37 protein-coding genes (1 of these 37 only partly in view) are annotated in these 49,325 nt (G+C 42.9%); 28 read left to right on the top strand and 9 right to left on the bottom strand.

The features are described 5' to 3' along the window. The coding region (locus J7384_RS13725; protein WP_209111306.1) for an integrase core domain-containing protein at positions 1 to 93 on the top strand (93 nt) is incomplete at its 5' end. Positions 94 to 173: 80 nt separating this feature from the next. Here J7384_RS13725 and J7384_RS13720 read toward each other — a convergent pair. Together J7384_RS13720 and J7384_RS13715 are read right to left on the bottom strand one after the other, a co-directional pair. Then, the gene (locus J7384_RS13720; RefSeq protein ID WP_209114977.1) at positions 174 to 1,619 is read right to left on the bottom strand and encodes a biotin carboxylase; all 1,446 of its coding nucleotides are present in this window, start codon (positions 1,617 to 1,619) and stop codon (positions 174 to 176) included. Positions 1,620 to 1,737: 118 nt separating this feature from the next. After that, positions 1,738 to 4,626 carry an aminotransferase class I/II-fold pyridoxal phosphate-dependent enzyme gene (locus J7384_RS13715; protein WP_209114976.1) on the bottom strand — a complete coding sequence of 963 codons (2,889 nt, stop codon included), beginning with the start codon at positions 4,624 to 4,626 and terminating at the stop codon, positions 1,738 to 1,740. Positions 4,627 to 5,341: 715 nt separating this feature from the next. On the opposite strand from J7384_RS13715, the gene J7384_RS13710 reads away from it, so the two are divergent. The 3 genes from J7384_RS13710 (at position 5,342) to J7384_RS13700 (ending at position 8,645) form a co-directional block, all read left to right on the top strand. Beyond that, on the top strand, positions 5,342 to 6,631 hold the full coding sequence (locus J7384_RS13710; protein ID WP_209114975.1) for a carbon-nitrogen hydrolase family protein: 1,290 nt from the start codon (positions 5,342 to 5,344) through the stop codon (positions 6,629 to 6,631). Continuing rightward, positions 6,628 to 7,656: a C45 family peptidase gene (locus J7384_RS13705; protein ID WP_209114974.1), complete on the top strand. Its 1,029-nt coding sequence runs from the start codon at positions 6,628 to 6,630 to the stop codon at positions 7,654 to 7,656. The genes J7384_RS13710 and J7384_RS13705 overlap by 4 nt, the downstream gene beginning before the upstream one ends. Before the next feature lie 131 nt (positions 7,657 to 7,787). Further along, on the top strand, positions 7,788 to 8,645 hold the full coding sequence (locus tag J7384_RS13700) for an immunity 49 family protein (protein ID WP_209114973.1): 858 nt from the start codon (positions 7,788 to 7,790) through the stop codon (positions 8,643 to 8,645). Positions 8,646 to 8,668: 23 nt separating this feature from the next. Here the strand turns inward: J7384_RS13700 and J7384_RS13695 are convergent, their stop codons facing one another. Continuing rightward, positions 8,669 to 9,589, bottom strand: a complete 921-nt coding sequence (locus tag J7384_RS13695; protein WP_209114972.1) for a LysR family transcriptional regulator — start codon at positions 9,587 to 9,589, stop codon at positions 8,669 to 8,671. A gap of 167 nt (positions 9,590 to 9,756) precedes the next feature. Between J7384_RS13695 and J7384_RS13690 the strand changes: the two genes are divergently transcribed. From J7384_RS13690 to J7384_RS13665, 6 genes are all read left to right on the top strand, one after another. Continuing rightward, entirely contained in the window at positions 9,757 to 11,214 is a 1,458-nt protein-coding gene (locus tag J7384_RS13690) for an NAD-dependent succinate-semialdehyde dehydrogenase (RefSeq protein ID WP_209114971.1), read from the top strand. Positions 11,215 to 11,269: 55 nt separating this feature from the next. Continuing rightward, positions 11,270 to 12,553, top strand: coding sequence for a 4-aminobutyrate--2-oxoglutarate transaminase (gabT, locus tag J7384_RS13685; protein ID WP_209114970.1), 1,284 nt, complete (start codon positions 11,270 to 11,272; stop codon positions 12,551 to 12,553). 156 nt (positions 12,554 to 12,709) lie between these two features. Further along, entirely contained in the window at positions 12,710 to 13,171 is a 462-nt protein-coding gene (locus J7384_RS13680; RefSeq protein ID WP_209114968.1) for a cyclic nucleotide-binding domain-containing protein, read from the top strand. 47 nt (positions 13,172 to 13,218) lie between these two features. Continuing rightward, positions 13,219 to 13,872: an ABC transporter ATP-binding protein gene (locus J7384_RS13675; RefSeq protein WP_209114967.1), complete on the top strand. Its 654-nt coding sequence runs from the start codon at positions 13,219 to 13,221 to the stop codon at positions 13,870 to 13,872. 7 nt (positions 13,873 to 13,879) lie between these two features. Then, positions 13,880 to 16,378 (top strand): FtsX-like permease family protein, encoded by a 2,499-nt coding sequence (locus J7384_RS13670; protein ID WP_209114965.1) that lies wholly within the window; start codon positions 13,880 to 13,882, stop codon positions 16,376 to 16,378. Positions 16,379 to 16,490: 112 nt separating this feature from the next. Continuing rightward, the gene (locus J7384_RS13665) at positions 16,491 to 17,693 is read left to right on the top strand and encodes a lipocalin-like domain-containing protein (protein ID WP_209114963.1); all 1,203 of its coding nucleotides are present in this window, start codon (positions 16,491 to 16,493) and stop codon (positions 17,691 to 17,693) included. Here J7384_RS13665 and J7384_RS13660 read toward each other — a convergent pair. The 4 genes from J7384_RS13660 to J7384_RS13645 form a co-directional block, all read right to left on the bottom strand. Beyond that, positions 17,687 to 18,166 carry a hypothetical protein gene (locus J7384_RS13660; RefSeq protein ID WP_209114961.1) on the bottom strand — a complete coding sequence of 160 codons (480 nt, stop codon included), beginning with the start codon at positions 18,164 to 18,166 and terminating at the stop codon, positions 17,687 to 17,689. The genes J7384_RS13665 and J7384_RS13660 overlap by 7 nt on opposite strands. 41 nt (positions 18,167 to 18,207) lie before the next feature. Beyond that, entirely contained in the window at positions 18,208 to 19,020 is an 813-nt protein-coding gene (gene rlmA / locus J7384_RS13655) for a 23S rRNA (guanine(745)-N(1))-methyltransferase (RefSeq protein ID WP_209114959.1), read from the bottom strand. 200 nt (positions 19,021 to 19,220) lie between these two features. After that, the gene (gene xthA / locus J7384_RS13650; RefSeq protein WP_209114957.1) at positions 19,221 to 20,027 is read right to left on the bottom strand and encodes an exodeoxyribonuclease III; all 807 of its coding nucleotides are present in this window, start codon (positions 20,025 to 20,027) and stop codon (positions 19,221 to 19,223) included. Positions 20,028 to 20,135: 108 nt separating this feature from the next. Continuing rightward, positions 20,136 to 21,392, bottom strand: a complete 1,257-nt coding sequence (locus J7384_RS13645) for an MFS transporter (RefSeq protein ID WP_209114955.1) — start codon at positions 21,390 to 21,392, stop codon at positions 20,136 to 20,138. Between the two features lie 328 nt (positions 21,393 to 21,720). On the opposite strand from J7384_RS13645, the gene J7384_RS13640 reads away from it, so the two are divergent. Then, positions 21,721 to 22,263 (top strand): VC2046/SO_2500 family protein, encoded by a 543-nt coding sequence (locus J7384_RS13640; RefSeq protein ID WP_209114953.1) that lies wholly within the window; start codon positions 21,721 to 21,723, stop codon positions 22,261 to 22,263. Between the two features lie 51 nt (positions 22,264 to 22,314). On the opposite strand, the gene J7384_RS13635 is transcribed toward J7384_RS13640, so the two are convergent. Together J7384_RS13635 and J7384_RS13630 are read right to left on the bottom strand one after the other, a co-directional pair. Next, positions 22,315 to 22,818 (bottom strand): YchJ family protein, encoded by a 504-nt coding sequence (locus tag J7384_RS13635; RefSeq protein ID WP_209114979.1) that lies wholly within the window; start codon positions 22,816 to 22,818, stop codon positions 22,315 to 22,317. 75 nt (positions 22,819 to 22,893) lie between these two features. Further along, positions 22,894 to 23,325, bottom strand: a complete 432-nt coding sequence (locus J7384_RS13630; RefSeq protein ID WP_209114951.1) for a hypothetical protein — start codon at positions 23,323 to 23,325, stop codon at positions 22,894 to 22,896. 333 nt (positions 23,326 to 23,658) lie between these two features. Here J7384_RS13630 and J7384_RS13625 point away from each other — a divergent pair, with 333 nt between their 5' ends. The 17 genes from J7384_RS13625 to J7384_RS13545 all read left to right on the top strand — a co-directional run. Beyond that, positions 23,659 to 24,768: an OmpA family protein gene (locus J7384_RS13625; protein WP_209114949.1), complete on the top strand. Its 1,110-nt coding sequence runs from the start codon at positions 23,659 to 23,661 to the stop codon at positions 24,766 to 24,768. Between the two features lie 96 nt (positions 24,769 to 24,864). Continuing rightward, the gene (locus J7384_RS13620) at positions 24,865 to 25,638 is read left to right on the top strand and encodes an SIMPL domain-containing protein (protein WP_209114948.1); all 774 of its coding nucleotides are present in this window, start codon (positions 24,865 to 24,867) and stop codon (positions 25,636 to 25,638) included. Positions 25,639 to 25,751: 113 nt separating this feature from the next. After that, entirely contained in the window at positions 25,752 to 26,213 is a 462-nt protein-coding gene (locus J7384_RS13615; protein ID WP_209114946.1) for a GAF domain-containing protein, read from the top strand. Beyond that, positions 26,210 to 26,491 carry a hypothetical protein gene (locus J7384_RS13610; protein ID WP_209114944.1) on the top strand — a complete coding sequence of 94 codons (282 nt, stop codon included), beginning with the start codon at positions 26,210 to 26,212 and terminating at the stop codon, positions 26,489 to 26,491. Before J7384_RS13615 ends, J7384_RS13610 begins: the two co-directional genes overlap by 4 nt. Positions 26,492 to 26,516: 25 nt before the next feature. Beyond that, on the top strand, positions 26,517 to 27,179 hold the full coding sequence (gene proQ / locus J7384_RS13605) for an RNA chaperone ProQ (RefSeq protein ID WP_209114942.1): 663 nt from the start codon (positions 26,517 to 26,519) through the stop codon (positions 27,177 to 27,179). A 13-nt stretch (positions 27,180 to 27,192) separates the two neighbouring features. After that, positions 27,193 to 29,232, top strand: a complete 2,040-nt coding sequence (gene prc, locus J7384_RS13600; protein ID WP_209114940.1) for a carboxy terminal-processing peptidase — start codon at positions 27,193 to 27,195, stop codon at positions 29,230 to 29,232. Positions 29,233 to 29,506: 274 nt separating this feature from the next. Continuing rightward, complete coding sequence (gene nhaC, locus J7384_RS13595; RefSeq protein WP_209114938.1) at positions 29,507 to 30,979, top strand: Na+/H+ antiporter NhaC; 1,473 nt, start codon at positions 29,507 to 29,509, stop codon at positions 30,977 to 30,979. Positions 30,980 to 31,054: 75 nt separating this feature from the next. Then, entirely contained in the window at positions 31,055 to 33,619 is a 2,565-nt protein-coding gene (gene pepN / locus J7384_RS13590; protein ID WP_209114936.1) for an aminopeptidase N, read from the top strand. A gap of 23 nt (positions 33,620 to 33,642) precedes the next feature. Further along, the gene (locus J7384_RS13585; protein ID WP_209114934.1) at positions 33,643 to 33,867 is read left to right on the top strand and encodes a DUF2835 domain-containing protein; all 225 of its coding nucleotides are present in this window, start codon (positions 33,643 to 33,645) and stop codon (positions 33,865 to 33,867) included. A gap of 316 nt (positions 33,868 to 34,183) precedes the next feature. Continuing rightward, a complete protein-coding gene (locus J7384_RS13580; protein ID WP_209114932.1) occupies positions 34,184 to 36,232 on the top strand; it encodes a DUF1302 domain-containing protein in 2,049 nt (682 codons plus the stop codon). A gap of 12 nt (positions 36,233 to 36,244) precedes the next feature. Then, on the top strand, positions 36,245 to 37,609 hold the full coding sequence (locus J7384_RS13575; RefSeq protein ID WP_209114930.1) for a DUF1329 domain-containing protein: 1,365 nt from the start codon (positions 36,245 to 36,247) through the stop codon (positions 37,607 to 37,609). 96 nt (positions 37,610 to 37,705) lie between these two features. Beyond that, positions 37,706 to 38,713: a YCF48-related protein gene (locus tag J7384_RS13570; RefSeq protein WP_209114928.1), complete on the top strand. Its 1,008-nt coding sequence runs from the start codon at positions 37,706 to 37,708 to the stop codon at positions 38,711 to 38,713. Between the two features lie 4 nt (positions 38,714 to 38,717). After that, positions 38,718 to 41,042 carry an MMPL family transporter gene (locus J7384_RS13565; RefSeq protein WP_209114926.1) on the top strand — a complete coding sequence of 775 codons (2,325 nt, stop codon included), beginning with the start codon at positions 38,718 to 38,720 and terminating at the stop codon, positions 41,040 to 41,042. Between the two features lie 300 nt (positions 41,043 to 41,342). Then, complete coding sequence (locus tag J7384_RS13560; protein WP_209114924.1) at positions 41,343 to 46,184, top strand: NAD-glutamate dehydrogenase; 4,842 nt, start codon at positions 41,343 to 41,345, stop codon at positions 46,182 to 46,184. A 201-nt stretch (positions 46,185 to 46,385) separates the two neighbouring features. Further along, complete coding sequence (pyrD, locus tag J7384_RS13555; RefSeq protein WP_209114922.1) at positions 46,386 to 47,393, top strand: quinone-dependent dihydroorotate dehydrogenase; 1,008 nt, start codon at positions 46,386 to 46,388, stop codon at positions 47,391 to 47,393. A 62-nt stretch (positions 47,394 to 47,455) separates the two neighbouring features. Continuing rightward, entirely contained in the window at positions 47,456 to 49,249 is a 1,794-nt protein-coding gene (locus tag J7384_RS13550) for an ABC transporter ATP-binding protein/permease (protein ID WP_209114920.1), read from the top strand. Between the two features lie 25 nt (positions 49,250 to 49,274). Then, positions 49,275 to 49,325 carry the start of a DUF1415 domain-containing protein gene (locus J7384_RS13545; RefSeq protein ID WP_209114918.1) on the top strand. Its footprint extends 606 nt past the window's final position, so only the first 51 of its 657 coding nucleotides appear in the window; its start codon is at positions 49,275 to 49,277; the stop codon falls past the right edge of the window.

Here is a 49,325-nt window from a genome sequence, read left to right as displayed (position 1 = left end):
ATGGTCGAGGAATCAGTTGTTATCTATAATCAACGAAGGCCACACATGGCCTTAAAATACAAAACGCCCGATGAAGTACATCGAGCGTTTTAGCGTAAATAGTGTCAACCTATACTAGGACAACACACAAACATTAATGTATTTTGGGACGCTAGTGCGTCCCAATTTATCGATTAAAAGACCTTATTTAGGATCTCATCGTCATAAACGGTTGGACACACTTCGTTATCAATACTTGATGACTGGAATTGCGAGCGCATTGCCGAAACCCAATTTTTCGCACGTGGCGTTAGTTTGTCACTCGGGCTTTGCATGTGGCCGCGAACCAATAAAACCCCCATATCAGCACCTTTGTAGATGTATTCGCCTGGTCCTAAAATACGCAGGAAGAAGGCCTCATCCATACTTGATACGTTACTCCAGTCAGCCGTGCGTCTGACCAGCTCTACGTCGTTATTCTCATTCGTGCGCCAGATACCTGAGCGTGGCACTTGGTTAAGAATGCGAACATCATCGCCTGTGTGCTTGAAGATCACTTGGCTCCAAGTATCGAAGTCGCGCCAGCGTTTTTGAATATCGCGAACATTGATCTCGTAATCAATCCCCATGTGCTCAAGTAAGTGGAACATTAACAGTGGTACACCGCCGTATTTTTGCGTCATCAGGTTAGTGATTGGCGACGCGCCACTAATGCGTGGGTTTAATTCGCCGAGGTACATACGACCGTCATTTTTGTCAATGAGGTAATCGATACAGAAGGTGCCTTTGTAGCCTTCTTTGTACAAGCGCTCACCAAACTTGCGCACCATGCGTTCTAATTTTGTGCGTTGTGCAGGCTCTAAGATGTTGATAAAGCCTTCGTTACCACTCCAACCGCCTTTAAATGGCGTCAGTTCTTTATGACCAACAAGTTCGCTTAGGATAGGACCAACAATGGTGCCGTGCTTGGTTGCAACAGCTTCAACCGTACCACAGCGCGGGTCGATGCGCTTCATCACTTTAAGTTCTTGGTCAACCATGTTCTTAGCGTTGGCGTCCCAGTCTTTTTCAGAAGCGATAAAGAAGGTGGTTTTACCTGAGTCGCCGTATGGTGTTTGAACAACGAGATCTTTACCCAATTTGCCCGACTTAGCTAGTGTCATGAGCTCTTCGTAACTTTCGGCGCGACCTAGTACATTTGGCACACTGGCAACGCCAGCCTCATTAGCGATTTGGGTCGTGACAATTTTAGAGTCTAAGTGGTTGCGCAGTGAATGTGGCGGCATCGCGATCTTGATGCCTTTTTCTTTCGCAAGTTTCTCGGTTTTTTCATCGAACATTACCGCCAGCATATGGCCGCCTTTACCTTGCTTGTCCATGAAACTATTGGTTTCAGGGTGTTCAATCAGGTAGTTAACTACGTCTTCTAAACTGGTGAATTCTGGGCTACCGCGATCTTTTGGCGTGAATACGCGGTGGTGAACGCCATCAAAACAATCAAAGTAATTGATATAGCGCAGAGTAGGGACAAGCTGGCCTAAACCAAGAATGTTAAAAGGCGAAGCAGAAACAAAATAAATTGGCTTATTGTAGGTCCGGAAGAATTTGTAAATTTCGGTTAATCCGTTTAGTTTTTTCATAACATGTTCTCTTGTCGATCGCTGTTTTTGTATTGTTATTCGTTATTTTGCATCGTTACAGTATCGTGACGGTGTGCAAGGTTAAATAACCGCTATTGCATTCCTGCAGCGGTCCACTTTATTTACTTTTAGTTTTTGTCTTGGTGTTCGTTTTACTGTCCTTGTTAACTGTTTGAGTATCCTCAGTAACTGTTTTTTGCACAGTTGCTGTGGTTTGTTGCTCAGGCATAACTGACGCCAACGCATCTTCAGTAAAAACACTGAGTCCTAGCTCTGGGTTGTAGCCGTGAATTTCTTTAACGTCGAGCGCTTTCATGTAGGCTAGGATTTCTTCACTGATCACTTGGCCAGGTACCAAAATAGGGAAGCCCGGCGGATAAGGAATAATAAAGCTGCTCGAGACAAATTCTCGGCCAGCTTTCATTGCGCGCTCAAGTTCACCATTGTCTAAATTAACGTACTCGTAGTTGTCGTACTCGTAAGACAAAAAGTAGGCCTTGCGAATATCACCTTCGTCGCTGCCATTGGCTTTGCCCGGTAAAAAAGCGTCGTGAAAGTAGCTAAAGTCCGGTAGCGGTGGTAACTCTTTGGTTAGTGACTTAACTCGGTTTAAGTGAATCTTCTTCTCTGTTGGCCCCATTTCGGCGTCGCGTAACTCGAGCTCATTGACCGTTTTGTACAAACAGTCAAGCAAGTACATAATTGAACTGCGCGAAGTACCAATGTTGACCATAAACAAAATGGTATTGCGGGAAGTCTTGTTAATTTGAATCCCGTGTTTGTCCATTAAGTATTTGTCTTTGAACGTATTACCATCAATACCTGTTTTACCAATATGAACCGTGATTCGGGTTGGGTCAACGACAAATTCGTCATCGGCCCAAGCTTCTTCCATTTGGCTAAAACCAGTTTCTATATTGAAATAAGACTCAACCCCAGATTCGCGAAAATCGTCTGGCACTAAGTGTTTATTGACTAAAACATCAAAATACTTGCGCAAGCGTTCACTTTGATAAGCCGATTGACGCAAGGTCATCGCCAATTCAAGTTGTTTGTTTACCAGCTCATAACCTTCAAGTTCCACTTGGCGACGACCAATATCAAGTGATGCCAAAATTTGGTAGTTTGGCGACGTTGACGTATGGGTCATATAAGCTTCGTTGAATATTGCTTCTACTTTTTGCCTAAAGTCTTGGTCGTGGACGTGGATCATCGAGCCTTGGCGCAATGAGGTTAATGTTTTGTGGGTTGAGTGTGTGGTATAGGTTCTAATTCTGACCTTATCTGGATCTGGGATCAGACGATTTTCCAGCATCCATTCGTGTTGCTGCTCTGGGCTTAGCTTATCCAATTCAGCTTTGTATTCTTGGTATTGCTTGCGGTACTTAGTACGGCTGTAACGTCTGGTTAGTGATCCCGCTGCGAACATTGCCGTGCGAGTTCGATAAATCGGATTAAAGGTGGCAAAGGCAAACCACGCTTCGTCCCACAAGAACACTAAATCTGGTTTTATTGCTAAACACTCTTCCATAACCCGGCGAACGTTATAAACAACGCCGTCGAAGGTACAGTTGGTCAACAATAGCATTTTTACGCGATCGAGCTGACCAATGGATTTGTAGTGTAATAGCGTTCTTTTAATTTCTTTAATAGGTACGCCGCCGTATATCGACAAATCGTTGATTGGATATGAGTCGAGATACTTAACGTGAGCGCCCGCCAATACCATGCCGTAGTGGTGAGATTTGTGACAGTCGCGGTCAACCAAAATAATATCACCCGGTTTCACTAAGGCTTGCACCACAATTTTGTTGGCGGTAGATGTCCCGTTGGTGACAAAATAAGTGCGTTTTGCGCCATAAGCTCTGGCCGCGTATTCTTGCGCCTGTTTTAATGGCCCTTTAGGCTGCAGTAATGAGTCTAGGCCGCCACTAGTCGTCGACGTTTCCGCTAAAAAGATATTGGCACCGTAAAAGTCGAGCATATCGCCAATCCAGTTTGACTTCTCGATTGATTTGGCACGAGATATTGGCAGTGCATGGAAGGTACCAGTTGGCTTACGGCTGTATTTTTTCAAGGCCGAGAAAAACGGCGTGTCGTAACGCGAAGCAATGCCGGCCAAAATACTGTGATGCATGTCTAGGTTCGAGTTTTCACTGTAAAAAACTCGTCTAAAATAATCATCGCTGGTTTGATTGTTGGTCGCTTCCATCGCCATATCTGACACCAAATACAGATCGAGCTCAGGACGTAAGTACTTCATCAAACGACCGAGTTCACTACCTTGGCTTTTGCTGTTATAGACATAGCGGCGCAGTTTTTCATCAATACCCGAAATGATATGTGAGACCAAGCCGCTATTGCGCTTAGAACTCATCGGGAAACTTGGCCGGATTATACAAGCTTGAATATTGGGATTGATTAGAATAGCAATAATCGCATCTTCAAAGGTTGGTGCGACAATCGGGCTGTAAATAAAGCCATCGTCGTGATGGCGCATTGCTCGCATCGAGCTTAGTAATTGGTTTTCAGCATCAATGAGTAAGTCGTCGACAATCAACACTTCAAAGTAAGGCCGAGCGCGAGAATTGGTGGCGCTGTTTGAGTTACTGGCGTTTTCTTCTTCGAGCTCGAGGTTGACTTTAGAGTCTTTGGTCGAAAGCGATAAATCGACGTCTTTGCGTCGGTAGGTGCCGTTTTCTAAGAAGTAGTGAATTTGAGAAACTGAATGGGCAAGGCCGACATAGTCTTTTTGCTGAAATTGAATCCAAAGGTATCGAAAATCTTCTTTAGACGGGAAGGCGGTGTAATCTTCGATAGTTTCTAATGATGTTAGTGAAAGTTTGACGGCTTTTTTTAAGCGCTTAAAACCAGCGTCGCCAGGGGTGCTTGAAGAGAGGTGAAAAGTGTATTTTTTTAGTTTTACCCAGGTGTCTTGGCGTTTGTTATTGAGTTGATGATAAAAACCTATCATCTCTTGAGCTTTTAGACTGCCGGCATTGGTCATAAATCTAGCCTTCTTGGTGCTTAATTATTGTTGTCATTTTTATTTTTAAAAATAGCTTTCTAAACTGCTTTCTAAACATAGTTATTCACTAGAAATTGACAGTTGAACAGCGCTAGTAACAAGCAAATACTTTGCAAGCTAACTACAAGAAGTCGTCTATGAACGTGCGTACATCTATACGTCGAATTAAAAAACCTTAATCGAACATTCTCAGTACACCCACTCAGTGGCTCAGCTGCTTAGCTTACTCGTCACGCTAGTCAATGTGGTCGATTATCTGGTTTTTTTTAATGTCAAGAATATTTATAATCAATCGAAAATCGCTTGTAAATAGCAATTTTGGTGTTTCGCAAGTGAACACGCTAGTTAATCTATTCCAATATTTTAGTGTTGGATGTATTAAGGTTATATGTTGGTTTTGTGACGTTTTGTTGTTGAGCCGAGATAATGCCGCTGTCATCAATTAGTCAAACAATCTTGGGTATATTAAAAGCCTAGGCTAAATAAGCATCTGTACTAATGCTATAACCAGTTAGTCGTTGCTCAATTAGCTTTGGGCTATATACTAGCGAACAAATGTTTGCGGCAGCATTGTTTATTTTTTCTCTGTATTTGCTAAATTTCTAAGCCAATAATTAGAGACGAAGAACAATCGTTCGCGCTTTAGTTGATAAAAACAAAAGTCGATAAACAACAAATCAGGATAAAAATTACTATGACACCATTTGGTATTGCTGGTATTCAAATGCAATTGCAACACGGCAACAATGTAGACGCGATCGAAGAGCGCATTGATGTCCTTATGAGTCTATACCCTTGGGTTGAAATGGTGGTGTTAAGTGAATTGGCGGCGCATGGCCCTTTGCACAGTTACGCTGAACCAATGCCGGGTGTTACAGAAGAGCGTTTTTGTGAGATGGCGCGCAAACACAATATTTGGCTGATTCCTGGTTCGTTTTTCGAATTGCGCGACGAAAAGGTTTACAACACTGCACCGGTAATTAATCCTCAAGGTGAAGTTATTGCTCGCCACAGCAAGCTATTTCCGTTTTGTCCATTTGAAGAAGGCGTTGAAGCGGGCGATCAATTTGTTGTTTTTGATGTGCCGGGCGCCGGGCGTTTTGGTGTCTGTATCTGTTACGACATGTGGTTTCCAGAAGTTTTGCGTACCCTAACAGCAATGGGCGCAGAAGCGATTATTCACCCGGTATTAACCGGTACTAATGATCGCAGCATTGAATTGAACCTCGCTCGCAGCAGTGGCGCTTTATTCCAAAGCTATATTATTGATATTAACGGTTTAGGTGTTGGTGGCGTTGGTAAGTCGTGTTTGATTGACCCGTCGGGTCGAGTGATTCATCAAGCCGGCGAAACTAACGAGTACTTAGTTACCGAGCTAGATTTTGACCAAGTGCGTCGTCAGCGCGAGACTGGTTTGCGTAGCTTAGGTCAAACCTTGAAAAGTTTCCGCGACAGCAAGATCGATTTTGACGTTTACCAGAAAAAGCCGGGCAGCTACGGTTATTTAGATGGCTTAGGGCCAATGCAAAAGCCAAGCAGAGACGCCAAAACGAGAATGGCGCCAGCGCCTGTTGCATACGAACATGCAGCAGCTGAAAAAGCATTAGCCGAGAAAAAAGTTGCGATGGCCGCCGAGATTGACGCAGAAATGAAAATTACTGACGTCAACGGTGAAGAGATAGATCACGACACCAATATTGCATGTAGTTTTGAGATTAATTACAGCGTCACTGATAGCCAAGAGCCAACCCCAGGTAATGAGGCTAGTGATACCGACGCGCAGCCAGTAAAAGCATCAGAAAATGATCGTGAAGAGTTGTCTTGTGAATCAGAACTTGAATTGGAACCTGAACTAGAGTTAGCGGTAGCCAATGAGCTTGATGATGAGACGATTGCAACAAACGATGCCGATGAGCAGCCGGAAGCTGAATTAAAATTAGTTAAAGGAGCTGCAGAGCAGCAGGTTGATAACGCTCAATCATGAGTTCATCGCCAACGACTCAACAAGTTAAAACGCTTGGTTTTTCCGCCAAAGTAGAGCACTTTCTCGGTGAAAAACTGGCGTTAACTTATGCTCAAAGCTGGCCAGCGTATCATCGCTGGCTTAGCCGTGCACCAGAAAAAATAACGGCTGCCCAAGGCCGCGCGGCACTTGAACAGCATATGCCGGAACTACTGCCAACCTATGATACCCTTTGGCATGCGTTTGGTGGTGATGAACAAACCGGCGCGTTTTTGAGTTTGTACAAACCGCCGGTATTTCGCTCGGGCTGTTCACAAGCTTGTCAAGTTGACAATGCCATTGAGCTCGTCCGTAACTATGATTTTCCGTCACAGCTTTGCGACCGACTATTGCTACATACAAACTGGAATGGCACACGCGTTATCGCGATGACCGATTGTTTGTGGGGCGTCATTGACGGTATGAATGAACACGGTTTGGCGGTATCACTGGCCTACGGTGGTCAATACAAACACGGTGATGGTTTTGCTATTACCATTGTCCTGCGTTACATCCTTGAGTTTTGTCAAACCACCGAGCAAGCGGTTGCCGTACTTGAACGTGTACCTGTACACATGTCTTACAATATTACGTTAGTTGATTTTCACGGTAATTATAAAACTGTCGTGATTTGTCCTGGTGAAGAAGTGCAAGTACTCAATGTTGCCTTTGCCACCAATCACCAACAAGGCGGTGTCATTGAAGATTTAGACGCTATTGCCGATAGTTATTCGCGAGAACAGTTTTTAGCTGCCAGTGTCAGCCAATTCAACAGCAAACCGAAAAATGACAGCGCACAGCAACGCTCGTTAGTTGAATTGTTTACGCAAGCGCCGTTGTTGCGCAAAGCCAGCGAGTGGCAAGGTTGGGGCACTTTGTATACTGCTCGTTATCAGCCGACCCTTGGTGTTGTTGAACTACACTGGCCTAATGGTCAAGTAATTAGCCAAAGTTTTAGCCACTTTGTCGAACAAGATCTTACCGTTAGTTCACCTGCTTATTTGTAAATCTTTTGTTGATAAGAAAATAGACAAATAAATTGAGTGGTCTGTTATCAGTACTTTGGTATGTCAATAAACTCAAATGTCGAAACACATGCTAAGATTACCCAATTTGATCAAGCTATTGGAAATTAACAGTGACACAAAAACACCATTACCCTTACCCAGATCAACGTATTTGGGAAAAATCTAATAGTCGATATAATAATTTATGGAAGATAATATTTCCCGAGCAATATATTAAGAAAAAAGGTGCTGCAGGTAGAATACTTTCAGATAGTGAAAAATTTATAGAAACCTTTGCTGCCGCTCATCTTGCAGAACAAGACAAAACAACTTGTTTACATTATTTAAACTTGGCCAATCAGTTTTACCAAGCACACTTTCGCTTGGCGCTTAACCCAGATGTTGATTTAAATTTGGAACTTGATGGCCATATTATTCCAGCTAAGGGCAAGCATACTGCAGTATTTATGAGCGCTATTGAGTTTCATACCGCTTTTTGCCTTGCTGTTATACTGCGAGATAGTGAGCACCTCATTGGTAGCTTATCTCGTTATAAAGCGGAAAATCATATCGACCCTGGCGCTGAAGACTTACCTGTTGACTACCCCTATTACAAGTTTTTACAGGGCCTATTTGAACCAGAAGCTGACTTACAAGCGCTTTTGCAAGAAATTGCCACCTTGTCAGCCCCTGAATATATGCCAGAACGTCGACAATCTTATATTTATAATATTTGGCTGCCATTTATCGAAATTATTATTGCCGCACTGGCTGGCAATAAAGCAGAATATGAGAAATCGATCATTAAAGCACTAGATGCTCATATCAAGCATTATGCTAATAAAAAACGAGAACATCTGGCCGAGGGCTGGGTGCCTCTGCATATTTGTGCTGGCGCAGTAATAGCCTATGACCAGTGCGGCTTTAAACTACCAATAACAAGCTCATACATACCAGAATGGTTAATTTATCGAGACGTCGAACTTTAAATGGGCAATGCTTCATTTAACGATTATTCAAAAACTTGGCTGAAGGCTTCGATCAGTAACTCGACTTTTTTCACTTCTCGTGGCGACTTTTTGTAAACCAGCGACAGTTCAAACGGGTAGGTGAGGCTACTCGGTTGAATTAGCCTGATTTCACCCTGATTGAGTTCTTTTTGAATATAGCTTTGTGGCATGTAACCGAGATAGCGGCCAGACAATATCATCGCTTTTCGCGTGTCGAAGTGATAAGCCTTGGCGGCAAGGTTGAGTTTTTGCAATTGGTCGCGGCCGAGGGCGTCGAGTTCAATGCCAGGGTGAATGGCCGGCATTTCAGCGAGCTTTTCTGGGGTGATTTCGGTATCCATTAAGTCGAAAAACGGGTGGGATTTACTACAACACAAAAATACGGGCTCTTGGTAAATGGTTTGATAGCTCAAGCCTTCAATTTTTTGATAGGCGGGATATAAACCAATATGCGCTTTTTCTTTAAGCAGTGCGGTTTCAATATTGTGTATCGACTCGCCGTCGAGCATCAGGTGCAGATTAGGTGAGGCGTCGTGAATTTTGCCAATCACTTTGGCGAGCTTTTGCTGTTTAACAATATTGAGCTGGTCGGCACATAAAATTACCAGTTCGCCGCTGAGTTCTTTACCCAGAGACCCCACCAGCAAGGAAAAGTCGTTCAAAGAATCGAATAGGGTGATGGCGGCGTGATAAACCGCTTGGCCGTCTTCGGTTAAAGCAAAACCACCGCGACCACGACTGCAAAGCTTGAGCTTCATTCGCGCTTCTAAATTAGACATATGAATACTAATGGTTGAGCGGGTAATACCCAGCACCGATTCAGCCGCTGAAAAGCCACCATTTTCGGCGACCGCTTTAAAAATTCTCAGCAGTTTTAAGTCGTATTCGGCAACGGGTTTTGGGATAATTGACGATTTGGCCAAAAGTTATAAACCTATCAAACTTTGAGTTGAATGTTTTATATTTAACAGCAAAAGCTTTTGTTATTCAATAAGACTAATTGTTAATTAGACTGCGCTTGTTGGGTATGCACACCTCAATAGCAGTATTTATATTAATTGTTCTTAGATAACTGTCATAAGGTGACAACATGCATAATCTTAATGATAGCAACTTGCTGAAAAACTTCTCATACATCAACGGTAGCTGGCACTCAAGTGCGTCTGATATCGACGTAACTAACCCGGCCAACGGTGAACTAGTTGCTAAAGTAAGCAACGCAGGTATTGCAGAAACAGAACTTGCTGTGAAAGCGGCAAAAGACGCACTGGCGGCTTGGTCAGCAAAATCTGCTAATGAGCGTGCTGGTTTAATGCGCAAGTGGTTTGATTTGATGATGGCGCACCAAGAAGACTTGGGCCGCATCTTAACCTTAGAGCAAGGTAAACCACTTGCCGAAGCGAAGGGCGAAATTGCCTACGGTGCTGCTTTTATTGAGTGGTTTGCTGAAGAAGGCAAGCGCGTATACGGCGACACTATTCCTGCGCCATCAGGCGATAAGCGCATTGTTGTTATCAAACAACCTGTTGGTGTTGTGGCCGCGATTACGCCGTGGAACTTCCCGAATGCCATGATTGCTCGCAAAGCCGCTGCCGCGTTAGCTGCTGGTTGTACTTTTGTTGTTCGTCCTGCGACACAAACGCCACTTTCTGCTTTAGCAATGGCTGAACTTGCTGAGCGCGCTGGTATCCCTGCTGGTGTTTTCAACGTTGTTGTTGGTGACGACGCTCGCGGTATGGGTCGCGTGTTAACTGAGCATGAAGACATTGCTAAGTTCACTTTCACCGGTTCTACTGGTGTTGGTAAAGCCCTTATTGCCCAGTGTGCCAGCACTATTAAGAAAGTGTCAATGGAACTTGGCGGTAATGCCCCGTTTATCGTTTTTGATGATGCTGATATTGATGCCGCTGTTGCTGGTGCACTCGTGTCTAAGTACCGCAATGCCGGTCAAACCTGTGTTTGTACTAATCGTATTTTCGTGCAAGAAGGTGTATTGGCTGAGTTTACTGAAAAGTTTGTTGCTGCGGTTAAAGCCTTACCAGTTGGTAATGGTTTAACAGACGGTGTTGCTATTGGCCCAATGATCAATCCACAAGCTTGTGGCGATGTTGATCAGCTTGTTAAAGACTCAGTTGCCGCTGGTGCTCAAGTTGCTTTAGGTGGTGCACACGGTGACCAAGGTGAAAGCTTCTACCAGCCAACTATTCTAACGGGTGTCACTAACGATATGCCCATTGCTGCTAATGAGATTTTTGGTCCAGTTTCGCCAATTATTTCGTTTACTGATGAAAGTGAAGTAATCGCGCAAGCTAACGACACTGAATTTGGTTTAGCGGCGTACTTCTACTCTCGCGATATTGGCCGCATTTGGCGAGTCGCTGAAGGCCTTGAATATGGTATGGTCGGTATCAACGAAGGCTTAATTTCAAATGCTGCCGCACCATTTGGTGGCGTTAAACAATCTGGTAACGGCCGTGAAGGTTCTAAGTACGGCTTAGATGATTATATGGAAATTAAATACTTATGTATGGGCGGTATCGACAAGTAACTGTCGCCCTCAATAAGTTGTAATTAATTAATTTCTAAGAAAATAGGTAAAGAAAATGTCAAATAATGCAGATTTACAAGCACGCAAGAGTGCAGTGATTGCTCGCGGTCAAGGTAATGTTTACTCATCTTACATCGAGCGCGGCGAAAACGCAGAGCTTTGGGACGTAGAAGGTAACCGTTTTATCGATTTTGGTACTGGTATCGCCGTTTGTAATACTGGTCATAGCCACCCTAAAGTGGTTGCAGCTGTTAAAGAGCAAATTGAAAAATTCAGCCACACTTGTGTTATGGTTAACCCATACGAAGTTGCTGTTGAATTAGCTGAAAAATTAACGAAAGCGGCGCCTGGCGATTCTGAAAAGAAAGCTATCTTTGTTTCAACGGGTGCTGAAGCCGTTGAAAACTGTGTTAAAATCGCTCGCGCCCACACTGGTCGTCGCGGTGTTATCGCATTTAACGGTGGCTTCCACGGTCGTACTAACTTAACTATGGGCTTAACGGGTAAAATCACGCCTTATAAGAACCTTTTTGGTCCGTTCCCTGGTGATATTTTTCACGCACCGTTCCCGATTGATGTTCACGGTATTTCAGTAAAAGATTCACTAAAAGCAGTTGAAAATCTATTTAAAGTAGACATCGCGCCAAGTGATGTTGCGGCGATTATTCTTGAGCCAGTGCAAGGTGAAGGTGGTTTCTACCAAGCGCCAGCTGAGTTCTTACAAGCACTGCGCAAATTATGTGATGACCACGGTATTGTGTTGATCTGTGACGAAATCCAAACTGGCTTTGCTCGTACAGGTAAAATGTTCAGCACTGAATACGCAGGCATCGAACCAGATCTAATGACAATGGCTAAAGGTATTGCTGGTGGTTTCCCAATTGCTGCTGTTGTTGGTAAGAGCGAAATCATGGACGCGCCCAACCCAGGTGGTTTAGGTGGTACTTACGGTGGTTCTCCGGTAGCTTGTGCTGCAGCACTTGCCGTACTAGACGTTATTGAAGAAGAAAAGCTCATTGACCGCGCTAACCACTTAGGTGCGTTATTCAATGAGCGTTTATCTGCACTTAAAGCTGAATTTCCACAGTTGATTGGTGATGTTCGCAACCAAGGTTGTATGATTGCCTTAGAATTAGTCAAAGAAGGTAGCTTTGAGCAACCAAATGCTGAGTTAACGCAAGCGATTATCGGTAAAGCACAAGAATACGGTTTAGTATTACTTGCTTGTGGTTTCTACGGTAACGTTATCCGTTTCTTACCAGCATTAACTATGTCTGACGAGATCGCCAACGAAGGTTTAGACAAGTTTGCTGAGCTATTTGCTTCTTTAGCAAAGTAACACGCGATTGCGGTTAGTTATTTACGGGGCAATTAACTCGTTAATAACTAAAGAAATCATTAAAAGCGGCGCTAGGTATAGCGCCGCTTTTCTTTTGCTGCTATTTTTTGTAATCTGACGCTGCACTTCTTAATTTTTACTGGGCAGTATCATTAAATGTTACCCTTAAATAACATTTCTAAATTAAAGCTTTTGGAAATTGTCGCGCGCATTCCGTTTTTTAAACTATTCACTATTGAGCAGCGCGAATTGCTACTTCACCACACCAAAGCGTATCAATGTAAAGCGGGCCACATCGTGCAATCTGAGCTCGATCACAACAGCCATTTCTACATTGTTTTGTCTGGCACGATAGAAATTATTAAGCAAGGTGATACTCAAGCACTTGGTGTGATTAAAGCAGGTCAGTTTATTGGAGAAGGCAGCTTTATTAAAAAGCGACCTAAGAGTGCAACGGCGAGAGCGTTAGATAACGCGATTGTTTTGTGTATGGACCAAGACACACTGCACGGTTTGCCCCATGTCATTAAAGACAAATTCAAAGATGCGGTGATCGAAGGCATGGCCGAGCGCATAGTCTACTTAACAGAGCAAATTCAGCAGGCAAACGATATTTAATCTATTCTCAAGCCAGAGCGATTTTTAATACCAAGGTTAGGATGTATATGATAGAAGTAGAAGGATTGCACTTTAGCCGCAGCGATGGCAGTGTTCAAACGCCGATATTACAAAATCTCAATTTATCGGTGGCATCGGGCGTCAATCTAGCCTTGCTCGGTGATAGTGGTTCAGGGAAAACCACGCTGTTACATATTTTGGCAGGTTTACTGTCACCTGAGTGTGGTTCGGTAGTGATTAACGGCCAGCAATTAACTCAGTTAAACGATGCAGAACTGGCTTTGTATCGCCGTAAAATTGGCTTGATTTTCCAACATTATCAGTTGCTTGAATGCTTAACCGTAAAGCAAAATATATTGTTTCAACAGCAGCTGAATTTCCCCGGCCAAACACCCGAGAATTTCGAACAATTGGTCGAACAGCTGGGGTTGGCAAATAAGCTGAATGCACTCCCTACGCGCCTTTCTGGTGGTGAACAGCAAAGAGTTGGCATTGCTCGAGCATTAATCAATAAACCTCAAATTATTCTTGCCGATGAACCAACCGGCAATTTAGATCAAGCGCGTTCTCATCAAGTGGTGCAGCTGCTAATAGATTTATGCAAAGAGCAGGGCATTAACTTAGTCATGGTGACCCATAGCCAGCAATTAACTGAGTATTTTGATCAAGTAAAAGTATTGGCTAATGGTTGCTTTGAGTAGGCTTGCTTTGATTAAGGTTGTTTTAAATAAAACCGTTTTGACTGAAATTAGCCGAGTATTAGCGACGCATCTTGCCTTTTATCGTCGTCATCCTTGGTTAATGGCCTTATTCCTACTCGGCTTTAGTTTGGGCAGTGCTTTGTTAACGGCAATTACGGGTTTAAATCAAGAAGCAAAAAACCGTTACCAACATTCATCTGCGCTAATCAGCAACCCCGTTAGCCACATAGTCAAACCGTTAGTCGGTCAGCAATACCTGAGTGGTGACCTTTGGTTAAAGCTGAGATCACAGGGCTTTATCAATAGTCAGCCTGTGCTGCGCGGACGGTTAACCACGCAATCTGGCCAGGCGCTTTCGATTCAAGGCGTTGATAGCTTGTTGTGGCTAAATAATCAGGCCAGTAAATCACTTAGAGAAGCGCAAAGTGGAAACAACGCAACCAAGCAGCTAGCCCGGCCCGCCCAATCGGCATCAACGTCGTTTAATTTGGCTCATATTTTTGTTGATCAACAATTTTCTAAACGCTTGCAAGTTAAATCAGCTGATGCCGCCAGTGATTCAGAACAGTCAGACTCGCTTGGAGCAGTATTTCGGTTTGATTCAGCTAAAGTTGTACCGCAGATAACCTTTGTTGAGAACTTGGGCTTATGGGCAATAACCGATTTAGCCTATGCCGACTATTTGCTGGACGCTAAAGGCCAGCTCAGTTTTATTGAATTAACCAATGTCAGCGCTGAGCAGTTAGAGCGACTGGCAATATTACTCGCGGGTAAAGCGCAATTGGTCGATGCCGAGCAGCAGGAATTCGATGTTTTGTCAGGTGCATTCTTTTTCAATTTAACGGCACTGGCAATGTTAGGGTATATCGTCGCGGCTTTTCTCAGTTTCAATGCGATAAAACTGACCTTAGCGGGACGCAAAAAATTACTTTATCAAATGCACCTGCTCGGCTGTCGCCGGTCGAGTATTCAAGTTGCGTTAGCAATTGAATTAGCAATAGTGAGCTTGCTGACCGCACTTATCGGCAGTTTTGGCGGCTACCTTATTGCTAACGGCTTAGTACTTGATGTTAATCGAACCTTGATTGGTCTTTACGAGCTCGACAAAGCCTTGGTCGTGCATTGGCGATGGTACAACGTGCTGCTTGGCTTAGTATTGAATATCGCGGCACTGCTGTTTATTTTACTTGCCCAGTTTAAACACACTAAGCGTTACCGAAATTTGGCTTTTGCTTTGGTATTAGTGAGCAACTTTGCTGCTATGCTGTGGTTGTTGTGCTTTGCTCAAAACCCGTTTCAGGCGTTGCTGCTTTGTTTTACCTTATTGGTTGGCTTTATTCTAATTGTGCCCAAGTTGTTGACTGGCCTTGCGAGTTTGTCATTTAGCTTTTGTTCGCCGTTGTCACAGTGGCTGTTCGCAGATATGCGCAGCCATTTAAAAGAGCTAAACATTGCCGTGATCGCGATTTTAGTAGCGCTTGGCAGTGCCATTGGTATGCAGATTATGGTGACTAGTTTTGGTCAAACCTTAACTAATCACCTTGAAAAACAGTTGAGTGCCGATATTTATTTACGCACCCATTCGCTAGATCAAGAGTTAAGACGTCAACTGTCAGACCAAACCGAAGTTAAAAAGCTCAGCGTTTATCTACAAAGTGATGGCCACGTCGAATTGTTAGACTCCACAAACGCAGTAATCCCGGCAAACTTGGCGAGTTTTGGCCAAGATGCTAGTCATTATCAGCATATCTCGATGGTTTCTGGCGATGCGGTGACTCAGCAACACTTCGACAATCAGGGCTGTTTGGCCAATGAGCAAACACAGATAAAATATGGCGTTATGCTCGAAGACAACATTGATTTTATCCAAAACGACCAAGTGTTTAGCTGTCGGATTAGTGGCTTTTTCTACGACTACGGCAACCCTAAAGTGTCTTTGTTGACATTGGAGCCTCGTCAGTATCAAGCTAATCTACACTGGAAAAATTTTGGCTATGCTATTCGGCTCCATCAAGGTGTCAGCTTAGCAGAATTTTCTGAACGTTTAGTCGATGAGTTTGCTCAAGATAGTACCGCAGTGCTGCCAAATAAGCGCTTTAAGCAATATGCGAACAAATTGTTTGATGATACTTTTGTCGTTACCAAAGCACTGAATGGCTTTATTCTTGCCATTACCTTGGTTAGCCTTGCTACGAGTTTATTGAGTATTAGTGCCAACCAAATCAAGCAGTTAACAATATTGCGAAACTTAGGCGTTAATCAGCGACAATTACTGACAATTAAACTCACTCAAACAACATTGATTGTCGTATTTACGGTTATTTGTGCCTTACCGCTAGGTCTTGCCTTGGGACTTTCATTGCTCAAATTTGTTATGCCAATAGCTTTTGGCTGGACCATTCATTTTAGCTTAGCGCTTGGTGAAATGTTGCAAATGTCGTTGATACTCATCGCGGTTTCAATACTTTGTGCCTATTGGCCTGTGCGCAGACTGACAAGTAACTAACAGGATAAAGGTAATGAAAATAAATAGTTGGTTAGCCAGTTGTTTTCGAGAAAATTTTAATGCCTGTTGTTTGATAAGTTTGTTTTGCATACTCGTTTGTGCTTGTAAGCCAATGCCAACCGATTTAGCTGAAGGCAGTACTAGCAATGAAAACACTAATAAAGAAAATGCCAACGGTCTGCAAGTGACTAGCGGTCAGCCAGTGCGTCGAGAGACATCAATTCGTTTGCCAGAGGATCACGGCGCTCATTTAGAACAAGGCATCGAGTGGTGGTACGTTACCGCTAATTTAACTAACGACAGTGGCGAAACCTTTGGCGTTCAATGGACCTTATTTCGCACCTTAATGCCGTCAGTCTCAAGGCAGTCTCAAGTAATACAATCTCAAGAAATTGATGTTCATAATAACGCTCAAGCTAAAATTGACTCACCGTGGTGGGACGAGAACCTCTATTTTAGCCATTTTGCCATTCAGCACCAGCAGCGACATTTTGCTTTTGAACGTTTCGCAAGAGCTAAGCAAGCTGAAATTATCAGCGAGCCTTTTGTCGCAAAAATTGACGATTGGCAATTAGCTAGCACTAACACTAGTTTTTTACCGTTAGCGTTAACTGCTAACGCAAAGCAAGACGGTGAACAATACCAAGTGCGGTTAACACTGGCTAATAGCCCGATAACTTTGCACGGTGATAAGGGCTATAGTCAGAAAACCGAAAGCGGTCACGCGTCGATGTACTTTAGTTACCCGTTTTTAGAGGTCAGTGGTGAGTTAGTATTTGCTGGTATAAAACACCAAGTGACCGGCAATGCTTGGTACGATAGAGAATGGTCAGCGAGCTTGATTGACCGTAATCAGCTTGGTTGGGATTGGTTTAGCTTAGTTACTGATAAGAATGTCGCTGAAGATTCAGGCGAGAAGCAAAATAGCCAAGATAATCGAGGGCTGATGGTATTTTGTATTCGTGGCAATGGCAAAAAATCCCGTCAAGTTGATCACCAAAAAGGGCATCCAAAAGAACAACAGATAGACAACTCAGGATATGACTATTGCAGTGGTAGTCAAATAGCGGCCAATGGCGATAACCAACAAATTGCAGGTCGTGATATTGATATTAGAGCACTGGCATCGGTTGAACTAGGAGGAAAGCAATACCCCAGTAAATGGCGTCTAACCATTGCCGATCAAGCGCCAATCATTATTGAAACCGTCACTAAAGACGCTCGCAATCGATTGTCGATTCCATACTGGGAAGGACGAGTAACAGCCTCTGGTGGTTTTAGCGGCAAAGGCTATGCTGAGCTGACAGGTTACTGATATTTGACGTTTTTAAATTGGTCAAACATTTTTATTAGCCCTTTTTGAGAACAGTCTTTGATTACTGTGTGCGTTTTACAGAAGCTCGTCATAAGTTTTAGTTGTTGTTCAAACTCTGATGCAGTTGAGGTTCTAGCATAAAACATCATCATGACTAGAAAGGTATTTTCTTTGGTGGCGACACTTTGTACTGTCATATCTGTTAATAATAGCGCAGACGCTAGCATGACTTGCGCAGTAATACGCTCACTATCGTCAAATTTTCTCGACATAACGCGTTGCACATAGTTGTTGTTACTGTTGATTATTTTGAGCGCTTTGTCACTATAAATATTTTTATAATAATTGAGTTGGTTATTCACGACTAATGAATTTACCTCGGCAGCAGAGCGCAAAAGCTCGTTGTAATACATAAAACTTGTGATGGCGGAAATAATAAGACCGCAGATAAAGGCGAGGGTATATTTGAACATTTGATCTCCTTATCATTTATGACGATTAGTTTTGCTAATTCTTACTGTGGCTTTTTATAGACTCGAATATCAAAATCCGCTTGGCAGCTGAAACTCGGTAACGCTTTGAGCTTGGCTAAGCCCTCGTTACTGGCTTTAAAGGCAAACGGCGTCATTGCTAATAAATCGAGTACTTGTTGACTATTGGCAAAATCCATCTGGTAGTTCAAGCGCTCTTGAGCGATCAGTTCAAGCGACGAAATAGGTGATTTCTCCATATCGTGCTGCTGAGCTTGTTGGTAAATTACCGCTTTGAGTTCGTGCAAGTGGTTTTCAGCTGGTGTTACTGTTATCAAATAGCCACCAGAGCTGAGTACGCGGTTAAATTCAGCGTCTAAAATGGGCGCGTAAATAGACACCACCCAACTAAAAAAATCATTAGCGAACGGCAGCTGTGATAAGGTGCCAACGCTAAAGTGACAATTTCGATACTTTTTCGCGGCAATTTTTACTGCTTCTTTGGCAATGTCGACACCGTAAACGTGATTATTCTCAGTTTTGTGTTGATGGGTGTAATAACCTTCGCCGCAACCGGCATCGAGTAAGTTGTATGCTTGGTTTACTGGCAAATAGTGTCGTTGTAATGCTGTCAGTTTATCGATCAGTGGTTGATAAAAACCTTGCTCTAAAAACTCGCGGCGGGCACGTACCATCGCCTTGTTATCACCCGGTTGCTTTGACTTTTTGTGCTGTACAGGTAGCAAGTTGACATAGCCTTCTTTGGCCAAATCAAAGCAGTGATTATTGACGCAGCGAAAGGTTTTATCAGACTGGTTAAGCGGTGTTTGGCAAAGTGGGCAAAGGTATTGTGGCATAGTTTTTTGGCGTAGTGTTGAGGTGTATTTGTTTAGTAATGATGGCTTAGTATTGATGGTCTAAGGTGAAAGTTAACAATGTCTAGCGTTTAACGCGGGTTTGAACATAAATTTCGAATGTCGATAATCTAATTGGCAGCAGAACCAAATTTTAACACGAGATTCTGCTGCTCAAATTTATGTCACGCTTTTTTGCTCGTTTAACTAAAACAAGCCCAAATAGGGGCGTGATCTGATGGCTTTTCAATACCGCGCAGTTCGTAATCGACTTCTGATTCTGTGCAACGGTTAGCAAGTGCTGGCGTTGCCAAAATAACATCAATGCGCAGGCCACGGTTGTCATCAAAACCACGTGAGCGATAGTCAAACCAAGAATAGCGCTCAGTGCGATCTGGTGTTAACTCTCTAAAAGTATCTTTAAAGCCCCAATCCATCAGCGTTTTTAACCATTGACGCTCTTCTGGTTGGAAGCTGCATTTACCCGTTTTTAACCAGCGTTTGCGATTGACTTCGCCTATGCCGATGTCTAAATCAACTGGCGAAATATTAATATCACCCATGACTACGATATTTTCATCATTGTTGTGATGATCGTTTAAATAAGTCATTAAATCGCGATAAAACTGGCGTTTGTACGGAAACTTAGTCTCATGGTTGATATTGTCACCTTGTGGGAAATAACCATTGAGTACGGTAACTTTGTCACCATTTTCGTCTGTCGTGGTCACCATGATCATGCGTTTTTGCATGTCATCGTCATCAGTAGGAAAGCCTTTTTGAACAATATCGGCTGGCTTTTTACATAGCATAGCGACGCCGTAATGGGCTTTTTGACCATGAAAATAGACGTGATAACCCATGGCTTCAACATCGGCTAACGGAAATGCTTCATCGTGAACTTTGATTTCTTGCAAACCGATAATATCGGGTTGGTGTTTGTCGATTAGCGCTTGTAATTGATGCAAGCGGGCTCGCAAGCCATTGATGTTAAAAGAGACTATTTTCATTTTTAAATGCTTTCGATAAAAGGGAAAAACTAATTATTAATGCTAACAAACAATTGCTGACCTCACCAAATAATAATGTCATTAATCAGTGCAGTTTAAAAAGCGTACTTATCTTGACGCTGTTGTTGCGTTTGTTTGTGGTACACGGCTGTAAAGGTAAAACCAAAGGGCAGCGCAGCTCACTAAAACACCGCCAAAGACAATAGACCAAGTCGCACCAGCGAGGGCAATGATACTGCCGATTATTGCCATAAAAATATTTGCCAGTGAAAAGCAAGTGGTCAGTAAACCCATCAGTTGCCCTTGGTTTACTTTGTTAAATCGGTCAGAGATATAAACCGGTAGTAAACCGCTAAACAGCGCAATTACTGCGCCAGTTACGGCGTAGACCGGCGATAATACCTGGTCATTTAACCATGGGTGCGACAACAAAATGGTTGCTAAACAGGTCAAACCGAGCAGACTACCATTCACTAAGCCGATTGAGCGCTTTACTTTGCCGACTAGAACTAAACTGCTCAGTATCATAAATGCTGTGAGTACTGCGGTCATAATGCCAATGTCAGGTGCAGAGTATTGGTAATTCTCGACCAACCAAACCGGATAAAACTCGTAAAAGGCGTTTAACCCCAAAGTGGCCAAAAAATAAATAAAAAATATCGTGCGAATATCCGGACTTTTTATCAAAGCAAATGAGTTTTGTTGTTTTAGTAGTGCTGACCAGTGAACATTTGCCGACTGATTTGAACTCACCGCATTAGGCAGTAATGTTGCTACAGCCAATAGCGATGTTGTTAAGGCAAGGGTGGCGACGTAAAACACAATTTCGGTACCCAGTGGTTGCAGTAAGCCGCCCGCTAATGGGCCGAGCAACCAGCCAGCGTAGCTTGTCGCATTAATACGGGTAAAGGTTTTGGTTTTCTCCAATACTGGAGATAAATCGCTGGCAATTGCCTTTGCGATGCTGATATTACCGCCACAAAGGCCATTTAAGAATCGGGTTAAGACAAAGGCAGGGTAGTTTTGATAAACAATTGCCAGTGCTGACAGCAGATAACCGAAGACGTTAATGGTAAGGCTGATCAATAGAACTTTTTTACGACCGTATTGATCAGATGCTGCACCAACAATAGAGCTGCCAATAAGCAAACCGATTGGATAGGCCGCGAGTATGATACCTAGCAGAATTTTAGCCGGTAAATTGGCAAAGTTGGTAAAAGGTGACCCTTGCTCCAAAAACAATGGCGCCATTACTGGGTAAGGCAAAGCGATGCCTGCTGAGCTAAACAAGACCACTAACATCATGGCAAATAAAATATAGTTAGCTTGTTTTTCCGTATATTGTTCGGTGTTCGATTGTTCCATCGCTTTCTTACTTAACTCGTTAATCGTATTGCTTTTGTCTTAACCAACAAATATCAGCATCATGGGCCAAAATGTTGCTATTAATGAATGCTTTTTGATTAAATTTTTATATAAAGTTATTGGTTTGTATAATTGTTAGCATCTTAATATTTATTGAGCAAAATTGATACTGCTTTACGCCTATTTAAGCTTCATCATGAAATTTTTAGTATTTTTGAACAATTAATCAACGAACAAACCACTGAACTTAAAAAAGCCCTAAAGCTTAGCTTGAGGCTGTCGATACTGAGATTAATAGCACATCACTATCTGGATAATTGTTGTTCCTGTGGTAAAAACCGAACTTTCTTCTCAACTATTGACACACGAGTTACAGTTAGGCGAGCAGCTTAACCATTGTGTGCATAGCGATCGTCGAGCAGACTTTGCCTTAATGTTGGCAATGCTTGCTGATGACGCGCGTGAGTACAGTCAGTTTCATTTGCCTAAAAAAGCACAAGACGCACGTGAACAACCTGATTATCGCGCTTTGTTCCAATTACCTGCCGAGCAACCACTAGCGTTAGAAAGCTTAGATCAAATAGAACAATACTATCACGCCGATGCCGTTGCCGAACAAAGATTCGCTGACATCAAACTCAAGCAAGCATTAGCGCCTGAGCCACTGGCATTTAGGGATGACAAAACCCATATTCCCCATCAGGTCAAAACTAATACTTCATTGTTTTGTCGGCAAAAGCTGCAGCAACAAGACAAGTATAAAGCGTTAACCCAAGACGCTGGATTTAACGCCAAGAAGTGGTTGGACTCAATTAATACTGCGATTGTAAAACAAGACATTATTAGTCCTGCTCAGGGTGTTTTTGTCTAATCTTATTAGCTGATGAATTTTTAATACCAATCCGGCTTTAGTAAACACAGGTTAAAGTTTATTTAAACAGCACTGCTTAAATTTTTTACCGCTACCACAAACACAAGCTTGGTTGCGTTTTGGTGTTTTAATCAGTTGATGACTACTAATATCGCCATCTAAGTAGCGCCACAAACCTTGCTCTTGAATGAACCGCGAGTTCTCACGCATCGCGAAAATTTGCTTATCTTGAATGTAAGTCGCGGTAAATTCGACATAAGCGAAGCCATTTGCGTCGGGCATTTGGCTTTGGTGAATTTGTAATCCTAGCCATTGGCACTGCTTTGCCCAGTCGGAGATTTCTTCAAGTGTTTGCTGCTTTCTGGGCTGCTGAGCATAGGTTTGCAAAATATAGTCTGCGTTTTGAGTCGCATAAGCACTATATCGTGAACGCATTAACTGCTCAGCGTTTTGTGCTGGCTTTCGCTGCTCAATAATTGGCTGACAGCAATCGGAAAAGGTTATCGATTGAACGTTATTTTGATCATTACTCTTAGCACGACAAGGGCACAGCATAGGGCTAATTTTTCACGGCAAACTCACAAGAGGTGTGATTATACCTGTTAGTCGCCTCTTGTGTTAACGTTTGGTTTAATGGATGGCTAAATTACCTTCAATGACAAATAGTTTTGTCTGGCTTTGTCCTGCACTGGCGCGAAGTTGCTTTACTTGTTCCGGTTTAAATTTAGGATCGTTAAGCACTATTGCTGCACAGTTTTCTTTCTGAAATGCCGTTTCAATGTTACTGACGTCGACATTCACTTTGTTGCTATTAACACACAGAATTTGATTCATTTTAATATCGCTTTGCGCCGACAATTGATTGAGGGTTTGCTCGGCTGAATTGATGACTAAAATCCACTTTTTTTGGTTCTGGTGCTGTCGACAGATATTAGCCACTTGTTGACTAAAGTCTTGCTTGTGTTGAGCTGTTTCTTGAACAGTACTGTCACTTTTATAATCGGTTAGTTGAATAACATTATGAGTATTTTTAGCTTTTTTCATGGTGTTTACTGACAACATAATTTACCTACCTAATGATTTTACTGACTTAATATGACTACTTAAGCACCCTCAAAAAACAGTACTCATTGGCTTTCTGTTACAACAACACTCGGTGTTGGCAACAGCGTAATTATTGAAAACTAACGTAATTACTGAATTCAAATGGTGATACTGTATAAATAAACAGTAGCTGTTTATTTATACATTTTCAAGTGTTTTATGGGGATTTTTTCGCCATTGCTGCTTAGCCTTTGAAGCTGGTTATTTGTCCAATTATTGTTTGCGAGTTTTTTCCTCTGCGTTACAATCATTTAGGAAATACTCAGGCTTTATCACTACGGAATGAAAAACATGATAAAAATTAATGCTAGGAAATCTTTATTGGCACTGTCGTTGTCTTTAGCTGTTAGCCATACAGTATCAGCTGACGAGCACGCAGAGCAGTTGGTTGGTAAGTATTACGGCGGTCTCCATGGAATGTTTATGGAAACTGATAACGATAGACTAACCGCTAATGGCCGAACGACCTCTGACGACGGTGACGGCTTTGGTGGTGAAATTGGCTATCGCATCTCACCAGCCTCAGAATTTCGTTTTTCTTACACTGAATTAGATATCGATAACACACTACCGGGTTTTGCTAAGCCTGATAGTTCATCGATAGCATTGGACTATTTGTATTTTCTCGATAAAAAAAGCGTTTATTTGGTCGGTGGCTTAAACCGTTTAAAAATCGATGAAACTGAGCTATCAGCAGATCTTGGTGTTGGTTACCGTCATTATTTTAATGAGCGCTTTGCCTTGTATCTCGAAGGTAAAGGTCATTACCAATGGGCTGAAGACTACATGGATTTTAGTAGTCGACTAGGTCTCATTTATTATTTCGGTGACTTTAAAAAGTCGTTACCAAAACCAGCTCAAGCGTCGCCAGTTGCCGTACAACCTTCAGCACCAAAACCAGCTGAGCCGAAAAAAGTGGTCGCTTCTGCTGTAGATTCAGATAAAGACGGTGTCGTTGATAGTTTAGATAAATGTGTCAAAACGCCTATGTCTGATAAAGTTGATAGCCAAGGCTGCACTATTTTTACCGATAAAACAGCGAGCTTAACCTTGCTGGTTAACTTTGATAATAACAAAGCAGAGGTTAAACCCGAGTATGTTGGCGAAGTAGCCAAAGCGGCTGATTTCATGAAAACCTATCCGCACGTTAATCTTGTTGTTGAAGGTCATACTTCAGTATTAGGCGCCGCTGAACACAACAAGCGCTTGTCTCAAAAACGCGCCGAAGCGATTGTTGCTATGTTAGTTGAGCAGTTTGATATTCGTGCTGACCGATTAACTGCAGTTGGTTATGGTGAAGAGCGACTATTGAGTGCTGAAAACAGCGCGCAAGCGCATGCGTTAAACCGTCGCATTGAAGCAAAGGTGGCCGTCAAAGAAAAAGTAGCGGCTCAGCGCTAAGTTCATCGCAACAACTGTTTGTAACAAAAATATGCTAAATCAAGCCCGACAATAGTGCTATTGTCGGGCTTTTTAGTGTTTTCGTAAGAGGTAGTTATGTTTAGAAAGCTCACGGCAGTATTGATATTTGCAACGATAGCACAATGTAGTGTTGGCACTGAGGCATCAGCCCAAGAGGGGATTACGGTGTCGGGCAAGGCCTCGGTTGAACAGCCAGTAACGCGCTTTTCATTATCGTTAGAAATTACCGAGTTTGGTTTTAGTGCCAGTAAGACGAAAGCGCTGGTTGATCAAAAGTCAGGGCAAGTGACTCGTGTTTTGCAATTATACGGCGTTGCTAACCAAGATATTAATTCCGCTCAGCTGCGCTTAACCACGGTTAACAATAAGCGGGAAATTGAGCGCTTGTACGTTGAGCGCGAATTGGCAGCAACTGAATCATCTAGTGATCGAGCATTTGTTGCGCTCAATAAAAGTCGCGACAGTAAAACTAGCAATAAGCAAATTCTTTTTCGCGTTAGTCGGACAATTAGCTTTAGCTTTAACGACATTGATGTTTATGATCGCTTGTTAGATGGATTAGTTAAATCGGGGGTGACTCAGTTATCTCCTTTGGTGTCTGGGGTCGAAAATGCCGAGCAGCTTTATCAACAAGCATTGGCACTAGCGATTGATAAAGCACGAGCAAAAGCCGAGTTTATCGCCAAGCAAGCGGGTGTATCGCTAGGAGACGTAATTTCACTGCAAGAGCTTGGTTATCACGCCCCAAGGGCTAAAGCTTTTGCAATGGCTGAATCCGCTGGTTTTCAAAGTCAACACGGTAATAGTGCGGTAAATGCCGAAGTTAGCGTCGTATTTGCGATAAAATAAGGGCTTGTGGCAAGTTTTTTTGCTTTTTTTTAACTGGATACAGCCGATAAAGCTTTAATTTGTCAGCTTATCAAGGTATCTTTAGCGCTTTTTAGCAGGCTTGTTTATTATTTATGAGTAAAGAAGAGTTTTATCAGCAGTTGCACGCACAAGTGGAGGCAATTATTGCTGGTGAAAATGATGCGATTGCCAATATGGCAAATATTAGCGCATTGTTGTTTGAAGCGTTAGACCAAGTGAATTGGGCTGGCTTTTATCGACTAGTTGACAATGAGCTGATTCTCGGGCCGTTCCAAGGTAAAGTGGCTTGTATCCGCATCCCTGTTGGCAAAGGTGTTTGCGGTACTGCGGTTGCACAGGCAAGCACCCAGCGCATTGCTGATGTCCATCAATTTAGTGGTCACATAGCCTGTGACGCTGCCAGTAACTCTGAGATTGTTATTCCTCTAGTTGTCAATGATCAAATCATTGCGGTATTGGACATTGATAGTGTTGCTTTTGATCGCTTTGACGAACAAGACCAAGCTGGCTTAGAGGCAATTGTTAGCACATTAGCCAATCAGTTGTCGCAATGAAAGAATTAGTGGTAATACACGATTTCTTAGTCTCTGAACAAGTTGTTGGAGATTGGGAAGGCCAAGAAGAGTTAGTTGCTGAAAAGCTCAACGAAATCTATCATACGTTATACGATTTAGCTGAGCCCGATATTGACGTTGAAACCCTTAGCCAGCTCTTAGAGTTAGTCTGGGAGAACTGGATTGGTCAAGAGGTTTTACCGGAATTAGAAACTGATGATATTTATGATTGGTGTCGGCATTTGCTAGATAATCGCTCACAATATCTCGAACAATAGATTATATATTTAGTAAGTTGTATTTATGGAAAACAAACCTAGTAGCAGTAAAGAAATTATCGCTTACCTCGCAGAGAAATTTCCAAGCTGTTTTTCTGTTAGCGGTCCAGCTAAACCTCTTAAAGTCGGTATTTTTCAAGACTTAGCTGAACAGTTAAGTGAAGACGAAGCCGTCAGCAAAACCCGTTTACGTCAAGCGCTTAGGCACTATACAAGTAGCTGGCGCTACTTAAAGTCAGTTAAGCTTGGCGCAGGCCGTGTTGATTTAGCTGGCGAACAAGTTGCCGAAATCGACCAAGAGCAAGCTGATTACGCCGCTAAAACCTTAAAAGAAAGCCAAGAAAAATTTGGTAACAAAAAAGGTCAAGACAACGCGGGCAAGAAACCGTATAAAGGTGACAAGCCTGCCAACAAGCACCAGTCTGACAGCAAGCGTAAATCAGATGCCAAGTCTAAAAGTGATAAGTTTAAAGCAGTTAAGGGTGCTAAACGTGCACAACCTGCAGCAAAAGCTACACTTAAACCTATTGAGAGCAATGCCATTAGTGTCGGTGCTAAAGTAAATGTCAAAGTTGGCAATTCGCCAATGGCGGCAACCATTACTGAAGTTTCTGGTAATGATATTAGCGTTCAACTGGTCTCAGGTATGGTAGTAAAAACGCAAATTGAGAATATTTTCGCAGAATAATTTGGAGATAGGTATGGATAAATTTTGCCGTATTGCCCTAGCTATATCAATAGCCGTTAACAGCTCTCTTGTTATCGCTTCGACTAATACCGAAGCCAACGTAGACGAAGCAGTTAAGGTGCTTGCACCAGAAACTCAACACGCTATTTCAAGTAAACGCATTACCGCAAGATTTACCCGAGACCACTACAAAAAGTTCGATATTGATGATCAATTGTCATCGCAGATATTCGACCGCTATATCAAGTCACTCGACTATTCTCGCAACGTCTTTTTAAAGTCTGATGTCGATAGCTTTGAGCAGTACCGCGACGATTTCGATACCGTTGTATCTCGCGGTAAACTACAAGTTGCTTACGATATTTACAATATCAATATGCAACGTCGTCTCGAACGTTACCAATATGCCATTAGTTTGTTGGAAAAACCGTTTGATTTTGACAAAGACGAAGTGTACGCATACGACCGCGAAGAAGCGGCGTGGCCAACATCAGTGGCTGAGCTCAATGAGTTATGGCGCTTAAAAGTCAAATACGATGCCTTGAATTTAACGCTGGCCGGTAAAGAGTGGCCAAAAGTTAAAGAAGTGCTGACTAAGCGCTACAACTACGCAATTAAGCGTTTAAAGCAAAATGAAAGCGAAGATGTTTTCCAAATTGTGATGAATAGCTTTGCTCGCGTTGTTGAGCCGCACACCTCGTATTTATCGCCGCGCAATGCTGAGCGTTTCCAAATGGAAATGAATTTAGAGCTTGAAGGTATTGGCGCTGTGCTGCGCGCTGAAGATGACTACACGGTTATTCAAAGTGTTGTTAACGGCGGACCAGCAGATAAGTCTAATGATTTAAAACCTAAAGATCGCATCGTTGGTGTGTCGCAAGACGACGGTGACTTTGAAGATGTCATTGGCTGGCGATTGGATGATGTTGTCGATCTCATTAAAGGGCCAAAGGGCAGTAAAGTTCGCTTGCAAGTATTGCCTGCTGATGCCGATGATGATGCCAGTATTAAAATTGTCTCTATTGTCAGGGATAAAATCAAACTGGAAGATCGCGCAGCCAAGTCTGAGGTCTACTACGAGAATGAAGGTACTGCCGACAGCCGCAAGCTCGGTGTTATTGAAATTCCAGGCTTTTACAACAACTTGTCACGCGATGTTAAGAAAGAAATCGATAAGTTAAAAGAAGAGCACGTTGACGGTATTATCGTTGATTTGCGCGGTAATGGCGGCGGTTCGTTAAATGAAGCGATATTGTTAACCGGCTTATTTATCGATAAAGGACCAGTTGTTCAAGTTCGCGATACGGCGCAGCGTGTGCGCCAGCAGGCAGACCGCGATGGTATTGTCTACTACGACGGTCCGCTTACGGTAATGGTTGATCGTTACAGCGCTTCTGCGTCAGAGATTTTTTCTGCGGCGATTCAAGATTACGGTCGCGGCGTGATTATTGGTGAACATACCTTTGGTAAAGGTACTGTTCAGCAGCACAGACCGCTTAAGCGCGTTTACGACTTGTACGAAAACGATTTAGGCAGCATTCAATACACCATTGCTAAGTTTTATCGCATTAACGGCGGTAGTACGCAGCACAAAGGTGTGTTGCCGGATATTGAATTCCCGTCAGCAATTGACCCAGAAGAGTGGGGCGAAAGTAAAGAAGAGAATGCCTTACCTTGGGATCAAGTGAGAAAGGCAAATTATCGCGAGTTAGGCGATTTATCGAAAGATATTGAGTACTTAACGGGGCTTTATCAAGAACGCATTAAAAACAATACTGAATTTGGCTACTTGCTTGAAGATATTGCCGAATATCAAGCTGAAAAAGACGATAAAACTATTTCGTTAAACTTAGCCGAGCGCAAGAAAAAACAAGAGTCTCGCAAAGCCAAGCGACTGGCTCGCGCTAATCAACGTTTAGTTGCTATGGGCAAAGAAAAAGTTGAATCTTTAGAAGACTTACCAGAGGAACTTGATGAGTTGGACCCGTTTTTGGACGAGGGCGCACGCATCACCTTTGATTTAGTCTCTTTGGGTAAGTTAGCGAAAAAATAACGTTTTGCGTAGTCGATTAATGATTCGACAAAAAATGCTAGTTGGGTAACCAACTAGCATTTTTTATGTCTGCGATGTCTCACTATAGGGAGTGGTTTACTCGTTTTGATTCAGCTAGTGTGGCACAAACTGAACACCCAACTGCTTTCTAAAAGGTATTAATCAAGATAAATCACTTGCACTTTTACCCGATAAACGGCATTTTGATGCGAGTTCTCTCAAATCACATCAGATTCACAGATAAAAATAATAAAATCTTAAGGTTAAATTTAACATGTCAGAACAAGACACATTTAAAGCTCCTAGTATGCTAGATGCCGCAATTCCGTTGTTAGCACTGGTGACTATGTTGACTGCCGCGGTTGCCTTTTTTGGTGACAGTTCATCATCGGGCCCTAACCAAATCGCGTTGCTTTTAGCCATGGGCGTGGCAATTGTTATTGGTTTGAAAAACGGTGCTAAATGGCCAAGTATTGAAGAGGCGATTATTAAAGGCATTTCACTGTCTATGGGCGCTATTTTAATCTTGCTCGCGGTAGGTGCTCTGATTGGTACTTGGTTGCTTTCTGGTACCGTACCCACCATGATTTACTACGGCCTAAAAATTTTAGATCCAAGTTGGTTTTACGCTGCGGCGTGTGTCATTTGTGGTATTGTTGCCATGAGTATCGGTAGCTCGTGGACAACAGCAGCAACGATAGGTGTTGCTATGTTAGGTATTGCCGAAGGGCTTGAATTGTCAGCGGCGATTACTGCTGGTGCTGTTATCTCGGGTGCCTACTTTGGCGATAAATTATCTCCGCTATCTGAAACCACTAACTTAGCACCAGCGGTTGCTGGTAGTGAATTATTTGAACACATTCGCTATATGCTTTGGACCACAGTGCCGTCAATTACTACGGCACTAGTGTTATTTTTAATTTTAGGTTTTACCGAAACCAATACTAGTTCTGCGACGGCAATTGGCACACTAAACCAGCAACTTGAGCAGCAATTTAATATTAGCGTGATCAACTTAGTGCCTTTAGTTGTACTACTGGTTTTGGCGATTAGAAAAATGCCTGCGTTCCCAGCGGTTGCTTTAGGTGCATTAGTAGGCGGCTTATGGGCAGCGATGTTTCAACAAGAGCTAATTGCTAAGTTAGCCGCTGAGGGCTTTAGTGGCGGTGTTGCTATTTTAACTGTGGTGTGGTCGGCATTGTTTGACGGTGTTGCCATTGAAACAGGTAACGCTAAGCTCAATGACTTACTCAGTGGCGGCGGTATGTCAAATATGCTTAATACCGTTTGGTTGATTATGTGTGCCTTGAGCTTTGGTGCTGTACTCGAATACTTAGGTATTTTGAAAAAGCTTGTCGACAGCATTTTGGCGGCGGCTAAGTCAACGGGTAGTTTAATTGCCAGTACAGTAGCGACCTGTATCGGTACCAATTCATTAACTGCAGATCAATACATCGCGATTGTCATGCCGGGTCGAATGTATAAGGAAGAATATCAACGCCGCGGTTTACACCCTGTTGTTTTGAGTCGTACCTTGGAAGACTCAGCAACCATTACTTCGCCGTTAATGCCTTGGAATACCTGTGGTGCATACATGTACGGTGTATTAGGTTTGGCCTCTTTCGAGTACCTCGCTTATTGTTTCTTTAATATCATTAATCCAATACTTGCTGTTATTTACGGTTTTATTGGTTATAACATTAAACAGCTAGCCAATAATGCTGTTGGTGACAAAGCCAACGCTTAAGCTGTTTGAATTTTAATTGTTAGCGAAAAGCCTGATTTATCAGGCTTTTTCATTTATCTATGATAAAGGTTTCTCATGTCTGAATTTACTACTCGCTATTTAGCTGACTACCAAGCTCCTACATTTACCATCAAAACTGTCGATCTTACATTTGAACTTGATGATAACAATACTATTGTCACCAGCGAACTTGCGATTGAGCGTTTAACCGATAGCACCGAATTAGTGCTTGACGGTGAGCACCTAACCTTACTTTCGGTAATAGTTGATGGTGTCGCATTAAGTGCAGAGCATTACCAGCTAACAGATAACAGCCTAACCCTTACTATTTCAACGCCAAAAGCTAAGGTCGTGATTGTCACCGAAATATCGCCTATTGATAATACCGCACTTGAAGGGTTGTTTAAGTCAGGCGATGCTTATTGCACTCAGTGTGAAGCCGAAGGCTTCAGGCGCATTACTTACTACTTAGACAGACCTGATGTAATGGCGGTGTTTAGCGCCAAGGTGATTGCAGACAAAGTAAGTTATCCTTACTTGCTGTCCAACGGTAATAAAGTTGAGCAAGGTGATTTGGATGGCGGTAAACACTTCGTTAAATGGCACGACCCATTTCCGAAACCGAGTTATTTATTTGCTTTAGTTGCGGGTAATTTTGACTTACTAGCAGACACCTTTGTCACTCGTTCAGGCCGTGAAGTGGCGTTAGAGATTTTCGTTGACCAAGGTAATCTCGCCAAAGCTGAACACGCGATGAGCTCGTTGAAAAAATCTATGTCTTGGGATGAGCAAACCTTTGATTTGGAATACGATCTCGATATCTACATGATTGTCGCAGTCGACTTCTTTAATATGGGCGCGATGGAAAATAAGGGACTCAATGTCTTTAATAGCAAATACGTACTTGCCGATAAAGAAAGTGCCACAGATACCGACTATTTTAATATCGAAGCTGTTATTGCTCATGAGTATTTTCACAATTGGACCGGCAATAGGGTCACCTGTCGAGATTGGTTCCAACTGAGTTTAAAAGAAGGCTTAACCGTTTTTCGCGATCAGCAATTTAGCGCTGACTTAAACAGCAGTGCCGTCACTCGTATTCAAAATGTCCGGTTGCTACGGGCACATCAATTTGCCGAAGATGCTGGACCAATGGCTCACCCGATTCGGCCTGAAAAAGTTATGGAGATGAATAATTTCTACACCCTAACCGTATATGAGAAGGGCGCAGAGGTCATTCGTATGCTGCACACTTTACTCGGTCAAGAGCGATTTAAGCAAGGTATTGATCTGTATTTTGAACGTTTCGATGGCATGGCGGTGACTTGTGACGACTTTGTTAACGCGATGGCTGATGCCGGTGGTGTTGATTTAAGCCAATTTAAGCGTTGGTACAGTCAAGCAGGCACGCCACTATTAAAGGTTGAACAGCACTACTGTCAGCAAGATGGCAAATTAACGCTAACCCTTGAACAAGTTCACCAGCCAAGCGCCAATCAAGAAAATAAAGACAATTTACATATCCCAGTGAAAATTGAGTTAATTGACCAAGGTCAGGTTAAGCAACATTTGCTCGAGCTAAAAGAGGCTAAGCAGACTTGGTCTTTTGATGTTGACTCCGACACAGTAGTTGCGCCTTTGGCAGGCTTTTCTGCGCCAGTAAAGGTGGCTTTTGAACAATCTGATCAAGCGCTTTACCAAATCATTAATCATGGTCAAGATGCATTTTGTCGTTGGGATGCAGGCCAAAAGCTATACGCTCGTTATATTCTAGCCTTGACGGCCGAGCCAACGAGTGAGTTACCTGAACGCTTGTTTAGCAGCTTGGCGAATATTTTATCGTCAGATCTTGATGATGAACTTAAAGCGGAGCAATTAACGCTGCCGAGCTTCGATGAATTAGCAGATAATCAACAGGAGTTGGACCCAACTCAGTTACTCGCCGCGATTAAGCAATTTAAGCAGGCCATTGCCAGCCAGCTTGGCGAGCAATTTAGCCAAGTATATAAAAATCTATCTAAAGAGCTCGAGTCGGTTGAAGACTTAGCTGCAGGCAAGGCGCAAAGGGCATTACGCAATTGCTGCCTTGGCTATTTGGTGTTACTGCCTGAGTACCAAGCGGTAGTTGTTGAGCAATATCACAGCAGTGATAATATGACCGATAGCCTTGCCAGCTTGAGCGCCGCAACCAAACAGAACTTACCAGCAGCGGCTGAATTGCTTAAACACTTCGAGCAAAAATGGCAGGATACGACGTTGGTGATGGACAAGTGGTTTAGCATTAATGCCATGTATTCTGGGGCAGATATTTTTGAACATTTAGCGCGCTTACTTGAGCATCAGCTCTTTAGTTTGAAGAATCCTAACCGCGCACGCTCGTTAATTGGCAGCTTCGCAATGAGTAACCCTGAGCACTTTCACTGTCAAAGTGGCCGTGGTTATCAATTTTTAGCCGAGCAAATAGCACAGTTAAATGAGATTAATCCGCAGGTTGCCGCACGTTTAATTACACCGCTTATTCAAAGTAAAAACCTTGAGTCTAAGCGTCGTGCTATTATTAAATCAGCGCTGCAAAAGTTACTCAAATTACCCAACTTGTCGCGCGACTTAAAAGAGAAATTAGACGCTGCCTTGTCGTAATTCAAACGAGACTCTGAAATAATATGGTACAAAAGTACTACTTTCAGTTGGCGTTGCCATACCAAGAATGCCTTGCTTATTATCACGGGCAAGTCAAAGCTGTGATGGTGACGTCTTCAACTGGTCAACGAGTACAATTCCCCGCCAGCCACATTCGCCCGTACATGACACGGGTGGGTGTCTATGGCTCATTTTGTTTATATACTGAAAATAACAAATTTTTATCTTTGGAAAAACTAGATAAATAGAGTATGTACTTTAAACGGTGGTTTAAATTTGTTCAGAGCTAAATTTCCCCAAAATCTGCTCTGCAGAGCCGATAAATCGTCAACATGTCGACCACTTGGCGATTTCATTTTTATTTCGTTTCAAACAATTGTTTTAAACGTAGTTTAAATTGACTGTTTTTTTTCTAGGCAAGTCATTGTCTTACTAAGCATTGTTATTGATTTTTAACGCTTGCCTCCACATTCAAATGATGCAATTATTGTTTTATCCACAAGCAGGCGTGGATTAGGATGATAATAAATTTAATAACAATAGTTTTGACTATGGGGAAAAATCATGAAACACAGTCCTCGTGTGAAGTTCTATAAGAAGCCTCTAGTAGCCAGTGTTGCAGCTGCGCTTCTTAGTTTGTCGGCAAGCAATGCTTCAGCGGCAACTTTTGAATTAGGTGACTTTGAAATAACTTTTGACTCGACTTTTAGTGCTGGTGCGAGCTGGCGCGTAGAAAACCGTGATACTGATGGTTTAATTGGTATTTCAAATAACCCGAACAACGGCTTTGACTTCTCAAATTACAGTTTCCTATCTCCGCCGTTACAACAAGATATCTGGCAAGGTGCTGGTGGTTATTCAACTAACGTTGATAACGGCAACCTAAATTTTGAGCCAGGCGAAACCTTCTCAAAAATTGTCAAAGGCTCTCACGATATTGATATTCGCTACGGTGATTTTGGTTTCTTCACACGTGTTTTCTACTTTTATGATTTTGAAATTGCTGACGAATCTCGCGCCTGGGTTAATCCGCTAACAGGACAACGTGCTGATCTTTGTGAAGAGCGTTATTCTGATGAACAAGTTTGTAAAGACTTTCGTACTTTAGATGCATTTTTCTACGGTGACTTTGATATTGGTGAAATGCCGTTATCAGTTCGCGTAGGTGAGCAGGTTATCAGTTGGGGTGAAAGTACCCTTATCGCCCACGGTATCAGTGAATTAAACCCGGTTGATATTTCACGTTTAAGAGCTCCTGGTGCAGAACTTAAAGAAGCATTTATTCCATTTGGTGCAGTTTGGGCGTCTTTAGGTGTCACAGAAACTTTCGATATTGAAGCGTTTTATCAATACGGTTGGGCAAAAACAATCATTCCAGCCGCCGGTAGCTACTTTTCTACTAATGACTTTGCCGGTGACGGTGGTCATCTGAATAACATTCAAACTGGTTTTGCTTCTCGCCCTGATATTAGCTTAGACGCGTTAATTAACGGCTTAAACCAATTTGGTGACTTAGTTCGTTCAGGCGCGTTGCCAGCTTCGGCAGTTGGTCAAGCTTACCTAGCGCACCCAACGGTTGTTGCATTACGCCCACAAGGTCGAGATGGTGAAATTCGCCCAGAAAATGGCGGTCAGTACGGTCTTCGTTTGTCGTGGTACTTACAATCGCTTAACGATACTGAGTTGAGTTTGTATCACATGAACTACCACAGTCGTCGTCCAGTTATTTCGGGTCGAGTTGCTGACTACACGACAGAAGCAATTTTGAATGATGTTGGCTTTATCAGCCAAAATCAAATTAACCGTGACAATGTTTTTGATTTACGCGCGTTCCCACAAGTTCGCCTACAATACACTGAAGACATTAAACTATACGGTTTAAGCTTTAATACGACTGTTGGTACAACTTCAGTAGCGGGTGAAGTATCTTATCGTCAAGACGAGCCGTTACAAATCGATGACGTTGAAATCTTATTTGCAGCGATTCCACAACAAATTGCAAACGTTGGTATTAATACCTCACTAGATGGTATTTCTCAGATTGATACTGTTCAGCCAGGTGAATTTGCTGATGGTTTCATTTTGTCTGACACTACTCAAGCACAATTAACATTGACTCATTTGTTCGGTCCAACTTTTGGTGCAACTCAGTTCACAGGTTTGATTGAAATTGGTGGTGTTTACATCAACGACTTCCCTGATCCAAGCGAGTTAAGATTAAATGCTCCAGGTACTGGCAGAAATGGTGGTATTGATATTCCAGGTGGTCGTTCGTTTGAAATCGCTATTCAAAACGGTGTTGAAACGAATCCTTTTGCTAGTCAATCGGCATGGGGCTACCGCGTGTTAGCAAGACTTGAATACAACGATGCTTTTGCCGGTGTTAACGTAACTCCTCGTGTTGTATTTTCTCATGATGTTAACGGTACAACACCAGACCCGCTATTCTTATTCAGTGAAGAGCGCAAGTCAGCTTCGTTTGGCGTAACTTTTGATTATCAAAACCGCTGGTCAGCGGAAATTGGCTACAACGTATTCTTCGATGGCGTAGGTACTTCAAACCAATTTGAAGATCGCGATTTCGTGTCGCTTAGCGTTACATATAATATCTAAAGGCAGAGATTTATGAAAAAAATAACATTATTATCACTTGCTGTTTCTTGCGCCTTATTTGGCGGCGCTGCGGTTGCTAAAGTGAGCTCAGCAGAGGCGAGCAAGTTAGGTAAAGAATTAACGCCAATTGGTGCAGAGCGCGCAGGTAATGCTGATGGTTCAATTCCAGCGTGGACAGGTGGTATTGCTAAGCCGATAGACGGCTACAAAAAAGGTGACCATCACCCAAATCCATTTCCCAATGACAAAGTGCTGTACACGGTAACTAAGCAAAATCTAGATAAGTACAAAGAATTGTTATCGCCGGGTCAAATTAAATTATTTGAAACCTACCCTGATAGTTTCAAAATGAATGTATACCCAACTCAGCGCTCTGCGGCATTTCCTGAATTTGTTTACGACGCGACCAAAAAGTATGCGACAACAGCTGAACTAGTTGAAGGTGGTAACGGTGTTGTCAACACTGCTGTTGGTGTGCCGTTCCCAATCCCTGCTAATGGTTTAGAAGTTATTTGGAACCACATCTTGCGCTATCGCGGTGAAACCGTTAGCCGTAACAGTGGGGTTGTTTCACCGACTGCTGGTGGTGACTACAACTATATCGCCATCGATGAAAGAATTATCTTCCATTACTCTCGTCCGGATGCTACACCGCAAGAGCTAGAAGAAAAGAACATGGTATTCAAATTTAAGCAAAAAGTTACTGCGCCAGCACGTTTAGCGGGTACTGCTTTACTTGTGCACGAAACCATGGACCAAATAAAAACGCCTCGCCAAGCGTGGACATACAACACAGGTCAACGTCGTGTTCGCCGTGCACCTAATGTTGCTTATGATGCACCAAGTACAGCTTCGGATGGCTTGAGAACAACTGATGACGTCGATATGTACAATGGCGCACCAGATCGTTACAACTGGACTTTGGTTGGTAAAAAAGAATTGTTGATTCCATACAACGATTACAAACTGCACAGTGACCAAGTTCAATATGACGATCTAATTCAACCAGGTCACATCAACCCAGAATTTGTTCGTTACGAGAAGCACCGTGTTTGGGTAGTAGAAGCGAACTTAAAAGATGGTACTCGCCATATTTATAAAAAACGTACTTTCTTTATTGACGAAGATAGTTGGCAAATTGCTGTTGTTGACATCTACGACAACCGTGACGAGCTATACCGCGTTGGTTTAGCGCACTCGGTAAACTACTACGAAGTGCCAACTCAATGGTTAACACTAGAAGTGTTCCACGACTTGCAGTCGCGCCGTTACATTGCCAGTGGTTTAGACAACCAGAGCAGTATGTATGACTTTGACGCGAAAGTCACTGAACGAGAGTTCACACCTTCAGCACTAAGACGTGAAGGTCGTCGTTAATCAACTAACATGACTTAAACGGCTGACAATTGTCAGCCGTTTTCATTTGGTGAAAGGTAATATTTTTTACGTGTATATGAAGTATTGAGAGGATTAATGAGACAGTTATTCGTTACCGTTATTAGTTTAGTGATGCTGTTGCCCACAGTGGCGGCTGAGCCAAAACAAGCGTGGCAAGCGCCATTGGCGAGTAAGTCATTGTTATTGGATATTGCTTTAACGCCGGCAGGCAAATTAGTTGCAGTCGGTGATCGAGGGCATATTTTACTGTCGACAGATGGACAAAACTGGCAACAAGCACAAGTGCCGGTAACATCAATGCTGACGTCTGTTTTCTTTATTGATGCCAATACAGGTTGGGCAGTGGGTCACGATGCCACTATTTTAAAAACTGAGGATGCGGGGCAGAGCTGGCAAGTGCAGCAATACCTTCCCGAGGTTGAAAAGCCGCTGTTAGACGTTGTATTTAAAAATGCTGACCAAGGCATGGCTGTTGGCGCTTATGGCCAAGTTTACCGCACTGAAGACGGCGGCCAAAATTGGCAATACGAATTTCACGGTGAACTACTACCGGTAGAAGATGTTGAATACTTGGAAGAATTAAAGCTCGAAGATGAGGCTTTATACTTAGATGAACGCGGTAGCATTTTACCTCACTTTAACCGCATTGAAACGGATGGCCGCACTTTGTACTTAGCTGGCGAGCTAGGTTTGATGGCTAAAAGCAATGATTTTGGTAAAACTTGGCAAGCATTCGATGAAATTTATCAAGGCTCGTTTTTCGATATTGTTAGAACACAAGCGGGTAATTTAGTTGTGGTTGGCTTACGCGGCCACGTTTTCCGTAGCTTGCGCAATGGCACGCCTTGGCAAATGTCTAAAACTGATACCACCGCTTTGCTCAATGACGTGGTGTTAGTGGACGATAATCGCCTTTTAGTCTTGGGTAACAGTGGTACTTTGTTGGTTAGTGATGACGATGGTCAGAGCTTTGTTGAACACCGACAAGCAGATGGTAAGTCACTCGTTGCTGGCGTTTGGTTTCAAAACAAGCTTATTGCTGTTTCGGATGTTGGTATTAAAACAATTACAATAGACAAGTAAAATTATGACAGTTAATTCTTTAATCAATCGAATAGAAATTACCATATTTCGACATCGTATCGCAGTTTTACTGCTGTTTTTGTTGACCACCATTGGTTTGGCATATCAAGCAACCAACATTAAGCTTGACGCTTCATTTACCAAAAACATTCCGCTTAATCACAGTTACATGAAAACGTATTTAAAGCACGCTGAGAACTTTGGCGGTGCCAATAATATTTTGATTTCGGTATGTAACAGCGAAGGCGATATTTTTAACGAGAAGTTCTTTACTTCACTTAAAGGTGTTCACGACAAATTATTTTTTATCCCTGGTGTCGCTCGTACTCAGGTTAAATCACTTTATTCGCCTAGCACTCGCTTTACCGAAGTTGTTGAAGATGGCTTTGCCGGTGGCCCTGTGATTCCGGCCGACTTTAAAGCGGACGAACGCGGTTTGGCAACTGTTCGCAGTAATATCGACAAAGCCGGTATTGTCGGCCGCATCGTTTCTGACGATTACACTTGTGCGATGGTAACGGCCTCGTTGATGGACATTGATCCTCAAACTAACGAAAAGTTGAACACCATCGCTTTTGCTGAGCAACTTGAAACAGAAGTTCGCGGCGAATATGAGAAAGACGGTATTACTGTTCACGTCATCGGCTTTGCCAAAATGATTGGCGATGTTGCCAACGGCGCTAAAGAAGTTGTTTTATTCTTTGGCGTTGCCATCCTAATTACCGCCTTTATGGTGTACTTCTTCTGTCATTCATTAAAACTGACTATTTTACCAATTGTTTGTTCACTGATTGCTGTGGTTTGGCAAATTGGTATGTTATCTAGTTTAGGCTTTGGCCTTGACCCAATGTCAATTTTAGTGCCGTTCTTAGTCTTTGCGATTGGTGTAAGCCACGCGGTTCAGATGATCAACTCTATTGGCAAAAAAGTGGCGCAAGGTTACAACAGCAAAGAAGCGGCTCAGTTCAGCTTCCGAGCGTTATTGGTTCCAGGCGGCGTTGCTTTGCTTTCAGATACCGTTGGCTTCTTGACCTTATTGGCTATCGATATCGGTATTATTCGCGAACTTGCGATTACTGCGTCTTTGGGTGTCGCGGTTATTATTTTAACCAACTTAGTGTTATTGCCGTTGTTGGTGTCTTACGTGACTATTAACCGTAAAGAGGGCGATGATCAGGAAAAAGAATCACCAGTTTGGAAAACGTTAGCGTTAGTCGCCAATCGTCGTTTGGCTACTTTCATTCTGGTTTTCACGGCAGTGCTATTTGCCTTTGGCTTGCACTTTTCACAAGACATGAAAATTGGTGAGTTGCACGCCGGGGCACCAGCGCTGCACGAACACTCTCGCTATAACCAAGATACCTTCTTAATTACCGACAAATACGCTATCAGCGTTGATTACATGTCAGTGATTGTTGAGACCACCGAAAGCGCTTGTACCTACCACGACTACGTCAGCGTGATTGACGAGTTCCAATGGCGTATGGAGAACGTAGAAGGGGTTCAGTCTGCTGCTAGTTTGGCGTCAATAGCCAAGATTGTTAACTCAGGCTACAACGAAGCTAATCCAAAGTGGCGCGTATTACCGCGTAATCAACAAAGCTTAGTGCAGTCGATTGCTCGTGTGCCGACGTCAAGTGGCTTATTAAATAGTGATTGTAGTGTTATGCCAGTGATCTTGTTCTTAGAAGATCACAAAGCTGAAACAATTAATCGTATTGTTAAGCAAGTTAAACTTCTGTCTGAAGAAATGAACACTGAAGATTTGCAGTTTAAATTAGCATCGGGTCCTGTTGGTGTAATGGCCGCAACCAATGAAGCGGTAGAGGCAGCTCAAATCCCCATGATGATTTACGTATATGCTGCGGTAATCGTATTGTGCTTATTGAGCTTTAGAAGCGTGCGTGCAACAATTTCTGTGGTACTGCCATTATTCGTGGTATCGACATTGGCACAATGGTTAATGACCGTGCTTGAAATTGGCTTAACCGTATCAACCTTGCCGGTTATCGCGTTAGGTGTTGGTATTGGCGTTGACTACGGTATTTATATCTTGTCGACGATGAGCCAGCGTTTAAGTGATGGTGAAACCGTTGCTGAAGCGTATTTAGCTGCACTTAAAGAGCGCGGTAGTGCTGTGTTAATCACGGGTATTACGTTGGCGATAGGTGTTTCAACTTGGTTCTTCTCTGATTTGAAATTCCAAGTTGATATGGGCATCTTGTTAACTTTCATGTTCTTAGTCAACATGTTAGCAGCGGTCATCGTACTGCCAGCACTAGCGAGTTTCTTATGGCCAGACGCCAAGCAAATTAAGAAAAATAATTAGTGTATTTGCTTTACTCAAAAGCTGCATAATTAATCAAGAAAATGGCCGTAAGGCCATTTTCTATTCAAGCAACTCATATAAACAATTACCTAGGTTATAACCTTCCTCAAATATTGCATATCCCAGTGGCCCTACCTTGTAAAAAAACGCTCGCAATCCCTTAACATTATTAATAAAATCCCGATAATGATCTATGCTATAACCTGTTGGCATAGGCCAGCTGGTCGGGCTTGTTGAGCAATTCAACATAAAGACAAACAAGATAATAATTAATTTCGTTTTATCCAAAAGGAAAACGGCATGGCGTTAGTAGACGGCTTACCTTCAGTCATTCTGAAAAATGTAGCACAGTTAATACAGCAAAAAGTTCCTAATGAAACAGCACCGCTTGTAGAGCAATTTACCCAATTACTATATGGCAACATCTCTAGTCACGATTTAAATAATCGCAATGACAGCGATGTGTATGGTGCCACGTTGAGTTTGTGGAACTCATTAAATGGTCACAAAGATCAGACCCCAGTAATTAAAGTTTTTAACCCAGAAGTATCGAAGCACGGTTGGAAATCAAGCCATACGATTGTTGAAGTTATCGTTAGCGATATGCCATTTTTAGTTGATTCGTTGCGCATTGCTTTGAACCGCCAAGGTTTGTCACCGCACTTAATGCTAAACAGCCCAATTAAAATTGTTCGCGATGACAACAATCAAATCGTGCAGTTGGCAGCAGCGACTGATGAATCGTTAAATACAGCTCTAGTTGAAACTGTTTTCTTCATTGAAATCGATCGTTTAGCTGACCAAGCGCAATTAGACGAGTTGGCCAAAGAACTCGCATCAGTAGTTAGCGATATTTCGTTAACCGTAACTGATTGGCAGCCAATGCTTGAGCGCTTAAATCAAGTTATTGCTGAGATGAAATCGGCAAAACTGCCTTGTTCAGCACAAGAAAAGAAAGATGCCTTAGAATTTTTAACTTGGCTTGCCAATAACAACTTCACCTTAATGGGCTATCGCGGCTACGACGTTAAAGCGCTCAAAGGCGATGTTGCTTTACAACCAGTTGCTGATTCAAGCTTAGGTTTAATGAAAAACTCAAAAGCGAGCAAAGAGCGTTTGCTTTCAGGTTTAGGTGAATCAGCACGCGATGCCGCGTTTGGTTCAAGCCCGTTGATTTTGACTAAGTCAAACTCTCGTTCACGCGTTCATCGTCCAGCCTTGATTGACTACATTGGTGTTAAGCGCTTTGACGAAAAAGGCAATGTTATTGGTGAAGAGCGCTTTATCGGTTTATTCGGTTCTGCTTATTACACCAACAGCGCCTTAGATTTACCATTAATTAAGTCAAAAGTAGCGTCGGTTTGTGATTCATCTGGCTTTGCCAAAGGCAGCCACGCATACAAGTCATTGATCAACATTCTTGAAACTTATCCGCGCGATGAAATTTTACAGTCGACGGTACCTGAGCTGCTGCAAAACGTACTTGGCGTATTGCAAATGCAAGAGCGCGATTACTCTGGCTTATTCGTTCGTCGCGATACCTTTAATCGCTTCTACTCTTGTATGGTTTACGTGCCGCGTGAGCGTTATAACACGAAACTGAGAATTGAAACTCAAAAGCTGTTACAAGAAGCCTTTGGCAGTAAACAAGAAGTTGAATTTACCACTTACTTCTCTGAGTCAGTACAAGCGCGTACCCATTACATCGTGCGAGTTGACTCAACTAAAGCAGATATCAATGTGAAAGAAATTGAAAAGAATTTGAACGAAGCAGCGCGTAGCTGGGATGACAAATTAACCGACGCATTAAAGGCGAACAAAGGTGAAGCACAAGCAAAAGCCTTAAGCTCAAAATACGCTCGTTTCCCGCAATCGTACAAAGACGAAGTCTTACCGGGCTCAGCGATTGTCGATATTGAAAAGCTTGAAGCGCTTTCTGATGACAACAAGCTTGAAATGTTGTTCTATCAACCGCAAGAAGAAAAAGCGGGCAGTCGTTTTGTTAAATTAAAACTGTTCCACACAGGTGAGCCACTGCATCTTTCTGATGTCTTGCCTATGTTAGAGAACTTCGGTCTGCGCGTCATTGGTGAGAGCCCATACGCTGTGATGACTGCTGACGGCGAAGCTAATTGGATTTTAGACTTCTCAATGTTGCTGACAGGTGACGGCGAGTTTGACTTAGCCAAGATGCAAACCTTATTCCAAGACGCGTTTGCCAAGGTGTGGCAGGGCGATTTAGAAGATGACGGCTTTAACCGCTTGATTTTAGGCGCTGGTTTAGCTGGCCGTGAAGTGTCTATTTTACGTGCATTTGCCAAGTACGAGCGTCAAATTGGCGGTACTTTTAGCCAAAGCTATATTGAAGATACGTTTGCCCGTTACCCTAATCTTGCCGAATTGCTAATTAAGTACTTTAACTTGCGCTTTGACCCTAGCACTAAGCTTAAGCCAAAAGCGATTGAAAAAGTACTGGCCGATGTTGAAGCGTCGTTAGAACACGTTGCTAACCTTGATGATGACCGCATTATTCGTCGTTTTGTTGAAATGATGAGTGCGACTATTCGTACTAACTATTTCCAAACCAACAACGAAAATCAGCTTAAATCATACATCTCATTTAAGATTTTACCTGAGCAAATTAGTGAGATCCCACAACCGATTCCCAAGTTTGAAATTTTTGTTTACTCGCCGCAAATTGAAGGTGTTCATTTGCGCGGTGGTAAAGTTGCTCGTGGTGGTTTGCGTTGGTCAGATCGCCGAGAAGATTTCCGTACCGAAGTACTGGGTCTAGTTAAAGCACAGCAAGTTAAAAACACGGTAATTGTACCTGTTGGTGCAAAAGGTGGTTTTGTTTGTAAGCAGTTGCCTAACGGTACTCGTGAAGAAGTATTTGAAGCAGGTAAAGAGTGCTACCGCACCTTTATTCGCGGTTTACTCGATATCACTGACAACATTGTTGCTGGTGAAGTGGTTTACCCAGAAAACGTGGTTCGTCACGATGAAGATGACCCGTACTTAGTTGTTGCTGCCGATAAAGGTACAGCAACTTTCTCTGATATCGCTAATGGCATCTCTGAAGAATACAACTTCTGGATGGGCGATGCCTTTGCCTCTGGTGGTAGTGTTGGCTATGACCACAAAGGCATGGGTATTACTGCTCGCGGTGCATGGGAGTCGGTTAAGCGTCACTTCCGCGAGATGGATATTGACTGTCAAACCACAGACTTCACCGCGATTGGTGTTGGTGATATGGCCGGTGATGTATTTGGTAACGGTATGCTGCTATCTAAGCACATTCGCTTACAAGCGGCATTTAACCATTTGCATATTTTCATCGACCCGAACCCAGATGCGGCGAGCTCTTATGTAGAACGTGAGCGTTTGTTTAATACCCCAGGTTGCTCTTGGACAGACTACAACCAGAAATTAATTTCTGAGGGTGGCGGCATTTTCAATCGTTCAGCGAAGTCAATTAAATTGACCCCTGAAATTAAGAAAATGGTGGGTACTCAAAAGCAATCAATGGCACCTAACGAGTTGATTCAAGCGATTTTGAAAATGAAGGTCGACTTGTTGTGGAACGGTGGTATTGGTACTTATGTCAAGGGTGCGACTGAAAGCCACTTGGAAGTAGGTGACCGTGCTAACGATAGCTTGCGTATCAACGGCAATGAGTTACAAGCGAAAATCGTTGGTGAAGGTGGTAACTTAGGTTTAACTCAGTTGGGCCGTATTGAGTACGCTGCTAATGGCGGTCGTATGAACACCGACTCGGTTGATAACGTTGGTGGTGTCGACTGTTCAGATAACGAAGTTAACATCAAGATCTTACTCAACGGCTTAGTCCAAAGCGGTGATTTAACCGTTAAGCAACGCAACAAGTTACTTTACGATATGACCGATGATGTTGCTGATATCGTACTCACTAACTGTTATCGCCAAACGCATTCGTTGTCGATCACTAATTTGCGCGGCGCTGATCAGCTCAAAGAGCAAATTCGCTTTATTCACGAATTAGAGCGCACTGGTAAGCTTGACCGCGGTTTGGAATTTATCCCAAGTGATGACGAAATCGCTGAGCGTTTAGCACAAGGTAAAGGCTTAACCCGTCCAGAGTTATCGGTATTGCTTGCATACAGTAAAATGGTGTTAAAAGAAGACTTGGTTTGTCCTGAAATTACCGACAACCCTTATCACAATCGTTTATTGTTAAATGCTTTCCCGCAGCAGTTACAGAAAAAATACAGTGATCAAATGCAAGATCACCCACTTCGCGCAGAAATCATTGCGACTCGATTAGCGAATGATATCGGCAACGATATGGGCTTCAACTTTGTTCACCGCATGCAAGAAGAAACTGGTGCTAGTGTTGCTGAAATTGCTAACTGTTACACGATTGCCAGTGAAGTATTCGGGTTATCTGATGCATGGCAAGTGATTGAAGATCTAGACAACAAGATTTCGACAGCAGTACAAACTGAAATGTTGTTCCAATTGCGTCGCAATGTTCGTCGTGCAACTCGTTGGTTCTTGCGTCATCGCAATCACAGCTTGAGCATTGAACAAACAATTGAGTTCTACAAGCCGTCGTTTAAAGTGCTCAACGAAAAACTAGAAAGCTACTTAGACAAAGAAGAAGCCGCACAGTTAACGCATGTCGAAAAAGACTTAGTTAAAGCGGGCGTTGATAAGGCTATTGCTAAGTTGATTGCTCAATTGAGCTCAGTGTTCTCTGTATTGGATATCGCCGAACTTGCACAAAACCACAACAAGCCGCTTGAGCTGGTTGCTGAGTTGTACTTCAAGTTAGGTGTGCGCCTAGAGTTGCACTGGTTCTTGGATCAAATTACCCGTCAACCGGTTGCAAACCACTGGCAAGCACTAGCGCGTGCGTCATTTAGAGAAGACCTCGATTGGCAGCAGCGCTTGTTGACCGCAGCGGTATTAACTATCTGTCCAGAAAGTGAAAATACTGATGCTATGCTTGACGTATGGTTCGAAGAATGTGCTCAACCGCTGGCCCGCTGGCAGCACATTTTAGCTGACTTTAGAACCAGTCAAACTTATGAGTTTGCACAGTTCTCAGTTGCACTGCGCGAGCTTGCTTTACTTAGCATGCACTACGAAGCGAGCAAATAAGTTTGCTGTAAATAAACCTACTAGGACATGTTCTTAGACAGGTAACAATGATAAAATCCTCGCAACTGCGGGGATTTTTTATTTTTGGTACTTAAAACTCATTTTTTAAATAGAAAGGGTTACTTAGCCGAATTTATTTAGCCGGAAAAAGCAGAACCAATCGTTTTTAAGACATTAACAGAATTTACTAGGGGCAAGGTCTTGTACTCATTAATACGCAAAGCACTTTTTTCATTAGATGCCGAGGTCGCTCATGATCTCACGATTAAGTCATTAAAAAACTTGGGTGCTGGACCACTTAAACTATTTTTCCCCAATAAACCTGCCGACAAACCTGTTGATGTTATGGGTATTCACTTTCCAAACCCGGTAGGCTTAGCTGCCGGTTTAGATAAAAACGGCGAGTGTATTAATGCATTTGGTGCCTTGGGTTTTGGTTTTGTTGAAATTGGCACAATCACGCCAAGGCCTCAACCGGGTAATGACAAACCTCGAATTTTCCGCTTACCTGCCGCCAACGCTGTTATTAATCGCATGGGCTTTAATAACAAGGGTGTTGATTACTTAGTGCAGCAAGTGCGTAAGGCTAACTTTAAAGGTGTGCTTGGTATCAATATTGGCAAAAATAAAGATACCCCTGAAGAAAACGCCAAAGACGACTACTTACACTGTATGCGCAAGGTTTATAACTTTGCTAGCTACATTACCATTAACATTTCATCGCCAAACACGCCAGGCCTGCGCTCACTGCAATACGGCGAAGCGCTAAACGAGTTGTTATCTGCACTAAAAACAGAACAAAAGAGTTTGGCAGAGCAATACGACAAGTATGTGCCACTAGCGGTAAAAATTGCCCCTGATTTGACTCAAGAAGAAATTGAAGGAATCGCTCAGTGCCTGCTTGATAACAATATTGACGGTGTTATTGCCACCAATACAACCTTAGCCCGCGATAAAGTTGAGCACCTAGAGTTTGGCAATGAGCAGGGTGGTTTAAGTGGTGCGCCAGTGACTGACCAAAGCACTAAAGTGATCGGTTTGTTGTCGCAAGCACTGGATAAGAAAATTCCCATTATCGGTGTTGGTGGCATTATGTCGGCGCAAGATGCACAAGAAAAACTCGATGCTGGTGCTTCGTTAGTGCAAATTTATACTGGTTTTATCTATCAAGGCCCAGAATTGGTTAACGACATTGTTGATTCACTGTAAAAACAGCAACATTGATATTGTTACAGCTAATCGTTCAAATTCAATGAGACGATAGGCTGAGTATGCGTCGTAGTAATTACCCTGAACGCCCCGTCGATAGTATTAATTGGCGGGTTGTTAAACTCATCATTCCCTACCTACTCGAATTTAAACTGCGCATTAGTATTGCGATTGCCTGTTTAGTGTTAACTAAAGTGGCGAGCGTTTACATGCCGTTTATTCTCAAAGATTTGGTTGATACCCTCGACGCCAACCAAAACACTACCAATGCCGATAGCTGGTTAATTGCGCCACTTGGTCTAGTTGCAGCGTATGGCTTAGTGAGGTTTTGCAGCGTTATTTTTGCTGAAATACGCGACACGTTGTTTGGCCGGGTAACCGAGCGCGCGATTCGGCGTATTGGTTTAAACGTATTTCGCCATTTACACGATTTAGACTTAGCGTTTCACCTTGATAGGCAAACGGGTGGATTATCTCGAGATATTGATCGCGGTAACGCTGGCATTAGTTTTCTAATGCGTTTTATGGTTTTTAATATTTTGCCGACCTTGCTTGAAATTACCATGGTTGTTGGTATTTTGTTGTTTAACTACGGACCTTGGTTCGCTTTGATAACTTTGTTGTCTATTGTCACTTATATTGGTTACTCAGTAGTGGCGACTGAATGGCGCACTGGCTATATTCGCGAGGCCAATAAAGCAGACTCTTCCAGTAATACCCGCGCTATCGATAGTTTAATCAACTACGAAACCGTCAAGTACTTTACTAATGAAGAGTACGAAGCCAATGCCTATGATCAACAATTAGCGCATTGGGAACGGGCCAAAATTAAGAACCGTTTATCGCTTTTCGCCCTCAACGGTGGTCAAGCCTTAATTATCTCGGTGGCAATGACCACTATGCTTGGCTTGGCGGCTTTACAAGTGACTGCTGGAGTGCTAACACTCGGTGATTTCGTCTTGATTAACGCGTTTATGATGCAGTTGTTCTTACCACTTAACTTCCTCGGCTTTGTCTATCGAGAGATTAAAGGCTCATTGGCAAACATCGAACATATGTTTGGTTTATTATTGAAAACGCCCAAAGTGACCGATGTTGAAGGTGCTAAATCGCTGGACATTAAAGAGGGTCGTGTTAGTTTTGACAAAGTTTCGTTTAACTATCAAGCGCAGAGACCGATTATCAAAAAGTTGTCTTTTGAGCTGGCCGCAGGTAAGAAATTAGCAATTGTTGGTGCTAGTGGTTCAGGAAAATCAACCTTGGTTAAGTTGTTGTTCCGCTTCTACGACGTTAGTTCTGGCGCAATTGAGATAGATGGTCAAAACATCAGTCAAATTACCCAGCACTCACTGAGAAGTGCTATCGGTATTGTCCCGCAAGACACTGTGCTGTTTAACGATAGCCTTTATGAAAATATTCGCTATGGCAATCCTAACGCCAGCGAGCAAGATGTTAACCACGCGATAGAGTTAGCTCATTTATCAGAGTTTATTGCCGGCTTGCCCGATGGTGTTAACACGCAAGTCGGTGAGCGCGGCTTAAAGCTTTCCGGCGGTGAAAAACAGCGGGTTGCGATTGCGCGCACCTTGTTAAAGCGCCCGGCAATATTGGTCTTTGACGAGGCGACGTCGTCACTAGATAGCCATAGTGAACAAGCTATTTTGTCGGCAATTAACGAAATTAGTGCAGAGCGAACATCCATTGTTATCGCTCATCGTTTATCAACAATTGTCGATGCCGACACCATTTTAGTGATGTCTGAAGGTGAAATTATCGAGCAGGGCAGCCACAGCGATTTGATTTTAGCAGATGGCCACTATGCTAAAATGTGGCAGTTGCAACAAAATCAAGCCTAAACATAACTGGTGTATTTCTTATCAAATGAATGTATCTAATCCTTCTTTACCAAACTCTTTAGCACAGTCTCACAAG

It is taken from the genome of Endozoicomonas sp. G2_1 (assembly GCF_017744155.1).
Lineage (GTDB): Bacteria > Pseudomonadota > Gammaproteobacteria > Enterobacterales > Alteromonadaceae > JAGHQT01.
Note: the sequence above shows the minus strand (reverse complement) of the source record. Positions and strands in the feature narration are given on the sequence as shown.

Excerpts from the sequence above, each read along its gene's own strand:
- J7384_RS13720 (WP_209114977.1), bottom strand. The coding sequence starts at position 1,619 with ATGAAAAAACTAAACGGATTAACCGAAATTTACAAATTCTTCCGGACC.
- J7384_RS13715 (WP_209114976.1), bottom strand. The coding sequence starts at position 4,626 with ATGACCAATGCCGGCAGTCTAAAAGCTCAAGAGATGATAGGTTTTTAT.
- J7384_RS13710 (WP_209114975.1), top strand. The coding sequence starts at position 5,342 with ATGACACCATTTGGTATTGCTGGTATTCAAATGCAATTGCAACACGGC.
- J7384_RS13705 (WP_209114974.1), top strand. The coding sequence starts at position 6,628 with ATGAGTTCATCGCCAACGACTCAACAAGTTAAAACGCTTGGTTTTTCC.
- J7384_RS13690 (WP_209114971.1), top strand. The coding sequence starts at position 9,757 with ATGCATAATCTTAATGATAGCAACTTGCTGAAAAACTTCTCATACATC.
- gabT (WP_209114970.1), top strand. The coding sequence starts at position 11,270 with ATGTCAAATAATGCAGATTTACAAGCACGCAAGAGTGCAGTGATTGCT.
- J7384_RS13680 (WP_209114968.1), top strand. The coding sequence starts at position 12,710 with ATGTTACCCTTAAATAACATTTCTAAATTAAAGCTTTTGGAAATTGTC.
- J7384_RS13675 (WP_209114967.1), top strand. The coding sequence starts at position 13,219 with ATGATAGAAGTAGAAGGATTGCACTTTAGCCGCAGCGATGGCAGTGTT.
- J7384_RS13665 (WP_209114963.1), top strand. The coding sequence starts at position 16,491 with ATGCCAACCGATTTAGCTGAAGGCAGTACTAGCAATGAAAACACTAAT.
- J7384_RS13660 (WP_209114961.1), bottom strand. The coding sequence starts at position 18,166 with ATGTTCAAATATACCCTCGCCTTTATCTGCGGTCTTATTATTTCCGCC.
- rlmA (WP_209114959.1), bottom strand. The coding sequence starts at position 19,020 with ATGCCACAATACCTTTGCCCACTTTGCCAAACACCGCTTAACCAGTCT.
- xthA (WP_209114957.1), bottom strand. The coding sequence starts at position 20,027 with ATGAAAATAGTCTCTTTTAACATCAATGGCTTGCGAGCCCGCTTGCAT.
- J7384_RS13645 (WP_209114955.1), bottom strand. The coding sequence starts at position 21,392 with ATGGAACAATCGAACACCGAACAATATACGGAAAAACAAGCTAACTAT.
- J7384_RS13635 (WP_209114979.1), bottom strand. The coding sequence starts at position 22,818 with ATGCTGTGCCCTTGTCGTGCTAAGAGTAATGATCAAAATAACGTTCAA.
- J7384_RS13630 (WP_209114951.1), bottom strand. The coding sequence starts at position 23,325 with ATGTTGTCAGTAAACACCATGAAAAAAGCTAAAAATACTCATAATGTT.
- J7384_RS13625 (WP_209114949.1), top strand. The coding sequence starts at position 23,659 with ATGATAAAAATTAATGCTAGGAAATCTTTATTGGCACTGTCGTTGTCT.
- J7384_RS13620 (WP_209114948.1), top strand. The coding sequence starts at position 24,865 with ATGTTTAGAAAGCTCACGGCAGTATTGATATTTGCAACGATAGCACAA.
- J7384_RS13615 (WP_209114946.1), top strand. The coding sequence starts at position 25,752 with ATGAGTAAAGAAGAGTTTTATCAGCAGTTGCACGCACAAGTGGAGGCA.
- J7384_RS13610 (WP_209114944.1), top strand. The coding sequence starts at position 26,210 with ATGAAAGAATTAGTGGTAATACACGATTTCTTAGTCTCTGAACAAGTT.
- proQ (WP_209114942.1), top strand. The coding sequence starts at position 26,517 with ATGGAAAACAAACCTAGTAGCAGTAAAGAAATTATCGCTTACCTCGCA.
- prc (WP_209114940.1), top strand. The coding sequence starts at position 27,193 with ATGGATAAATTTTGCCGTATTGCCCTAGCTATATCAATAGCCGTTAAC.
- nhaC (WP_209114938.1), top strand. The coding sequence starts at position 29,507 with ATGTCAGAACAAGACACATTTAAAGCTCCTAGTATGCTAGATGCCGCA.
- pepN (WP_209114936.1), top strand. The coding sequence starts at position 31,055 with ATGTCTGAATTTACTACTCGCTATTTAGCTGACTACCAAGCTCCTACA.
- J7384_RS13585 (WP_209114934.1), top strand. The coding sequence starts at position 33,643 with ATGGTACAAAAGTACTACTTTCAGTTGGCGTTGCCATACCAAGAATGC.
- J7384_RS13580 (WP_209114932.1), top strand. The coding sequence starts at position 34,184 with ATGAAACACAGTCCTCGTGTGAAGTTCTATAAGAAGCCTCTAGTAGCC.
- J7384_RS13575 (WP_209114930.1), top strand. The coding sequence starts at position 36,245 with ATGAAAAAAATAACATTATTATCACTTGCTGTTTCTTGCGCCTTATTT.
- J7384_RS13570 (WP_209114928.1), top strand. The coding sequence starts at position 37,706 with ATGAGACAGTTATTCGTTACCGTTATTAGTTTAGTGATGCTGTTGCCC.
- J7384_RS13565 (WP_209114926.1), top strand. The coding sequence starts at position 38,718 with ATGACAGTTAATTCTTTAATCAATCGAATAGAAATTACCATATTTCGA.
- J7384_RS13560 (WP_209114924.1), top strand. The coding sequence starts at position 41,343 with ATGGCGTTAGTAGACGGCTTACCTTCAGTCATTCTGAAAAATGTAGCA.
- J7384_RS13550 (WP_209114920.1), top strand. The coding sequence starts at position 47,456 with ATGCGTCGTAGTAATTACCCTGAACGCCCCGTCGATAGTATTAATTGG.